The following is a 57,671-nucleotide window of genomic DNA, read 5'->3' on the forward strand; positions in this document are numbered from 1 at the left end:
TTCGACCTGACTTGCCTGGCCAGCGGCGTGTTCCTCGGCTGGGCTGCGTGGAAAATGCAGCACCGTACCGCTGCGCAACCCAAGGTTGAACGTGCACGCTCGTTGACGCTCAAGCAGGAGGCGCACTGAATGCTGCTCTCGCTGCTGATGTGCTACGCCGGGTTTACCGCGCTGTGCCTGTCCACCGACCGTCACCACGGCGAGTTGCTGCACAGCAAACCTTCTGCGCGTCGACGCCTGGGTTTGCGCGCGACGGGATGGCTGCTACTGATCGTGTCGAGCTGGCCGGCTGTGAGTGTGGCGGGCTGGGGCCAGGGCCTGGTGGAGTGGTGCGCAGTGTTGATGCTCAGTGCGTTGCTGTTGGTGTTGCTGTTGCCGTACCGGCCAAGGCTGGCCTTGATCCTGGCGGGCGTCGGCCTACTGGCCAGCCCTGTTGCGGCCTTTGCCACTCTCTGAGCCCATTCGATGATGATCAGCACCCCGCCTGAATCCCAAGACAGCCAGCACGTTGATGCGGCGGGCGGACGTGCGCATTTCCTGCAGGTGTTCTTGTCCCAGCGTTCGCAGATGGAGGCGCTGGTCAGCCGACGTGTCGGCTGCCGCGCCACGGCGGCGGACCTGGTGCAGGATTTGTTCCTGCGTTTCTGGCGCCGGCCGCTGGTACAGGTCGAGGAACTCAGCACCTATCTGCTGCGCTGCGCCGGCAATATCGCCATCGACCATCTGCGCAGCGAAGGCGCCCGTGTGCGCAGCAGCGAAGGCTGGTTGCCAGAGCAACAGGATAACCAGGGTTCCGAACCCCAGGCCGCGCTGGAAGCGGGCAATGATTTGCGCCATGTCGAAGCCGCGTTGCGCAGCTTGCCGGAGCGCACTCGGCAGATATTTCTGCTCAATCGCATTCACGGCCGTAAGTACGCGGAAATTGCCAAGGCCATGGGGTTGTCCCAAAGTGCCGTGGAAAAACATATGATGCGTGCCCTCGAAGCTTGCAAGGCCAGCCTTCGTGAGCCATCGCCTCCACGCACGCCAGGGAAAGCCTCGTGAACCTCACCCCCACGCCCGACCAGGAACAAGCCGCGCTGGCCTGGCTGAGCCTGCTGCACGATCAACCCAGCAGCGGCGACCAGGCGACGTTCAGCCAATGGCTGCGGGCCGACCCTGCGCACGTCGAGGCCTATTCACAGGCCCAGGTGTTGTGGGAGTTGAGCGAAGTGCCAGCGCGCCAACTGGCGAACGAAGACGCCTTGGCCTTGCAGCGTTACCTCAGCGCGATGAATACCTCGAAACGCTCGCGGGTGGTACGTTGGTCCGGCGCATTGGCCATGGCGGCGTGCCTGCTGGTGATGGTGTCCATGGGCGTCGGTTGGCAGCCGTCGCGTTGGGTTGATGACTTCGGTGCCGACTATGTGAGCGCACCTGGAGAAGTGAAAACCGTCACCTTGGCCGACCAATCCCAAGTGACACTGGATGCCGACAGCGCGATTGCCGTGGATTTCAGCCATGGCGAGCGGCATATCCAATTGCGTCGCGGCGCGGGTTTTTTCAGCGTGACCCACACCGGCCAATCGTTTGTGGTAGAGGCGGGCAGCGGTGAAGCGCGGGTGCTCGGCACACAATTCGAAGTGCGCCTGCAACCGGCGGGTGCCCAGGTGACCGTGTTATCAGGAAAGGTGGGTGTGACGCCTTCCAAGCAAGGCCAGCAGCAAATTCTGACGGCCGGCCAGCAAGTGGCCTATGCCGAGGGTGTTGCCGATGCGATGCACCCTGTGGACAGCGAATCCCGCCTGGCGTGGCGCGACGGCTGGCTCAACTACTACAAGGCACCGCTGGCCGATGTGATCCAGGATCTGGGCCGTTACTACCCTGGCCGCATCCTGTTGCTCAACGAAGACATGGGCGCCAAACGCGTCAGCGGCAGCTTCCCGAGCAAAGACCCGCAAGCGGTGCTGAACGCTTTGCAGGCGGTACTCGGTTTTGAACAGCACAACGTGCTCGGGCGGATGATCGTGGTGCGCTGATTACTTCAGCGCGGCCATGATCTTTTCGGGGCTGTATTCGCGGATCAGCGTGCCGTTTACGTCCACGAATGGAATGCCGCCGCCGCCCAGCGCCTCATACGCCTTGCGCGCCTGGGCGTCCTTCTCGATATCGAAGGCCTGGTAGGGAACGCCCTTTTGGTCCAGGAAGCGACGGATCTGCTTGCAGTAGCCGCACCATTCGGTGGAATAGAGCACCACCCGCGCCGAAGCCCGGACTTGCTCTGGCGCCACCTGCGACGGGTTGAACACGCGCTCGATCTTGCCCCAGTTCTGGATTACCACCACCACCAGCAATACCAGCAGGACTTTCTTTAAGACCCCGCCAAGCATCAGTTACGGCGCTTGAGCTGGTCGGTCAGTTGGGTCGGCAGGCCCTTGATGATCAGCGTGCCGGCGGCTTCGTCGTACTCAATCTTGTCGCCCAGCAAGTGCGCTTCAAAACTGATCGACAGGCCTTCGGCACGCCCGGTGAACCGGCGGAACTGGTTGAGGGTGCGCTTATCTGCCGGAATTTCCGGTGACAGGCCGTAGTCCTTGTTGCGGATGTGGTCGTAGAACGCTTTAGGCCGATCTTCATCGATCAAGCCCGACAGTTCTTCCAGGCCCATGGGCTCGCCGAGCTTGGCCTGGCTGCTGGCGTAATCCACCAGGGTCTTGGTTTTTTCGCGGGCGGACTCGTCTGGCAGGTCTTCGCTTTCAACGAAGTCACTGAAGGCCTTGAGCAGGGTGCGGGTTTCGCCTGGGCCGTCAACGCCCTCCTGGCAGCCGATAAAGTCGCGGAAGTACTCCGAGACCTTCTTGCCGTTCTTGCCCTTGATAAACGAGATGTACTGCTTGGACTGCTTGTTGTTCTGCCACTCGGAGACGTTGATGCGCGCCGCCAGGTGCAGTTGGCCGAGGTCCAGGTGACGTGAAGGGGTCACGTCCAGTTCATCGGTCACCGCCACGCCTTCGCTGTGGTGCAGCAGGGCGATGGCCAGGTAGTCGGTCATGCCTTGTTGGTAGTGGGCAAACAGCACGTGGCCGCCGGTGGAGAGGTTGGACTCCTCCATCAGCTTCTGCAGGTGCTCGACCGCTGTACGGCTGAAGGTGGTGAAATCCTGGCCACCGTCGAAATATTCCTTCAACCAGCCGCTGAACGGGTGCGCGCCGGACTCGGCATGGAAGAAACCCCAGGCCTTGCCTTGTTTGGCGTTATAGCTCTCGTTGAGGTCGGCAAGCATGTTCTCGATAGCGGCGGATTCGGACAGCTCCGAATCGCGAGCGTGAAGAACCGCAGGTGTGCCGTCGGGTTTTTTGTCGATCAGGTGGACGATGCAATGACGGATCGGCATAGGCTTCTCGGCTGGTTGATAGGGGAGCGGTTGCCTCCCCGAAAAGTCGACCAGTGTACCGCACCCGTTGGCCAAGGCACCCGTCGAAGGGCGTTTTGGACACTCTCCGACGGGGCATATGCCTTTTTTTCACGGTTTAGAGCGATAAAGCTGACCAAATGGCTAGGTAGAAGCGGATATTTCCCCGTCTCTGTGCTAGTTTTGCCCCGTCTTACGCCAAGTCTCGGCGTTAAGCGTGCATTCAGCATCTGTCAGGTCGAACCAATCCCCGTTTCAAGCATCTATAACCCCGATCTCCGTGGTTATAGCCGGGGGTGCCAGGCCATGACGGTCGGGCTCGACGGCTGACACTGCACTCTGCAATCCATATGAATTTGATAGGGAAGGAACACCACAATGGCTATTACTAAAGACCAACTGATCGCTGACCTGGCTGAAGCAGTAGACGCACCGAAAACTACCGTGCGCGCCCTGCTGGACCAACTGAGCCAAGTTGTTGCCGATCAGCTGGAAAACGGCGGCGAAATCACTCTGCCAGGCGTTGGCAAACTGAAAGTGACCGAGCGTCCTGCCCGTACTGGCCGTAACCCTTCGACTGGCGCTGCCATCGAAATCGCTGCCAAGAAAGTTATCAAGCTGGTTGTGGCCAAAGGCCTGACCGACGCTGTTAACAAGTAAGACGCAGCAAAAAAAACCGTGCTCCGGAGCGATCCGGGCACGGTTTTTTGTTGCCTGCGATTTGTAGGCGCGGGCTGGGTTTAGTCGCGAACCCAGCGCTGGCGCCAGATCTGCTGCTCGTTCTTGGTCTGGAACGTCCAGGCCACGAAGCGGCTTTGTTTCTGCCCTTGGGACATTTCCACTACTTGGCTTTCCAACACCCCGGCCTTTTTCAGTGCCGTCTCGATCGCGGGCAAATTCGACGCTTTCGACACCAGCGTGCTGAACCACAACACCTTGTGGGCAAAGTGCGCGCTCTCGGCGATCAATTGCGTCACGAAACGCGCTTCACCGCCTTCACACCACAACTCGGCCGATTGGCCACCGAAGTTCAGCACCGGCAATTTGCGCTTGGGATCAGCCTTGCCCAAGGCGCGCCATTTGCGCTCGCTGCCTTTGGTGGCTTCGTCCATGGACGCATGGAACGGCGGGTTGCACATGGTCAGGTCAAAGCGTTCACCCGGCTCCAGCAAGCCCAGCAGGATCTGCTTGGGGTTGGTTTGCTGACGCAGTTGGATGACCTTGCTCAGGTCATTGGACTGCACGATGGCCTTGGCTGCGGCGACCGCGATAGGGTCGACTTCCGAACCCAGGAAGTTCCAGCGGTACTCCATATAGCCAATCAGCGGGTAGACGCAGTTGGCGCCCATACCGATGTCCAACACCTTGACAATGGAGCCACGCGGAACCTTGCCGTCGTTGTTGCTTGCCAGCAGGTCGGCGAGGAAATGCACGTAGTCCGCACGCCCTGGCACCGGCGGGCACAGGTAGTCGGCCGGGATGTCCCAGTGCTGGATGCCATAGAAGGATTTGAGCAGCGCCCGGTTGAACACCCGCACCGCATCCGGGCTGGCGAAGTCGATGCTCTCTTTGCCATACGGGTTGATGATCACGAACTTCGCCAATTCTGGCGTGGTCTTGATCAGCGCCGGGAAGTCGTAACGGCCCGTGTGGCGGTTGCGCGGGTGCAGGGTGGCCTCTTTGCGCGGCACTACCGGTTTGGCTGTGGCGGCGGTTTTAGGCTTCTTGCGTGGAGGCTTGGGCGTGCTGGGGGCGGTCATGTCAATTCTGGGTTTGGCTCAAAGAGGGCGCTATTGTCACACATTCCCAAGGTGATCTCGGTTAAATGTGGGAGCGGGCTTGCTCGCGAAGGGGGTGCAGCAGAGACAGATTCAGTGCCTGACACACTGCATTCGCGAGCAAGCCCGCTCCCACATTGATTGGGTTTTCAAGCCCAAAAAAAGAGGCCCGAAGGCCTCTTTCTTACACAGGTTCCACCTTACAGGCTGGAAATCCGCGCATGTTGCTCCGCCAGTTTGCCCAAGGCTTGTTCAGCCTCAGCCAGCTTGGCGCGTTCCTTGTCGATCACTTCGGCTGGCGCCTTGTCGACGAACGCCGCGTTGGACAGCTTGCCGCCCACTCGCTGCACTTCGCCTTGCAGGCGTGCAATTTCCTTGTCGAGTCGGGCCAGTTCGGCACCCTTGTCGATCAGGCCAGCCATTGGCACCAGCACTTCCATCTCGCCGACCAGAGCGGTAGCGGACAGTGGCGCTTCAGCATCAGCCGCTAATACGGTGATGGATTCCAGCTTCGCCAGCTTTTTGAGTAGCGCATCGTTCTCAGCGAGACGACGCTGGTCTTCGGCACTGGCGTTCTTTACAAACACCGCCAATGGCTTGCCCGGACCGATGTTCATCTCGGCGCGGATGTTGCGCGTGCCGAGCATCAGGGTCTTGAGCCATTCGATATCGCTTTCGGCGGCCTCATCAATGCGCGCTTCGTTGGCCACTGGCCAAGGTTGCAGCATGATGGTCTTGCCTTCGATACCGGCCAGCGGCGCCAGGCGCTGCCAGATTTCTTCGGTGATGAACGGCATGAACGGATGCGCCAGGCGCAGGGCCACTTCCAGCACGCGTACCAGGGTGCGACGGGTGCCGCGCTGGCGTTCGATCGGCGCGTTTTCATCCCACAGCACGGGCTTGGACAGTTCCAGGTACCAGTCGCAGTATTGGTTCCAGATGAACTCGTACAGGGCCTGTGCGGCCAGGTCGAAACGGAACTGGTCGAGCTGGCGGGTCACTTCGGCTTCGGTGCGCTGCAGCTGCGAGATGATCCAGCGATCGGCCAGGGACAGCTCGACCTCTTCGCCGTTCTGGCCGCAGTCTTCGCCTTTATCCAGCACGTAGCGTGCGGCGTTCCAGATCTTGTTGCAGAAGTTGCGATAGCCTTCGACGCGGCCCATGTCGAACTTGATGTCGCGACCGGTGGACGCCAGCGAGCAAAAGGTGAAGCGCAGGGCGTCGGTGCCGTAGCTGGCGATGCCGTCGGCGAACTCGTCGCGGGTCTGCTTCTCGATCTTCTTCGCCAGTTTTGGCTGCATCAGGCCCGAGGTGCGTTTCTGCACCAGGGTTTCCAGGTCGATGCCGTCGATGATGTCCAGCGGGTCCAGGACGTTGCCCTTGGACTTGGACATCTTCTGGCCCTGGCCGTCACGTACCAGGCCGTGCACGTACACGGTCTTGAACGGTACCTGCGGGGTGCCGTCCTCGTTCTTCACCAGGTGCATGGTCAGCATGATCATCCGGGCAACCCAGAAGAAAATGATGTCGAAACCGGTGACCAGCACGTCGGTAGAGTGGAATTTCTTGAGGAATTCGGTCTGCTGCGGCCAGCCCAGTGTGGAGAAGGTCCACAGGCCCGAGCTGAACCAGGTGTCCAGTACGTCGTTGTCCTGTTGCAGCGCAACGTCGTCACCGAGGTTGTGCTTGGCGCGCACTTCGGCTTCGTCGCGGCCTACATAGACCTTGCCCGACTCGTCATACCAGGCTGGAATACGGTGGCCCCACCACAGCTGACGGCTGATGCACCAATCCTGGATGTCACGCATCCACGAGAAGTACATGTTCTCGTACTGTTTTGGCACGAACTGGATGCGGCCATCTTCCACGGCAGCGATGGCAGGTTCTGCCAGCGGCTTGGTGGAGACATACCACTGGTCGGTCAGCCAAGGCTCGATGATGGTGCCAGAGCGGTCGCCCTTCGGCACTTTCAGGCCGTGGTCGTCAACGCTCACCAGCAAACCGGCGGCGTCGAAGGCGGCAACGATCTGCTTGCGCGCTTCGAAACGGTCGAGGCCGGCGTATTCGGCCGGGATCTTGCCGTCGATGCTTTCGTTCAGCGTGCCGTCCAGGTTGAACACCTGGCAGGCGGGCAGCACGGCGGCGTTCTTGTCGAAGATGTTCAGCAGCGGCAGGTTGTGACGCTTGCCGACTTCGTAGTCGTTGAAATCGTGGGCCGGGGTGATTTTCACGCAGCCGGTGCCGAATTCAGGGTCGCAGTAGTCGTCAGCGATGATCGGGATGCGACGGCCAACCAGTGGCAATTCGACGAATTTGCCGATCAGTGCCTGGTAGCGTTCATCGCTCGGGTTAACGGCAACGGCGGCGTCGCCGAGCATGGTTTCCGGACGCGTGGTGGCGACGATCAGGTAGTCGTTGCCCTCGGCAGTCTTGGCGCCGTCAGCCAGCGGATACTTGAGGTTCCATAGGAAACCTTTTTCGTCGTGGTTTTCCACTTCGAGGTCGGAAATCGCCGTGTGCAACTTGGTGTCCCAGTTGACCAGACGCTTGCCGCGGTAGATCAGGCCGTCTTCATGCAGGCGCACGAAGGCTTCTTTCACGGCTTCTGACAGGCCGTCGTCCATGGTGAAGCGCTCGCGGCTCCAGTCAACGGACGAGCCCAGGCGACGGATCTGACGGCTGATGTTGCCGCCGGACTGGTCTTTCCATTCCCAGATTTTTTCCAGGAATTTCTCACGGCCCAGGTCGTGACGGCTCTGGCCGGTGGCTTCAAGTTGGCGTTCCACCAGCATCTGGGTGGCGATACCGGCGTGGTCGGTGCCCGGTTGCCACAGGGTGTTGCGGCCCTGCATGCGGCGGAAACGGATCAACGCATCCATGATTGCATTGTTGAAGCCATGGCCCATGTGCAGGCTGCCAGTGACGTTCGGTGGCGGAATCATGATGGTGTAGGAATCGCCCGCGCCTTGCGGGGCGAAATAATTCTCGGATTCCCAGGTGTTGTACCAGGAAGTTTCGATGGCGTGCGGCTGGTAGGTCTTATCCATGCGCGGCGGGACCCTAGTTGGCATTTATTCAGGAAAGCCGGCAAGTATAACGGGGGATAGGGGAGAGGGCGAGGTGAAGACTGGCTGGAACTGTACATAGATCAAAATGTGGGAGCGGGCTTGCTCGCGAATGCGGTGGATCAGTCAATCCATTTGCTGACTGACATACCGCTTTCGCGAGCAAGCCCGCTCCCACAGGGGATCTGTGTTTAATTCAGGATTGGTACTGGCTCAGCAACCGCTCCATCCGCGCATCCAGCCGACGCTTGATCTCGGTTTCGATATGCGGGGCAAAGTCATCGATCACGTCTTGCATGATCAATTGCGCGGCGGCGCGCAGTTCGTTGTCCAGGTGCAGCAGCAGGGCGTCGGGCGCCTTTTCAGCAGGGGCGGGTTCGACAGCGGGTGGGGGGGCAACGGGCTCCGGCGCAGCGGGCTTGGCATTGACCATGTCGAACAGCAGCGGAATCTGTACCTCGCCATCGACCGATTCGGTCAGCAGCGGCGGTTGCAAGTCATCATCACCCAGCAACTGGCGGATCGACTCAAGGTCATCCAACAGGTGGTCGTCTTTTTTAAGGTTGGGAGTGTCCATCATTTACTCAAAGTCGTTGTAGCCGGTGATCCTGCAAAGGATAGCCCTGTTCGCGATAGAAACGGAAACTCTCCCGCGCCGCCTGACGAATAGCCGGGTCTTCCACCACCACCTCTGCCACGCGGGCAAACGCCTTGGCGAACGGCGGCACTTTCAGGTCCAGGTTCACCAGCAGGTCATGGTGATCGCCGCAACTGTCTCCCAGTCCGAGTACTACCAGGCTTTCGGGTTCTGATTCGGCAGGGCCATGGGGCACGAAGCTTTCGCCCTTGAAGCGCCACAGGCGGGCGTCGAGTTCGTCGCGTTGGGCGCCATCGCTGCAATGCAGGTAGATACGGTGGCCCATGCGCCAGGCTTTTTCGGTGAGTTTGCAGGCAAAGTCCAGGCGCGCGAGCGGGTCGGCGCTGGGCAATATATAGAAGTCGACTTGGGTCATTGCGGTTCCTGAGACCGGAGCGGCGTAATGGCCGCTCCGGAATCTTCAGTTTCAGGCCTTGGCGCGGTCCAGCAGGTACTGGGTCAACAGGGGAACCGGACGGCCAGTGGCGCCTTTGTCCTTGCCGCCGCTGGTCCAGGCAGTACCGGCGATGTCCAGGTGAGCCCAATTGAAGTTCTTGGCAAAGCGCGACAGGAAGCAGGCCGCCGTGATGGTGCCGGCTTTCGGGCCGCCGATGTTGGCGATGTCAGCGAATGGGCTGTCCAACTGTTCCTGGTACTCATCGAACAGCGGCAGTTGCCAGGCGCGGTCGTCGGCAGCCTTGCCGGCGCTGAGCAGTTGCTCGATCAACTCGTCGTTGTTGCCCAGCAGGCCCGAGGTATGGGAGCCCAGCGCAACGATGCAGGCACCGGTCAGGGTGGCGATGTCGATCACCGCTTGTGGCTTGAAGCGCTCGGCGTAGGTCAGTGCATCGCACAGCACCAGGCGGCCTTCGGCGTCGGTGTTGAGGATTTCGACGGTCTGGCCGCTCATTGTAGTAACGATGTCGCCCGGACGCGCCGCACCGCCACTTGGCATGTTCTCGGCGCAGGCCAGGATGCACACCAGGTTGATCGGCAGCTTGAGTTCCAGCACGGCGCGCAGGGTACCGAATACGCTGGCGGCGCCGCCCATGTCGTACTTCATCTCGTCCATGCCCAAGCCTGGCTTGAGGCTGATGCCGCCAGTGTCGAAGGTGATGCCTTTACCCACCAGGGCGTAGGGCTTCTCGGACTTCTTGCCGCCGTTGTATTGCATCACGATCAAGCGTGGCGGCTGGTCGCTGCCTTGGCCCACGGCGTAGAACGAGCCCATGCCCAGTTCCTTGATCTTCTTCTCGTCCAGGACTTCAACCTTGAGACCCTTGAACTCCTTGCCCAGCGCCTTGGCCTGTTCGCCCAGGAAAGTGGGGTGGCAGATGTTCGGCGGCAGGTTGCCCAGGTCGCGGGTGAACGACATGCCATTGGCGATGGCCGTCGCGTGGGTCACGGCGCGCTCGACTTCAGCCTGGGCGGCCTTGATGGTCAGCAGGGTGATTTTTTTCAGGGCGCGGGGTTCGGCCTTGGTGCTCTTGAACTGGTCGAAGAGATAGCCGCCGTCCACCAGGCTTTCTGCCAGCAGGCGGGTCTTGCCGTAGCTGTCGCGGCCTTTTACGACGACTTCATCCAGCGCCAGGGTCGCATCGCTGCCGCCCAGGCCCTTGAGGGTGTTGAGGATGCCACTGATGATCTTGCGGAACGGACGGTCGCCCAGTTCGGCGTCCTTGCCCACGCCGACCAGCAATACGCGGTCGGCCTTGAGGTTGGGCAGGCTTTGCAGCAGCAGGCTCTGGCCGACTTTGCCGGCCAGGTCGCCGCGCTTGAGGACTGCGCTGATCGCGCCGCCGCTCAGTTCATCGAGTTGCTTGGCGGCAACGCCGAGCTTGCGGCCTTCGCCAATGGCGACCACGAGGGTGGCGGTTTTCAACGTTTCGGGGCTAACGCTTTTTACAACCAATTCCATTTTCGGGTCCCTTATAAAGGTCGGAGAGCCTTGCGTCTGTACGCAGGCTTTAATGCTTGGCAACTGTGTAAGTCGCCAGCGACAAAGGCCGCAGTTTGAACCTCGCCGACGGAGCCTGACAACCCTTGCCGGCAGCTTTGTGCATGTGTGCAGAGCTTGCTCCGTGACAGGCGCAGCCAATCACAGGATAATGCGCCATCTTTTTAGCCGGCCCCTTCAAAAGGGCTGACTCGGTATGCTTGCTTGTTTGGCCGCCTTAGCCTGACAACCCTGGAGTGTCTGGTTTGATCGTCTTCCGTTATCTGTCCCGCGAAGTCCTGTTGACCCTGAGTGCCGTGAGTGCGGTGCTGCTGGTCATCATCATGAGTGGTCGTTTCGTCAAATACCTGGCCCAGGCTGCCTCTGGCGCCCTGGACCCAGGCTCGTTGTTCCTGATCATGGGCTTTCGACTGCCGGGCTTTTTGCAGCTGATCCTGCCATTGGGCCTGTTTCTCGGGATCCTGCTGGCATACGGACGCCTGTACCTCGAAAGCGAAATGACCGTGCTCTCGGCCACCGGCATGAGCCAGCAACGCCTGTTGGGCATGACCATGATCCCGGCCGCCGGCGTCGCGCTGATCGTGGCCTGGCTGAGCCTGAGTCTGGCCCCTCAGGGCGCCATGCAGTTCCAGCTGGTATTGAACAAGCAGGACGCGATGACCGAGTTCGACACCCTCGAACCCGGCCGTTTCCAGGCACTCAATGACGGCTCACGCGTGACCTACACCGAGACGCTGACCGAAGACCGCGCCAACCTCGGCGGTGTGTTCATCTCCGAGAAACGCCTGGGGCAAGACAAGAAAGACCGTGGCATCTCCGTGCTGGTGGCCGATTCGGGTCGCCAGGAAGTGCGCCCGGACGGCAGCCGCTACCTGATCCTGGAAAACGGCTACCGCTATGACGGCAGCCCCGGCCAGGCGGATTACCGCGCCATCAAGTACGACACCTATGGCGTAATGCTGGCGCGCCCGGACGTGAGCGACGAGGTGACTGACCGCGACGCCATCCCGACGTCCGACCTGTTCGGTAGCAACGAATTGCGCTCCATTGCCGAGTTGCAATGGCGTATCTCCCTGCCGCTGCTGGTCTTTATCGTCACGCTGATGGCGGTGCCGCTGTCCCGTGTGAATCCGCGTCAGGGCCGCTTCCTCAAGCTGCTGCCGGCGATTCTGTTGTACATGGCCTACCTCACCATCCTGATTTCCGCCCGCGGCTCCCTGGAGAAAGGCAAGCTCTCGCCGACCCTGGGCCTGTGGTGGGTACACGGGATCTTCCTGGTGATCGGCCTGGGGCTGCTCTATTGGGAACCTATCCGCTTGAAAATGTTGAGCCGTCGTGGCCAGAAGGAGTTGGCTCGTGGCTAAACTCGATCGCTACATTGGTAGCAGCGTACTGATCGCCATCCTGGCGGTATTGGGCATCATCCTGGGTTTGGCGTCGCTCTTCGCCTTCATCGATGAAGTGGGCAACGTCACCGACACCTATACCGTGTGGGACGTGCTCAGCTATGTAGCGCTGACCGCACCGCGTCGCCTGTACGACATGATGCCCATGGCAGCGCTGATCGGTTGCCTGATCGGCCTGGGCAGCCTGGCCAGCAACAGCGAACTGACCATCATGCGCGCTGCCGGTGTTTCCATCGGCCGGATCGTCTGGGCGGTGATGAAACCGATGTTGCTGCTGATGCTGTGCAGCGTGCTGATCGGCGAATACGTGGCGCCGCCGGCCGAAACCACAGCCCAGGCCAATCGCGCCCTGGCCCAGGGTTCGGGTGATGCGCAGAGCTCCAAGCACGGCCTGTGGCACCGTCAGGGTGACGAGTTTATCCACATCAACGCCGTGCAACCGGGTGGCCTGTTGATTGGTGTGACTCGCTATACCTTCGACAAAGAGCGGCACATGCTGTCGTCCAGTTTCGCCAAACGTGCGCAGTACGGCAGCGATAAGTGGCAACTGACCGACGTTACTACCACTTATTTCCGCAATATCGGCCAAGGCACCAAGGCCAGCACTGAAGTGATCAACGTGCCGACCGAGCAATGGGATATCGCGCTGAAGCCTGAGTTGCTCAATACGGTGGTGATGATTCCTGAAAGCCTGCCGATCTCCGGGTTGTGGGGCTACATCCACTACCTGAAGGACCAGGGCCTGAATAATGGCCGCTACTGGCTGGCGTTTTGGGTCAAGGTGTTGCAGCCGGTGGTGACCGCCGCGCTGGTGTTGATGGCGATCTCGTTCATCTTCGGTCCGTTGCGCTCCGTAACCCTTGGCCAGCGCGTGTTTACGGGTGTGTTGGTAGGTTTCACCTTCCGTATCGCCCAGGACTTGCTGGGCCCGTCGAGCCTGGTATTCGGGTTCTCGCCGCTGTTTGCGGTGCTGGTGCCGACGGCAATCTGCGCCCTGGCCGGGTTCTGGCTGTTGCGCCGAGCCGGCTGATACCTCGCTTATGCTCAAAAAATGCCCCGGTCGAGAGACCGGGGCATTTTTGTTCTGGTCAGCAAAGATGACGTCTGGCCTGAGCATCAGGTACAATTCCCGGCTATTTTTCAGCGGGCAATCTGCCTGCAGCCTTTTTGAGTGTTGATCCGTGAGTGATTTGAGTCATATCCGCAATTTCTCCATCATCGCCCACATTGACCATGGCAAGTCGACGCTGGCCGATCGATTTATCCAGATGTGCGGCGGCCTTGCCGAGCGTGAAATGGAAGCCCAGGTACTGGATTCCATGGACCTCGAACGCGAGCGCGGGATCACCATCAAGGCCCACAGCGTGACGCTGTACTACAAAGCCAAAGACGGCATTACCTACCAGCTGAACTTCATTGACACCCCGGGCCACGTCGACTTCACCTACGAAGTCAGCCGTTCCCTGGCGGCCTGTGAAGGTGCCTTGCTGGTGGTTGACGCAGGCCAGGGCGTTGAAGCGCAATCGGTTGCCAACTGCTACACCGCGATCGAGCAGGGCCTGGAAGTCATGCCCGTGCTGAACAAGATCGACCTGCCGCAGGCTGAGCCTGAACGCGTCAAGGAAGAGATCGAGAAGATCATCGGCATCGACGCCACCGACGCCGTCACCTGCAGCGCCAAGACCGGCCTGGGTGTCGACGAAGTGCTCGAACGCCTGGTACACACCATTCCAGCGCCAACCGGCAACTACGAAGATCCGCTGCAAGCGTTGATCATCGACTCCTGGTTCGACAACTACCTGGGCGTTGTTTCCCTGGTACGCGTGCGCCACGGTCGTGTGAAGAAGGGCGACAAGATCCTGGTCAAATCCACCGGCAAGATCCACTTGGTGGACAGCGTCGGTGTATTCAACCCCAAGCACACTGCGACCGTTGATCTGAAAGCCGGTGAAGTAGGCTTCATCATCGCCGGTATCAAGGACATTCACGGTGCACCGGTAGGTGACACCCTGACCCTGAGCTCCACGCCGGACGTCGACGTGCTGCCAGGCTTCAAGCGTATCCAGCCGCAGGTCTACGCCGGGCTGTTCCCGGTCAGCTCCGATGACTTCGAAGACTTCCGTGAAGCCCTGCAAAAGCTGACACTCAACGACTCGTCGTTGCAGTACACCCCGGAAAGCTCCGACGCCCTGGGCTTTGGCTTCCGTTGTGGCTTCCTGGGCATGCTGCACATGGAAATCATCCAGGAGCGCCTTGAGCGCGAATACGACCTGGACCTGATCACCACCGCGCCAACGGTTATTTTCGAACTGTTGCTGAAAACCGGTGAAACGATTTACGTCGACAACCCGTCCAAGCTTCCGGACCTGTCGGCCATCGAAGACATGCGCGAGCCTATCGTGCGGGCCAATATCCTGGTTCCGCAGGAACATCTGGGCAACGTCATTACCCTGTGTATCGAAAAACGTGGCGTACAGCGCGACATGCTGTTCCTCGGTACCCAGGTACAAGTGACCTACGACATGCCGATGAACGAAGTGGTCCTGGACTTCTTCGACCGCCTCAAATCCACCAGCCGTGGCTATGCTTCGCTGGATTACCATTTCGATCGTTACCAATCGGCTAATCTGGTGAAGCTGGATGTGTTGATCAACGGCGACAAGGTAGATGCCCTGGCACTGATCGTGCACAAGGACAACGCGCACTACAAAGGTCGCCAGTTGACCGAGAAGATGAAAGAACTGATTCCGCGCCAGATGTTCGACGTCGCGATCCAGGCCGCCATTGGCGGGCAGATCATTGCACGGACCTCCGTCAAGGCTCTCAGAAAGAACGTACTGGCCAAATGCTACGGCGGTGACGTAAGTCGTAAGCGCAAGCTGCTCGAGAAGCAAAAGGCCGGTAAAAAACGCATGAAGCAAGTAGGCAACGTGGAAGTTCCACAAGAAGCCTTCCTTGCGGTGCTCAGGTTGGATAGTTAGGTCCTATGTCGCTAAATTTCCCGCTGTTGCTGGTCATCGCCGTTGCCGTTTGCGGTCTCTTGGCGTTGCTCGATCTGGTGTTCTTCGCCCCGCGTCGTCGGGCGGCTATCGCGTCCTATCAGGGCAGCGTCAGCCAGCCCGATGCCGTGGTCGTCGAGAAGCTGAACAAAGAGCCTCTGCTGGTTGAATACGGCAAGTCGTTCTTCCCGGTGTTGTTCATCGTGCTGGTGCTGCGTTCGTTCCTGGTGGAGCCGTTTCAGATCCCTTCGGGGTCGATGAAGCCTACCCTGGACGTGGGTGACTTCATCCTGGTGAACAAGTTTTCCTACGGGATCCGCCTGCCGGTGATCGACAAGAAGATCATCCAAGTCGGTGACCCGCAGCGCGGCGATGTCATGGTGTTCCGCTACCCAAGCGACCCGAACGTCAACTACATCAAGCGCGTGATCGGCCTGCCGGGTGACGTGATTCGCTACACCGGCGACAAGCGCCTGTTCATCAATGGCGAGTCGGTGGCCGAGACCTTGATCGGCTCCGAGCCGAATTCATTGGGCAGCGCCGAGCTGTACCAGGAAAAACTCGGTGCGGTAGAGCATGAAATCCGCAAGGAAATGACGCGCTACCGGGCACAGCCTGATGGTGAATGGAAGGTGCCTGCCGGGCACTATTTCATGATGGGCGACAACCGTGACAACTCCAATGACAGCCGCTACTGGAATGACCCCACCATTCCCAAGGACCTGCTGGGCATGGTTCCCGACGAGAACATCGTCGGCAAGGCCTTCGCGGTCTGGATGAGTTGGCCAGAATCCAAACTCAGCCACCTGCCGAACTTCTCGCGGGTCGGGCTGATCAAGTAATACAGGCGGCGCTGTGAACACAGCGCCGAATGCTTTTCTGGGGCTTGGACATTTTTTCGGCCTCATGCGGTACCAACCAGGATTTGAATTTGAACACTGCGTCAATCGTCGATGGCCGCCGGTGCCACCAACTAGATATGGATAAACCGTGACCGTTTCTCTAGCACGTCTCGAGCGTCAGCTCGGCTACACCTTCAAGGACCAGGAACTGATGGTTCTTGCCCTCACACACCGCAGCTTTGCAGGGCGCAATAACGAGCGCCTGGAATTCCTCGGTGATGCCATCCTCAATTTTGTCGCCGGTGAAGCGCTGTTCGAGCGTTTCCCTCAAGCCCGTGAAGGCCAGCTGTCGCGTCTGCGTGCGCGCCTGGTAAAGGGCGAGACCCTGGCGGTGCTGGCCCGTGGTTTCGGCCTGGGTGAATACCTGCGCCTGGGGTCCGGCGAGTTGAAGAGCGGTGGTTTCCGCCGTGAGTCGATCCTGGCCGACGCCCTCGAAGCGCTGATCGGTGCGATCTACCTCGATGCCGGCATGGAAGCGGCCAAAGAGCGGGTCACCGCCTGGCTGACCTCCGAAATCGAAAGCCTCACACTGGTCGACACCAACAAAGATCCAAAAACCCGCCTGCAAGAGTTCCTGCAGTCCCGCGGTTGCGAACTGCCACGTTACGAAGTGGTGGATATCCAGGGTGAGCCCCATTGCCGAGTGTTCTTCGTGGAATGTGAAATCACCTTACTGAACGAAAAAAGCCGAGGTCAGGGTGTGAGCCGTCGTATTGCCGAACAGGTAGCGGCCGCTGCAGCACTGATTGCCCTGGGCGTGGAGAATGGCCATGACTGATTCAACCGCAACACGCTGTGGCTATGTTGCCATCGTTGGCCGCCCGAACGTGGGTAAGTCGACGCTGCTGAACCACATCCTCGGCCAGAAGCTCGCGATCACCTCGCGCAAGCCGCAGACTACCCGTCACAACATGCTGGGCATCAAGACCGAAGGCAACGTGCAAGCGGTCTACGTCGACACCCCCGGCATGCACAAAGGTGGCGAGAAAGCCCTCAACCGCTACATGAACAAGACCGCTTCGGCGGCGTTGAAAGACGTCGACGTGGTGATTTTCGTGGTTGACCGCACCAAGTGGACCGACGAAGACCAGATGGTCCTTGAGCGTGTGCAATATGTCACTGGCCCTTTGATCGTGGCGCTGAACAAGACCGACCGCATCGAAGACAAAGCCGAGCTGATGCCGCACCTGAGCTGGCTGCAGGAACAACTGCCGAACGCCCAGATTATCCCGATCTCGGCCCAGCACGGCCACAATCTCGATGCTCTGGAGCGCGTGATCGCTGAGCACCTGCCGGAGAACGAGCACTTCTTCCCGGAAGACCAGATCACCGACCGCAGCAGCCGTTTCCTGGCCGCCGAACTGGTGCGCGAGAAAATCATGCGCCAGATGGGTGCCGAGCTGCCGTACCAGATCACCGTTGAAATCGAAGAGTTCAAGCAGCAGGGCAAGACCTTGCATATCCACGCGCTGATCCTCGTCGAACGTGACGGCCAGAAGAAAATCATCATTGGCGACAAGGGCGAGCGCATCAAGCGCATCGGCACCGAAGCGCGCAAGGACATGGAGTTGCTGTTTGATTCCAAGATCATGCTTAACCTGTGGGTGAAGGTTAAGGGTGGTTGGTCCGATGATGAGCGTGCGCTGCGCTCCCTGGGCTACGGCGACCTGTAACTGATCCTCGGAACACCGCAGGACTAAAAATGTGGGAGCGGGCTTGCTCGCGAATGCGGTGGATCAGGCATGCATGTGCCAACTGATCCGCCGCATTCGCGAGCAAGCCCGCTCCCACATTAGGTTTGTGTAGTTTTCAACAATGCATTCCAACAGTGAGCCCCCATGTCCCAACCCCTCAGCCAACCCGCCTACGTCCTGCACAGCCGCGCCTACCGCGAGACCAGCGCCCTAGTGGACTTCCTCACGCCCCAAGGCCGCCTGCGCGCAGTTTTGCGCAGCGCTCGGGGCAAGGCAGGCACGCAGGCGCGGCCTTTCGTGGCGTTGGACGTGGAGTTCCGAGGCAAAGGCGAGCTGAAAAACGTCGGCCGCCTGGAAAGCGTCGGTGCCTCGGCCTGGCTCAATGGCGAAGCCCTGTTCAGCGGCCTCTACCTCAACGAACTGTTGATTCGCCTGTTGCCTGCCGAAGACCCGCACCCGGCGGTCTTCGATCACTACGCTGCGACCCTGCTCGCCTTGGCCGAAGGGCGACCGCTGGAACCCTTGTTACGCGCCTTCGAATGGCGCCTGCTCGACGACCTGGGCTACGGGTTTGAACTGGCCAACGACCTGCACGGCGACCCCATCGCAGCCGACGGCCTGTATCGCCTGCAAGTGGACGCCGGTCTTGAGCGTGTGTACCTGCTGCAACCTGGTCTGTTTCAAGGCACCGAGCTACTGGCTATGAGCGAAGCCGACTGGAGCGCCCCCGGCGCGTTGTCTGCCGCCAAGCGCCTGATGCGCCAGGCGCTTGCCGTGCACTTGGGCGGAAGGCCACTGGTCAGTCGCGAGTTGTTTCGAAAGCCCTGACAACCCCGTGTATGCTGTGCGGCGTTTCTTTCCCTTTTCAGGAGCGCTTCCGTGACCACCAGCAATCGCATTCTTCTTGGCGTCAACATCGACCACGTCGCTACCCTGCGCCAGGCTCGGGGCACCCGTTACCCTGACCCGGTCAAGGCCGCGCTGGACGCCGAAGAAGCGGGCGCCGACGGCATTACCGTGCACCTGCGCGAAGACCGCCGCCACATCCAGGAGCGCGACGTGCTGGTGCTCAAGGACGTGCTGCAAACCCGCATGAACTTCGAAATGGGCGTCACCGAAGAGATGATGGCGTTCGCCGAGCGCATCCGCCCGGCGCACATCTGCCTGGTGCCGGAAACTCGCCAGGAACTCACCACCGAAGGTGGCCTCGACGTCGCCGGCCAGGAAGCACGGATCAAGGCTGCGGTGGATCGCCTGTCGCAGATCGGCAGTGAAGTCTCACTGTTCATCGACGCCGACGAGCGCCAGATCGAAGCCTCCCGCCGCGTCGGCGCGCCGGCGATCGAACTGCACACCGGCCGTTATGCCGACGCCACCACCCCCACCGAAGTGGTGGATGAACTGCAACGCATCATCGACGGTGTCGCCGTCGGCTTGCGTGAAGGCTTGATCGTCAACGCCGGCCATGGCCTGCACTACCACAACGTCGAAGCTGTGGCTGCGATCAAGGGCATCAACGAACTGAACATCGGCCACGCGCTGGTGGCTCATGCGCTGTTCGTCGGTTTTAAAGGCGCTGTGGCCGAGATGAAAGCCCTGATCCTGGCGGCCGCCAAGGCCTGACCTAACACCGTCTAAAAGCCACTGAAGATCAAAAAATGTGGGAGCGGGCTTGCTCGCGAAAGCGGTCTGTCAGCTGATTAATCTTTGGCTGACCCACCGCATTCGCGAGCAAGCCCGCTCCCACATTTGATCTTTGGTGTACCCAGAGTTCGGGCATGCGGCAATGCGAAGCCTTACTGTTTAGGCCATGCAGGTGTATCGTATCTGCCCTTTGCAGGCCTTGTGCCTGCGGCAGATACGCGAGGTTGTTGTGTCCCGATCCTTTTCCCGTCGACAAATCCTGGGTGGCCTTGCAGGCCTGGCCGTCGTAGGCGTCGGTGCCGGTGGCGCCTACCGCTACTGGCTGGGGAAAGTCGCCGAGGCCGAGGCAGGGCACGATTACGAGTTGATCGCTGCGCCGTTGGACGTGGAACTGGTGCCGGGGCACAAGACCCAGGCCTGGGCGTTCGGCCCTTCGGCGCCGGGTACCGAGTTGCGCGTGCGCCAGGGCGAATGGCTGCGGGTGCGTTTTATCAACCACCTGCCGGTCGCTACCACCATCCACTGGCATGGCATCCGCCTGCCACTTGAAATGGACGGCGTGCCCTACGTCTCACAGTTGCCGGTACTGCCCGGCGAATACTTCGACTACAAATTCCGCGTGCCCGACGCCGGCAGCTACTGGTATCACCCCCACGTGAACAGCAGCGAAGAACTCGGCCGTGGCCTGGTCGGCCCGCTGATTATTGAAGAGCGCGAACCCACCGGCTTCAAGCACGAACGCACCTTGAGCCTGAAAAGCTGGCACGTGGACGAGGAGGGAGAGTTCGTTGCGTTCAGTGTGCCGCGTGAAGCGGCGCGTGGCGGTACGGCGGGGCGCTTGTCGACTATCAATGGCGTGTCCCAAGCGGTGGTCGATTTGCCGGCGGGGCAGATTACTCGCGTGCGCCTGCTCAACCTCGACAACACCTTGACCTATCGCCTCAACATTCCCGACGCTGAAGCACAGATCTATGCACTGGACGGTAACCCGGTCGAACCGCGCCCGTTGGGCAAGGAATACTGGCTGGGCCCGGGCATGCGCATCTGCCTGGCGATCAAGGCGCCGCCCGCGGGGGAAGAGCTGTCGATTCGAAATGGACCGGTGCGCTTGGGTACGTTCCGCTCCGTGGCCAACACCGACGCGCCTACCGAGTGGCCACCCGCATTGCCCGCCAACCCGATTGCCGAACCGGACCTGGCCAATGCCGAGAAACTCAACTTCAATTTCGAGTGGGTCGGCACGGTATCCGTGGATGACGGCAAGCCACCGAGCCTGTGGCAAATCAACGGCAAGGCCTGGGACATCACCGACAAGACCTGTGCCGACCGCCCGATTGCCAAGCTGGAAAAGGGCAAGAGCTACATTTTCGAATTAAAGAACATGACCCAGTACCAACACCCCATTCACCTGCACGGCATGAGCTTCAAGGTAATCGCCTCGAACCGCCACAAGGTGATTCCGTACTTCACCGACACCTACCTGTTGGGCAAGAACGAGCGCGCACGCGTGGCGTTGGTGGCGGATAACCCAGGGGTGTGGATGTTCCATTGCCACGTGATCGACCACATGGAAACCGGCCTGATGGCCGCCATCGAGGTGGCGTGATGCGCCAGTTTCGGCCCACCGCGATCATCGACCGCAGCCGCGACCAGGACTTCATGCGCGAAGCCCTGGCCCTTGCCGCCCAAGGTGCTGCATTGGGTGAAGTGCCTGTGGGGGCAGTGCTGGTGCAGGACGGTGAAATCATCGGCCGTGGCTTCAACTGCCCCATCAGCGGCAACGACCCCAGCGCCCATGCCGAGATGGTCGCCATTCGCGCCGCTGCACAGGCCATCAGCAACTATCGGCTGGTGGGCAGCACGCTGTATGTGACGCTGGAGCCGTGCAGCATGTGCGCGGGCTTGATTGTGCATTCGCGGGTTGCGCGAGTGGTGTATGGGGCGCTGGAGCCAAAGGCGGGGATTGTGCAGAGCCAGGGGCAGTTTTTTACCCAGGGCTTTCTGAATCACAAGGTGCTGTTTGAAGGCGGTGTGCTGGCAGAAGAGTGCGGCACGGTGCTGAGCGAATTCTTCAAGGCTCGCCGTGCCAAGCCCCCGCTCTAAAGAACACAGGGGAGCAAATGTGGGAGCGGGCTTGCTCGCGAATACGGTGTGTCAGCCAAGTATAGGGTGACTGATCCACCGCATTCGCGAGCAAGCCCGCTCCCACATTTTGATCTTTGTTTCTTCAGGGAGAGCTCAGCGTTACTTCTTGGCGATAATCACCGCCCGCATCGGCGCCGGTAGGCCTTCGATGGTTTTGCTGTGGTCCTCTGGATCGAGGAAATCACTGAGGGACTGATACTTCATCCACTCCGTACCCCGTTGTTCTTCCACAGTCGTGACGCTCACGTCCACACACCGCACATCACTGAACCCCGCGCGCCGCAGCCACAGCATCAACGCCGGCACCGAGGGCAGGAACCACACGTTGCGCATCTGTGCATAGCGGTCTTCCGGTACTAGCACTTGCTGTTGATCACCTTCGACCACCAGGGTTTCGAGTACCAGCTCTCCGCCCTTCACCAAGGTGTCCTTCAGCGCCAGCAAATGCTCGATGGGCGAGCGACGGTGGTAGAACACACCCATGGAAAACACGGTGTCGAAGCCTTCCAGATTCGCCGGCAAGTCTTCGAACGGGAATGGCAGATGCCAGGCTTTCGGTTCCGACAGGTAACGCTGCACGGCCTGGAACTGGCAGAAAAACAACCAGTTCGGGTCCACGCCAATCACGCTGTCGGCGCCGGCGCCGAGCATGCGCCACATGTAGTATCCGTTGCCGCAACCGACGTCGAGGATGCGCTTGCCCTTCAAGTTCAGGTGCGGTGCTACCCGTGACCACTTCCAATCCGAGCGCCATTCGGTATCGACGTGCACGCCGAAGAGATGGAACGGGCCTTTGCGCCATGGGCTCAGGCCCATCAACGCGGTGTGCATTTGTGTGCGGGTGCTGTCGTCGCAATCGGTGTCAAGTGTCAGGCCATTCAGCAGGTCGACTTCGCTGGGCTGGATCTTCGGCAGCGCATCCAACGCACTCTGCCAGCGCTCCAGGTCGCCATGGCCTTTTTCCATCTTGCTATCGAGTTGCGCTTGCAGGCCCTGGGCCCACACGGCCAAGGGAGTGCCGACCAAATGGCGGGCGAGGGGGGACAGATCAATCATGGCAAGGCAATCAACGAGGCAAAGTTAAGACATTGGAACCACGGCACGACTTTCGAAAAACCCGCCGCCAGCAGGCGTTCGCTGTGTTCTTCGAGGCTGTCGGGTTTCATCACGTTTTCGATGGCGCTACGTTTCTGGGCAATTTCCAGTTCGCTGTAGCCGTTGGCGCGTTTGAACGCGATATGTAAATCGGTGAGCAACGCGTGCTCTTCGGCATCGTTGAAGCGCAGCTTTTCCGAGAGGATCAACGCACCGCCCGGCAACAACGATTGGCGGATGCGTGCGAGCAACGCCAGGCGCTCATCGGGTGCGATGAATTGCAGCGTGAAGTTCAGCGCCACCACCGAGGCCGGTTGGAACTGCAGCGCGAGGATATCGCCCTCGATCACGTCGACCGGCAGCAGCTCCTGGAACATCGAGTCCTGGCCATTGAGGTACTCACGGCAGCGCTCGACCATCGCCGTCGAGTTATCCACCGCGATCACCCGGCAGCCGTCGGTGCGCACATGGCGGCGCAAGGCTTGGGTCACGGCGCCGAGGGATGAGCCGAGGTCGTAGAGCACACTGTTGGGTTGGGCAAACTGCGCCGCGAGTACGCCGAGGTTTTCGACAATCGTCGGGTAGCCCGGCACCGAGCGCTTGATCATGTCGGGGAACACCCGCACCACGTCCTCGTTAAAGGCGAAGTCCGGCACCTGGTTCAGGGGCTGGGCGAATAGGCGATCGGGTTCTTTGCTCACGGTTGTTCCGGCAGTGATGTGGGAAAGGCCGGCATTTTAGCCAAGTTGGTCCTCGTGTGCGCGGGTTGTCTGATAGAAAGCAGACGCCGTGATACCCCATTGGCCCAGCCAGTAGGTGACGATCAATAAATAGGGCGCCGCATCGAACGCCAGCACGAATCGGTTGATGCCGATCAGCGTGTCAGAAAACACAAACGAGGCTGCGCCCGCCGCCGCCAACAACGCGGAGCGCTTTGGCACTTGGCTGCCCAACCGTGCCAACGCACGCCAAAGCATGGTGCTGATCACTAGCGCATACACCACCACCGGAATCAGCAGGTCGCCTAGGCCGTGGGAGATCAGGATGCTCAACAGAATCGCGCCCACGCCCAGCGCCAGCAACAACGGCAGGAGCGCCAAGCGGCGACAGTCGCTGAGATAGGCCTTGAGGTAGGCCAGGTGCGCAAACAAGAAGGCGCCGAGCCCAAAGATGAACAGGTCGCCTGGCCAGGCAAGCAACACATCGCCGACCAATGAAAAAATCAGCCCCAGGCTGATCCAGCGTCGATAGTCGGTGGGCGGCGCATCATGCAGCCAGCCCAACAACGCCAGCACCGGCAACGGCTTGACCAGCAGGCACAGCAATGTGGCATGGGTGGTCAGGCCGTAGATAAACGTGCCGGCGCCCATCAACGCAAGAATCAGCCATGGCATATCAATTCACCGTAATGGCGCAGTCGAAGGTTTCGGCAGGCTCGGCTTCTGGCTCCCAAGGTTGCTGGGAGGTGACCCGAAGTCGACCATTGCCTGCCGCGAAGGCCTGGAAGCGCCAGGTGGACTGGCCGCCGCCACCGATCACGCCGGATTCCGAGCTGCTGTAGACCTCAGGGCTCAGCGCGCGCAGCACGCCGCCGGCAGAATCCTGGATGGCCCAACGGTAGCCGGTGGTGGGGTTGCTGGGCAGGGTAAGGATCAGGTTTTGCCCGGTTTTAAGCACAAGCGGGCAGGCGCTCTGGTTTTCCACGGTGACGTTTTGCTTCGGCGCACTGGCGCACGCAGCCAGCAGGGCAAGGCTCAAGGGGAGAAGCAGGCGGGCAGCGGTCATGGGGGCTCCGTTCATTCGCGACGAACGGCGAGCATAACCGAAGATGAGACAAGGTGTGACAGAGCTGGATTTTGTGTTGATTGGGCTGACCCCTTCGCGAGCAAGCCCGCTCCCACACTTGACCGCATTCCAAAGGCTGTACTCGGTCAAATGTGGGAGCCGGCTTGCTCGCGAAAGGGCCAGCCCAGCCACTGCATGGCTATCAGAACAGCACTTTGGCCACATCCGCGAACCGCTTGGCAAAGTGCACGGTCATGCCTTCCTTGAGGTACTCCGGCAATTCCTCAAAGCTGCCACGGTTTGGCTCCGGCAGGATCAGCTCATGAATCTTCTGACGCCGCGCCGCGATCACCTTTTCACGCACCCCACCAATCGGCAGCACATGACCGGTCAACGTCAGCTCGCCGGTCATGGCCACGCCCTTTTTCGGTGGCTGGTTACGCGCCAGCGACAACAGCGCACTGGCCATCGTCACACCTGCACTTGGGCCGTCTTTTGGCGTGGCCCCTTCCGGCACGTGCAAGTGTACGAAGGCTTCGTCGAAGAACTTCGGATCACCGCCGAACGACTTCAGGTTCGAGCTGATGTAGCTGTAGGCGATTTCGGCGGATTCCTTCATCACTTCACCCAGCTGCCCGGTGAGCTTGAAGCCGCGATTGAGCGTATGGATGCGCGTCGCCTCGATCGGCAACGTCGCGCCGCCCATGCTGGTCCAGGCCAGGCCGGTGATCACGCCGGTGCCGGACAGCACTTGTTCATTGCGGAACACCGGCATCCCCAAGGAGCTTTCCAGGTCTTTGTTGCCAATCTTGATCACCGAGTCCGGCTCATCCAGCAACTTGACCACGGCCTTGCGCACCAGTTTGCCCAGTTGTTTCTCCAGCTGGCGTACGCCGGCTTCGCGCGCATAACCGTCGATCAATGCACGCAACGCGCCGTCGCTGATGGTCAGGCTGGTTTTTGCCACACCGGCTTTTTCCAGCTGTTTTGGCCACAGGTGACGCTTGGCGATCGCGACTTTTTCTTCGGTGATATAGCCCGACAGGCGAATCACTTCCATACGGTCCAGCAACGGGCCGGGGATCGAATCCAGGGTGTTGGCGGTGCACACGAACAGGACTTTGGACAGGTCCATGCGCAGGTCCAGGTAGTGATCGAGGAATTCGACGTTCTGTTCCGGGTCCAGGGTTTCCAGCAAGGCCGACGCTGGGTCGCCCTGGAAGCTTTGGCCCATCTTGTCGATCTCGTCGAGCATGATCACCGGGTTCATCACCTCCACATCCTTGAGCGCCTGCACCAGCTTGCCGGGCAAGGCGCCGATGTAGGTGCGGCGGTGGCCCTTGATCTCGGCCTCGTCACGCATGCCGCCGACGCTGAACCGATAGAATGGCCGTCCTAGGGATTCGGCAATGGATTTACCTACGCTGGTCTTGCCCACGCCCGGCGGGCCCACCAGCAAGACGATGGAGCCGGCGACCTCGCCTTTATAGGCGCCCACCGCCAGGAATTCGAGGATGCGGCTCTTGATGTCGTCCAGGCCCGCGTGGTGTTTATCCAGCACCTTGCGTGCGTGTTTCAGGTCGAGTTTGTCTTCACCATACACGCCCCATGGCACCGAGGTGGCCCAGTCCAGGTAATTGCGCGTGACCGCGTATTCCGGCGAGCCGGTTTCCAGGATCGACAGTTTGTTCAGTTCTTCATCGATACGCTTTTGCGCCTGGGCCGGCAGCACTTTGCCTTGCAGGCGTTGTTCGAACTGCTCGACGTCGGCGCTGCGGTCGTCCTTGGTCAGCCCCAGTTCCTGCTGGATGACCTTGAGCTGTTCCTTGAGGAAAAACTCGCGCTGATGCTCACCGATCTTGCGGTTCACTTCGGCGGAGATTTCTTTTTGCAGGCGCGCGACTTCAACTTCCTTGCGCAGCATCGGCAGCACTTTTTCCATGCGCTTGAGCATGGGCACGCAGTCCAGCACTTCCTGCAACTCGTTGCCTGTCGCCGAAGTCAACGCGGCGGCGAAGTCGGTAAGTGGCGACGGGTCATTGGGGCTGAAGCGGTTGAGGTAGTTTTTCAACTCTTCGCTGTACAGCGGGTTGAGCGGCAGCAGTTCCTTGATCGCATTGATCAGCGCCATGCCGTAGGCCTTGACCTCGTCGGTCGGCTCGGAAGGCTGGTGCGGGTATTCGACCTCCACCAGGTACGGTGGGCGGTGGTGCTTGAGCCAGGTCTTGATGCGTACGCGGGTCAGGCCCTGGGCCACAAATTGCAGCTTGCCGTTCTCGCGGCTGGCGTGGTGCACCTTCACCAAGGTGCCGTACAGCGGCAGGGCGGAGGTGTCGAAGTGGCGCGGGTCTTCGGGCGGCGTCTCCATGAAAAACAGCGCCAGGGAGTGGTGGTCGGATTTGCTCACCAGCTCAAGCGTCTCGGCCCATGGCTCTTCATTGACGATCACCGGCAACACTTGCGCCGGGAAGAACGGCCGATTGTGGATTGGGATGATGTAGACCTTGTCCGGCAGGTTCTGCCCAGGTAACGCCAGGCCGGTATTTGATGAAGTGGATTCGGCGTTTTCGGGGTCGGCGTAGTCGTTCAGGTCGTAATCAGGGAAGGCTTGCTGGTCGCTCATGGGGCACCTGCATAAGGAAGTATGCAGGTTAGATGGGGCGGGGCAGTGGTGGTTTCAATGGTCTGGGGTTGTTAGTAACAAATTGCATGAATTCAGCTGATTTTATGCAGATAGCTGGGAAGGGGTTGTTCTGGAAGCACCGACAACACCTTCAAACGCTGCAACATGCGCTGCCGGGCCCGTTGCAAATGCTCGCGCAAATTCAACGCCGCCGCATCAAACGCGCCATGCAGCAACAGCTCCAGAATCAACCGATGTTCGGCCAACATCGCCGGATCAGCACCGATCCCCAACAAACGATAGAAAATCCGGCTGATGATCATCGGGCTCTGGCCTTGGCGGATCAACGCGGCGATCTTGCGGTTCTGCAGGCCGGCCAGGCAGCGTTGGTGCAAGTCCTCCTCGATCTGCTCGATAGCCTCCAGGCTGCAATGAGGGCTGTCCTGGGCGTCGAGCACCCGTTGCAACATGGCCTCGAGCAGTTCGCGGTCAAGGTTCGGTGCGCTCTGGCGCAGGGCTTCGGGTTCCAGGCAGGCGCGCAACTCGTAGTCTTCGGTCACTTCCCGCGCAGTCAAAGGCCCGGCCAGCCATTGGGAATAGGGCTCTTTTTCCACCAAGCCGCGATCACGCAAACGCATCAGCGCTTCACGCACCACAGCACGGCTGACGCCATAGTGGTCGGCGGCAGCTTGTTCATCCAGGCGGTAATGGCCGAAAGCAATGCACGTGGACAGCGCTGCGCCGATCTCCTCGACGATGCGTTCGCCCAGTGGTCGCGTGTCCACCAACTCATCTTCACCATTCAAGCCAAGGTGGGCGTGGCTCAAGGGCAGGCGCAACGGTTCCATCGCCAGGCCTTCAGGGTTGATCAGGTAACCCCGGCCGTTGAAGCGGCAGATCAAGCCTTCGGCATGCAGCAGGTCCAGCGCCTTGCGCACCGGCACGCGGCTGGTGCCGAACAATTCGGCCAGGGGTGCTTCCAGCAACACCAAGCCATGGCGGGCGGTGCCGTTGACGATCGCGTCACGCAACACTTGGTGAATCATCGCGTAACGGGAGGCCGAGGCGGACACTGCTTTCATCACTTTCTCAGGGGCTTGTAGGACGGTGACCGGGGATTCTCTCATAAGTTGCGCCTGTCACCCTGCGCCACATCGATGGCACTTTTTTGGGGCTCTGAATGTAGGAATGTTACTTTTCTGCACCAAAATGTACTTATTAATAAAAGATACATTATTTCATTGAAGGCCCTTGTCGGCTTCTGGGCAAGATATTTTTCCCACGATCAAAACCATCTATCCCGTAGCTCTGGGTTAAAAACCCGTTGCATGCAGAAACGCCGCTATTGAGACTGGCACGAAACCTGCCTTTGTAAAATGTACATTTTATTAATATGTACGTTTTGTGAGGGTCATCCCGATGTCAGACGCCACTTCCATGGCCGAGGATTTCGCCAGCGGTCGCAGCGACCCGGTGCAAGCCCTCGAACAGGCGCTCGTCCACGCGAGCATGGCCCCCAGCGTGTTTATCTCCCTGACCGCCGAGCGCGCTCGCCGTGAGGCCGAGGCCGCTGCCGCCCGCTGGCGCGCTGGTCAACCCTTGAGCGTGTTCGATGGAGTGCCGCTGGCCTGGAAGGACCTGTTCGATGTGGCCGGCAGCGTCACCACAGCTGGCGCCGCCTATCGCCGCAATGCGCCCGCCGCGTTGCTGGATGCGCCCAGCGTCGGCCTGTTATGCCGTGCCGGGATGGTAAGCGTTGGCAAGACCAACCTCAGCGAACTGGCCTATTCCGGCCTGGGCCTGAACCCGCATTTCGGCACCCCGTTCAACCCTAGCAGCAGTGATCAGGCGCGCATTCCCGGCGGGTCCTCATCGGGGTCGGCGGTTGCCGTGGCCGCTGGCATCGTACCGATTGCCATGGGCACCGACACCGCCGGTTCAATCCGCATCCCTGCGGCGCTCAATGGTGTGGTGGGCTATCGCAGCAGCAGTCGACGCTACAGCCGCGACGGCGTATTTCCTTTGGCTCACACGCTCGACAGCCTCGGCCCGCTGACCCGCAGTGTGCGCGACGCCCTGGCCATCGACGACTTGCTCAATGGTCGTCGCCAAACCCACAGCGCCCGCAGCCTCAAGGGCCAGCGCTTCGTGCTGGCGCAACAAGAGGTCGAACCTGCCGTGCGCAATAACCTGCTGCGCGCAGTGGAGCAGCTAAAGGCCCAAGGCGCGCTGATCGAAGAGCGCGAGTGCCCGACCTTCGAAGCCACCCTGGCATTGATCAAGGACCATGGCTGGCTCGGCTCTTTCGAAGCCTTTGCCCTGCACGAAGCGCTGCTCGACAGCCCCGACGCTGAGCAACTCGACCCGCGTGTACGGCGTCGTCTCGAAGCGGCGCGTGCGCTGCCAGCGAGCCAACTGCTGCACTTGGTCGATGCCCGCCGCCGCCTGCAACAGCAGCTGGTCGATGACCTCGACGGTGCAATCCTGATCACCCCGACCGTCGCCCACGTTGCGCCCGCCTTGGCGCCGCTGGAAGCCGACGACGACCTCTTCGTCAAAACCAACCTCGCCACCCTGCGCCTGACCATGCCCGGCAGTTTGCTCGACATGCCCGGCGTGACCCTGCCCAGCGGCCGCGATGCCCAGGGCCTGCCCACCGGGTTGCTGCTCAGCGCCCCGACGGGGGAAGACGCTCGCTTGCTGCGCGCGGCGTTGTCCGTCGAATCCGTACTTAACGTTTAAGGAGACACACCATGGCTAAAGACATCCTTTGTGCATTTGGCGTCGACGTTGACGCCGTCGCCGGCTGGCTCGGTTCCTACGGCGGCGAAGACTCGCCGGACGACATCTCCCGCGGCCTGTTCGCCGGTGAGGTCGGCGCGCCGCGCCTGCTCAAATTGTTCGAGCGCTACGGCCTGCGAACCACCTGGTTTATCCCCGGCCATTCGATGGAAACCTTCCCCGAACAAATGAAGGCCGTGGCCGACGCTGGCCATGAAATCGGCGTGCACGGTTACAGCCACGAAAACCCGATCGCGATGACCGCCGAGCAGGAAGAGATCGTCCTCGATAAATCCATCGAGCTGATCACCCAAGTCACCGGCAAGCGACCGACCGGCTACGTTGCACCGTGGTGGGAATTCAGCAAGGTCACCAACGAACTGCTGCTGAAAAAAGGCATCAAGTACGACCACAGCCTGATGCACAACGACTTCCACCCCTACTACGTACGCAAGGGCGACACCTGGACCAAGATCGACTACAGCCAGCACCCCGACACCTGGATGAAACCCCTGGTGCGCGGCGAAGAAACCGACCTGGTGGAGATCCCGGCCAACTGGTACCTGGACGACCTGCCGCCGATGATGTTCATCAAGAAAGCCCCCAACAGCCACGGTTTCGTCAACCCGCGTCACCTCGAAGAAATGTGGCGCGACCAGTTCGACTGGGTCTACCGCGAACACGAACACGCGGTGTTCACCATGACCATCCACCCCGATGTTTCCGGCCGCCCGCAAGTGCTGTTGATGCTTGAGCGGTTGATCGAACACATCCAGAGCCACGCTGGTGTGCGCTTCGTCACCTTTGACGAAATCGCCGATGACTTCATCCGCCGGCAACCGCGTACCTGACCCCTGAAAACAGCCCCCCATCCCTGAGGCGCGACCCATGTCCATCTACAACAAGCTTGACCTGACTGGCTGGAAACCCCGGCAACTGACGTCCCAGGAAGTGCGCTTCGCCACCTGGATCGCGTTTTTCGCCTGGGTGTTTGCGGTGTATGACTTCATCCTGTTCGGCACGTTGTTGCCGGAGATCGGCCGGCACTTTGGCTGGGGTGAAGTGGAGCAAGCCGAGATCGCGACCTGGGTGGCGGTGGGCACCGCCGTGGTTGCCTTCGCCATTGGCCCTGTGGTCGATAAATTGGGGCGACGCAAAGGCATCATCTTCACCGTGGCCGGTTCCGCGCTGTGTTCGGCGCTGACGGCGATTGGCGGGGCGTGGGGCAAGTCGCCGCTGATTCTGATCCGTTCGTTGGGCGGCCTGGGGTATGCCGAGGAAACCGTTAACGCCACGTATTTGAGTGAGCTGTACGGTGCTTCGCAAGACCCGCGCCTGACCAAACGCCGTGGTTTCATCTACAGCCTGGTGCAGGGCGGCTGGCCGGTTGGCGCGTTGATCGCTGCGGGTTTGACCGCACTGTTGTTGCCGATCATCGGTTGGCAGGGCTGCTTCATTTTCGCCGCCATCCCGGCGATTGTGATCGCGATCATGGCGCGCAAGCTCAAGGAGAGCCCGCAGTTCCAGATCCACCAGCGCATCAGCGAGCTGCGTAAAAGCGGCGCGGTGAAAGAAGCGCAAAACGTCGCCGTGACCTACGGCGTGGACTACGACGAACACAGCAAGGCTGGCCTCAAGGCTGCGTTCCGTGGCCCAGCCCGTCGCGCCACCTTGGTGATCGGCGCTGCGTTGCTGCTCAATTGGGCGGCGATCCAGGTGTTCAGCGTGTTGGGCACATCGGTGATCGTCAGCGTGCACCACATCTCGTTCGAAAACTCGCTGATCATCCTCGTGCTGTCGAACCTGGTGGGTTACTGCGGTTACCTCAGCCACGGTTGGATGGGCGACAAGATCGGCCGTCGCAACGTGATTGGCCTGGGGTGGATGCTCGGCGGGTTGTCGTTCGCCGGCATGCTGTTTGGCCCGAGCAATATGGCGATGGTGGTCGGGTTGTACAGCCTGGGGCTGTTCTTCCTGATCGGCCCGTACTCGGCGGCATTGTTCTTTATCAGTGAAAGTTTCCCCACCAGCATCCGCGCCACCGGCGGCGCAATCATCCACGCGATGGGCCCGATTGGCGCCGTGGTTGCAGGCTTCGGCGCGACCCAAGTGTTGTCGGCCGGCAGTGACTGGCAGACCGCCGCGCTGTGGTTCGGTGCGGTGCCGTGCTTCTTGTCCGGCATGTTGATGTTTGCCGCTCGCCATGTGCGTCCGGAAACCGTTCAGTAAGGAGTCTTTGATGAGCCGTAAAGTTGCCTTGATTACCGGTGCCGCCAGTGGCATCGGCCAAGCCCTCGCCGTGGCCTATGCCCGCAATGGGGTGGCGGTGGTCGGCGGGTATTACCCGGCCGATCCTCATGACCCGCACACCACCGTGGCCCTGGTGGAAGACGCCGGCGGCGAGTGCCTGATGTTGCCGCTGGACGTGGGCAATACTGCTTCGGTAGACGCATTGGCCGATCAAGCCGTGCAGCACTTCGGCCGCCTGGATTACGCCGTGGCCAACGCCGGTTTACTGCGCCGTGCGCCGCTGCTGGAAATGACCGATGCGCTGTGGGACGAGATGCTCAATGTCGACCTGACGGGGGTGATGCGCACCTTCCGCGCGGCCACCCGGCATATGAGTGAAGGCGGCGCGCTGGTGGCGATATCTTCGATTGCCGGCGGCGTGTATGGCTGGCAGGAGCACAGCCATTACGCGGCGGCCAAGGCCGGTGTGCCGGGGTTGTGCCGGTCGTTGGCGGTGGAATTGGCGCCGTTGGGCATTCGTTGCAATGCGGTGATCCCGGGGTTGATCGAGACGCCGCAGTCGCTGGATGCGAAGAACTCGTTGGGGCCGGAAGGCTTGGCCAAGGCCGCGCGGGCGATCCCGCTGGGGCGGGTAGGGCGGGCGGATGAAGTGGCGTCGTTGGTGCAGTTCTTGACCAGTGAGGCGTCGAGTTATTTGACCGGGCAAAGCATCGTCATCGATGGCGGCCTGACCGTGCGCTGGCCGGATTAACGGGTGTACCCAATCCAAATGTGGGAGCGGGCTTGCTCGCGAAAGCGGTGGGTCAGATAAGTTTATTGTGACTGAAACACCGCATTCGCGAGCAAGCCCGCTCCCACATTGGACTTGTGTTTGATCCAGGAGAATTTACATGCCTCAACTTTCTAACCGCCGCGCTGTGATCACCGGTGCCGGCAGCGGCATCGGTGCCGCCATCGCCCGCGCCTACGCCGCTGAGGGCGCACGCCTGGTGCTGGCCGACCGCAACGCCGCCAGCCTCGCCGAAACCGCGATCACCTGCCGCAACCTCGGCGCCGAAGTTCACGAGTGCCTGGGCGATGTGGGCACTGTCGAAGGCGCCCAGGCCAGTGTGGATAAATGCGTCGAACAGTTCGGCGGCATCGACATTCTGGTCAACAACGCCGGCATGCTCACCCAGGCGCGCTGCATCGATCTCACCCTCGAGATGTGGAACGACATGCTGCGCGTCGACCTCACCAGCGTGTTCATCGCCAGCCAGCGCGCCCTGCCGCACATGCTCGCGCAGCGCTGGGGGCGGATCATTAACGTGGCCTCGCAACTTGGTATCAAGGGCGGCGCCGAACTCACCCATTACGCCGCCGCCAAGGCCGGGGTGATCGGGTTTACCAAGTCCCTGGCCCTGGAAGTTGCCAAGGACAACGTACTGGTCAACGCCATCGCCCCTGGCCCGATTGAAACACCCTTGGTGGGCGGCATCAGCGACGACTGGAAACGCGCCAAAGCCAAGGAGTTGCCCCTATGCCGATTCGGCTTGGCCGATGAAGTGGCACCCACCGCCGTGCTGTTGGCAAGCGAGCCGGGTGGCAACCTGTTCGTTGGCCAGACCCTGGGCCCCAACTCGGGCGATGTCATGCCATGAGTGAGGTGTAGCCATGTGCGGACTCTGCGGGCTGCTCGGCGAAGACCTGCACTGGAGCGACCCCCTGGGTGATGAGTTGCCCCGGCGCCGCGAACGCTTGCGCCGGATCGCGGCGATCAACCAGGTGCTGGCGGTGTTCCGGCTCAAGGTCGAGGACTTCCAAGGCGCCTCTTACCTGCTATTGGGCGCCACCGGCAAACAGGCACTGGCCAGCGGCCTGGATCAACTCTGGCAGGCCGCCGAAACCATGCTCGGCCGCCCGTTGGACCCGCTCGATCCGCAGTTGCTGGATCACTTGGAGTCAACCCCATGAGCATCGCCCTCAACGTCATCACCGGCTTCCTCGGCAGTGGGAAGACCACCTTGCTCAAGCGCCTATTGCAAGGTGAAAGCCTGGGCGACACGGCGTTGCTGATCAATGAGTTCGGCGACGTCGGCATCGACCACCTGCTGGTGGAAGAAGTCGCGCCGGACACCGTGCTGCTGCCCAGCGGGTGCGTATGTTGCTCGATCCGTGGCGAGCTCAAAGACACGCTGCTCGGTCTGCTGCAACGCCGCGAACGCGGTGAGATTCCTGCGTTCAAGCGCGTGATCCTGGAGACCACCGGCCTGGCCGACCCGGCGCCGATCCTTGCGACCCTGAACAACGACGTGCAACTGCGCGGGCGTTTTCATATCGGCCTGGTGATCACCTTGGTGGACGCCAGCCACGCGGCGCTGCAAGAACGCCTGCACCCGGAATGGCTGGCGCAGGTCGCGGCAGCAGACCGCCTGCTGCTGAGCAAGACCGACCTGGCAGGTGACTGCGCGCCATTGCGCGCGCACTTGCAGGCTCTCAACGCCGGTACGCCGATCCTCGATACCCATGACATCCACAGCGGCGATCAACTGCTGCTCGGTGAAGGGTTGCGCAGTGCCGAGCCGGCGGTTGAAGTCAGCCGCTGGCAGCTGCATCAACCCACTGCGACCACCCATGGCGCCGCGCAAGTCTGCTGCCTGACCTTTGACCAACCGTTGGACTGGGTGGGTTTCGGGGTGTGGTTGTCGATGCTGTTAAGATGCCATGGCGAACGAATCCTTCGTGTCAAAGGACTGCTCAACGTGAACGCCAGTAACGCTCCCATCGTCATTCATGGCGTGCAGCACTGCCTGCATGCCCCGGTCCATCTGCCTGCGTGGCCGGGCAGTGACCGCCAATCGCGGCTGGTGTTTATCCTGCGCGGGCTCGACCCGGCGCAATTGCGCCGCTCGTTTGAAGTGTTCTCGCGGCGGTTCGCCGCATGATCACTTTGCGTGTCCTTGGCACTTCCGTGACCTTGCTGGAATGCTTGCGCGTGCGGGCCGAGCAAGAACTGGGCATTCGCCTGGTGTACCAGGTGCACGACGTCGAACAGGCCCAGCGCATCGCGGTGATGCAACCTGACAGTTATGACCTGTACGACCAGTGGTTCCACAACGTCGACTTTGTGTGGCCGGCGCGGGCGATCCAGCCTATCGACACCCGGCGCATCGCGCTGTGGCACGAGATCAATGACCTGCCCAAGCGCGGGCGCTTGTCACCCAACGACTGTCTCGGCAGCGGCAGCGTGCCCAGCGAACGCCTGTTCGTGCAGCACGATGGCAGCCTGGGCAGCACGGTTACCGACCGCATCAGCATGCTGCCGCTGACCCACAACGCCGACAGCTTCGCCTACCGTCCCGAGCGTTTGCCCGAAGGTTTTTGCCACGGCAATGAAAGCTGGGGCTGGTTGCTGGACCCGGCCTGGAGTGCCCGCACCGCGTTGCAGAGTGACGCCGCCATCGGCGCCCTGGACGCTGCACTGGCCTTGCAGGGTGCGGGGCTGGCGCAGTTCAACGACATCGGCAACATGAGCATCGAAGAGATCGATGTGCTTGCCGACATCCTGGTGCGCAAACAGAAGGAAGGGCACTTCGCGGCGTTCTGGTCGGATGACGAAGAGGCCGCGCAATTGATGCTCAGCCCCAGCGTCGATATCCAGAGCCTGTGGTCGCCGGCCCTGATGCGCCTGCACCGCGCCGGCGTGAAATACCGCCTGGCAGTACCACGTGAAGGTTATCGTGCCTGGTTTGGTGGTTTGTCGCTGTCGCGCCATGCAAAGGGCCCGGTGCTTGATGCGGCGTATGCCTACCTCAACTGGTGGCTGTCCGGCTGGCCCGGCGCGGTGATGGCGCGCCAGGGCTATTACATCGGCAACCCGGCGCGCAGCCGCGATCACCTCAGCAGCGCCGAATGGGATTATTGGTACGCGGGCAAACCTGCGCGGGAAGAACTGCTGGGCAGCGATGGTTTGCCACTGATCGATATTGGCGAAGTGCGCGACGGTGGCTCCTACGAGCAGCGCATGGGCCATATCGCCGTGTGGAACTCGGTCATGGATGAGCACAACTACCTGGTGCGGCGATGGGGGGACTTTATGCGCGCTCGCGGCTGATCCTTGTCGCCAATAAAGTGACAGTGAAATCCCTGGTTTTATTGGGTGAACTTCTGCTTTCTCCCAGCTAATCTGCTAAAACCAAATATTCCATAAAAATGGATATTTTTTTGACGCCAGGTCTGCAGTTGCCAGGGAAGCCAATGAAAAAGGAACGTAGTGGCAGGGAGAGGCGCACGCTGCCAGAGGGCACTGCAATGAGGTGGCGCCACACGTTCCAAACCCGTATTGCCGGGGTGCTGGCGCTGTTGTTGCTGGTGGTGGTGGCCGCCACTTACTTCGCGGTCAAGGCCGCTACCTCCCGCGCCGTGGAAAACCAGGCGCAAGTCCAATTGAAAACCGGTAGCCAGGTGTTCGAACGCCTGCTGGATTTACGTGGGCGGCGCCTGCAATACGGTCTCGACTGGCTGACCGTGGATATCCCTTTCAAACAAGCCGTGGCCGAAGGCAGCACGGTGCCGATCCTGGCGGCCTTGCGTCGTCACGGCACCGGCATTCGTTCCAGCGAGGTGTTCGTGCTGGGCATGGACGGCAAGGTCATGGTCAGCACCTTGCCGGTGTTTACCCGAGGCCAGTCGTTCCCTTATGACGACGCCTTGCGCCGTGCGCGACGCACGGGTTTGCAGATGCTGATCGTGGCCATGGACGGGCAACCGTACCTGCTGGTGCAGGATGAAGTGCTCGACCCGTTGCCCATCGCCCGCGTCGTCATGGGCTTCCCCATGGACACACTGTTCGCCAATGAGCTGCGCTCGATGAGCAACCTGGACGTGTCGTTCCTCAGCGTGCAGAACGGCAAGCCGGGGCCGTTGTTCAGCACACACCCCGATGCTTATCAGGCCGCCATCATCCACCAGATGCGCGGTGCACAAGTGAACCCCGAAGCGCAGATAGGTCTGTTTTACGGCGAGCGAGTGCTCAGCCAAGTGCTGCCGTTGGACAACACCGGCGACGGCGATGAAGTACGGGTGTTACTGCAGAGCCCGCTGGACCATGCGCTGGAGTCTTTTGCGCCGCTGGATCGGCAATTCCTTGGGATTGCCGTGGCGGTGCTGCTGGTGTCGTTGGCCGGTGCGTTGTTTTTGGCGCGGCGCGTGTCGCGTCCACTGACCGCGTTGGTGCAGGCGGCCGAGCGCATCGGTGCCGGTGACTACCGCACGCCGGTGCGAGTGCGCAGCCACGACGAGTTTGGCCTGCTGGCCCGGGCGTTCAATGCCATGCAAAGCGGCATCGCCGTGCGTGAGCGGCAGTTGGCGCACAACGCGTTGCATGACCCGCTGACCGGCCTGCCGAACCGTGCGCTGGCCATGGAGCGGCTGGGCAGTGCGATCAGTGCGCGAAGACCGGTGGTGTTGCTGTACCTGGGCATCGAGAACTACCGGGTGATCAATGAAGGTTTTGGTCCTGAAGGCGTCGAGGAAATGCTGCGCGAGGCCAGCCGCTGTTTGTCCATGAGCCTGCTGGCCAGCGACACGGCCGCACGGATCGCCGGCAGTGAGTTCCTGTTGTTGCTGGAAAACACCGAGATCGACCGCGCCGTGGCGCGTGCCGACCGCCTCTACGCGTTGCTCACCGAGCCGCAGCGCATCGGCAACGATGAACTGCGCCATGAAGTGAGCATTGGCATCGCGGCTTACCCCGATGATGGCCAGCAGGTTGAAGAACTGATCAGCCGCGCCGCCATCGCCCGCCACGACGCGGCGAGCCTGCCAGGGCATTTGCAGATTTATCAGCAGGACCGTGACCTGGCCCACCAGCGCCAGATCACCTTGATTCGTGACCTGCGTCGGGCCGCCGTCGAGGGGGAGTTGTTCCTGTGCTACCAGCCCAAGCTGGACCTCAAGCACGGCCACGTGCGCCAAGCCGAAGCCCTGCTGCGCTGGCAGCATCCGACATTGGGCCAAGTGTCGCCCGCAGAATTCATCCCTCTGGCCGAGCGTACCGGTAGCATGGGCAGCCTGACTTTGTGGGTGATTGAAGAGGCGATCCGCCAAATCGGCGAGTGGTCGCTGCGCGGGTTGTTTATCCAGTTGTCGGTGAATATCTCGGTGGCCGACCTGGCCGATGATGACCTGGCGATTCGGGTCACGGCCTTGCTGATGCAATACAAAGTGGATGCCCAGCAATTGATTTTCGAGATCACCGAAAGCGCGATCATGCACAACCCCCAGCAGGCGCTCAGTGTGTTGGAGCAATTGCGCGGCTGCGGCATCAGCCTGTCGGTGGATGACTTCGGCACCGGTTATTCGTCGCTGGCGCAATTGCAGCGCCTGCCGGTGCAGGAGTTGAAGATCGACCAGTCCTTTGTACGCAACCTCGACAGCACCAGCGGTGACGGGGTGATCGTGCGCTCCACCATCGAGATGAGCCACAACCTGGGGCTCAAAGTGGTCGCGGAAGGCGTGGAGTTTGCCCCCAGCCTGAAACTGCTCAAGCAATGGAACTGCGACACGGCCCAGGGTTACCTGATCAGCCGGCCCTTGAATGCCATGGCGTTCGAAATGTGGATGCGCCGCGAGCGCGTGCCGCTGTAACGCCATGCGCAATTCACTGTGGGAGGTCTGTCAGGCTGAGGGGGACACCGCCGATCCCCTGTGGGAGCGGGCTTGCTCGCGAATGCGGTGGTTCAGTCAATATTTGCAGTGACTGACACGCCGTCTTCGCGAGCAAGCCCGCTCCCACATTTTGATCTTCGTCACACATGAAAAAGGCGGCGACCCTCAACAGGTCGCCGCCTTTTTATTACTGCCAGTGACGCTTAATCCGGCAGTTTGAACGCCATCACATAGTCACCCTGCTTGGTGCCCAGGGAACCGTGACCGCCGGCCATGACCAGCACGTACTGCTTGCCGTCTTTACCGGTGTAGGTCATCGGGGTGGTTTGCGCGCCTGCTGGCAGGCGGCCTTCCCACAGTTGCTTGCCGTTTTTCACGTCATAGGCACGCAGGTACTGGTCGAGGGTACCGCTGAGGAACGACACGCCACCGGCGGTGGTGAACGTACCGCCCAGGCTAGGCACGCCCATGGTCAGTGGGATTGGAACCGGCGAGCTATCACGCACGGTGCCGTTCTTGTGCATCCAGATGGTTTTGTGGGTGGTCAGGTCGACCGCCGCTACATAACCCCAGGCCGGTGCCTGGCACGGCAGGCCCATTGGCGACAGCAGTGCTTCGAGGATCACGCCGTAGGGCGCGCCTTTGTTCGGCTGTACACCTTCGGTTTCGCTGACACGTGGACCTTGTTTGGCAATGTCGGCAGCCGGGATCAGCTTGGATTTGAACGCCATGTAGCTCGGGTTCACGAAGGCGATCTGGCGTACCGGGTCGACGGAAATGCCGCCCCAGTCGAACACGCCGAAGTTACCTGGGTAAACGATCGAACCTTGCAGCGATGGCGGGGTGAACGGACCGTCGTAGCGCATCGACTTGAAGTCGATCCGGCAGATCAGTTGGTCGAACGGCGTCACGCCCCACATGTCGCGCTCTTTGAGGGGCGGCGGCATGAAGTTCAGGTCGGACTTGGGCTGAGTCGGGGAGGTGTGATCGCCAGCCACCGCACCTTGCGGTACTGGAATTTCATTGATCGGCACCACTGGCTGGCCGTTGGTACGGTCGAGCACGTAGATGCTGCCTTGCTTGGTCGACGCCATCACCGCTTGCTTCACGCCGTCAGCGGTCTTGATGTCGATCAGGGTTGGCTGGCCGCCTACGTCCATGTCCCACAGGTCGTGGTGAGTGAACTGGAAGGTCCATTTCACGTGGCCGCTGTCGATGTCCAGGGCAGTGAGGCCGGCGCTGTACTTCTCGGAGTCCGGGGTACGGTCGCCGCCGTACTGGTCGGGCATCTGGTTGCCCATTGGCAGGTACAGGGTGCCGAGTTTTTCATCCACGGCGAACATCGACCACATGTTTGGCGAGTTGCGAGTGTAGGTCTTGCCCTCGGCCAACGGGGTAGTGTCGTCCGGGTTGCCGCTGTCCCAGTTCCACACCAGTTTGCCGGTGTGCACGTCGAACGCACGGATCACGCCGCTAGGCTCATCGGTGGAGACGTTGTCGGTCACGTGGCCGCCGATCACGACCAGGTTCTTGGTCACGGCCGGTGGCGAAGTGGAGTAGTAACCGCCTGGGGCAAAGCTGCCGATGTTGGCACGCAGATCGACCTGGCCTTTGTCACCGAAGTCTTCGCACATCTTGCCGGTGTCGGCGTTGAGGGCGATCAGACGGGTATCGGCAGTCGGCACGAAGATGCGTTTCGGGCACACGGCACTGACGGGGGCCGCGCTTGCGGAACCGGTCGGGCTCTGCTCGGAGGCGTACACCGCATCATCGTGATACGACACGCCACGGCAGGTCATGTGCGCCCAACCCTTGAAGTTCGCGGCGCCTTGGCTGCTGATCTTCGGATCGAAACGCCAGATTTCCTTGCCGGTGTCCGGGTCCAAGGCAATCACTTGGCTGTGCGGGGTGCACACGTAAAGCATGCCGTTGACTTTCAGCGGGGTGTTTTCCGCGGTGGTCTCACCCGGATCGTTCGGGCCAGGGATGTCACCCGTGCGGTAGGTCCATGCTGGCACCAGTTTGTGCGCGTTTTCCGGGGTGATCTGCGCCAGCGGCGAGTAGCGATCACCGAAGGCCGAACGGCCATAGGAGTTCCAGTCGCCATCGGCCTGGGACGGCGCAGCACTGGCCATGCCCGGTACGGCGTCGCGGTCCAGTTGGCCGGTCTTGACCATTTCACCTGGGTTGGTGAATTGGCTGGCCAGCGCGGTAGCACCCGCCAATACCACGGCGATGCTCAGCGCGCCGGTGCCCAATGGCGCAGGTTGAGTGCGCAGCAACGGACGACGGAACCACGGCAGCAGCATGACGATGCCCAAGGCGAACAGCAGCGCCAGGCGCGGCACCAACTGCCACCAGTCCAGGCCGACTTCCCACAGTGCCCACACGGTGCTGGCGAACAACACCAGTGCGTACAGGCCCAGCGCGGCGCGATGGGTAGCCAACAGCAGCAGGCCGGTCAGGGCGATGCCAATACCGGCCAGCAGGTAGTACAACGACCCGCCGAGCATGCTCAGCTTGACGCCGCCGGCCAGTAAGGCCAGGCCCATGATCAGCAGCAAGACGCCTAGCAGCCTGGGCAGCAGGCGACTTGGGCTTGAGGCACCATCAGTGCTCATAGTGTGTTTCTCCGTTACGTTGGAATTATGTAACCCCATGCTTCACTGTAGATGACGATTCGGCACGGGCTTGGTTCAGCGTTATTTGGTTTTTCTGGGGATAAGTGTGGTTATCCACAGGCGGGCGATTTATTCCCAGGCGCAGGTCGGGGTGAGACAGCGCTGTCTTTGCAGGCAGGGAAATTCGGCAAGATGGGGTCGACCGGGGACGTGAAACGTTTCAGGTTGTTGCTGGGAAGGATAAAGGGAGTGGGCGCGCAGAGAAAGGGTAAATCGCAAGATGCATCATTTCAGATTTGGTAACAGTGACGAATCGTCGCTGCGAAACCAATGTGGGAGCGGGCTTGCTCGCGAATGCGGTGGATCAGCCACATCATCAGTGACTGGCACGACGCATTCGCGAGCAAGCCCGCTCCCACAGGGGACCTGCAGTGAGGTTTAGAAGGTGGTGCGCACACCAAACTGCACACTGCGCCCCGGTGCCGGCGCAATGTCGCGCAGGATCGAGCTGGCATAGCGCACGGTCTGGTTGGTCAGGTTTTCACCGTTCACAAACGCCAGCCATTGGCTGCCGCCGACGTTGAAGTGATAACCCGCGCTGGCACCCAGGGTGGTGTAGCCGTCGGTGCCGCTTTCGTTATCCGGCACGCGGCCTTGCCCGGCGGCATGCTCAACATCGATCCGCGCCTGCCAGCGGTCCAGTTCCCACAGCAAGCCACTGTTCACACGCAGCGGTGCGATGCGTGGCAAGGCTTCGCCCGTGTCGAGGTTGGTGGCGCGGGTGTAGTCACCCGACAGTTCAAGGGCGAACTTGCCGTAGGCGCTTTCGCCGAGCTTCCAGTGATCCTGGGCTTCGAAGCCGGCGAACCTTGCACGCACACCGGAATATTTGTACTCAGGGATGCCGCCGGCGTCTTCTTCACCCTCGTCGTTCAGCGTGCGACCGCTGCCCAGCAGGCCGATGTAGTTGGAGAAGTGGCTGTAGAACACGCCGAAGCTGCCCTTGTGAGTGCCGTTGTCAAAGCGCAGGGCCAGGTCGCTGGACACGGCTTTTTCTTTCTTCAGGTTGGCGTCGCCCAACTCGTAGGTGCCGGTGGCGACGTGGGCGCCGTTGGCGTACAGCTCGTAGAAGGTCGGCGCGCGCTCGGTGTAGCCCAGGGTGGCGGCCAGGGACCAGATGGGCGTGAGGGTGTACACGGCGCCGGACGAGAGGCTACCGGCAGTGAAATCATTGCTCTTGTCGGCACCGGCAAAACGCTCGTTGCCCTTGGCGTCGGGGTCGACGCTGGTGTGTTCCAGGCGCCCGCCGAGGCTGAGTTTCAGGCGTTCGGTGGCCTGCATTTCTTCGAGGATAAATAGCGCGCCAGCGTTGGTGTCGGTCTGCGGTACGAAAGCTTCTTCGCCGAGGGCGGAGAATTCGTTGCGGGTAACTTGCGCGCCGACCACGCCATTGAACGGCCCTATAGGCTGGTGACGGGCTTCTACGCGCGCTTCATAGCCTTTGTTCTTGAAGATCGTGCCAGTCTCGCCGCCTTCGATTTCGCGGTGTTCGTAGTCGGTGTAGCCCGCATCGACTTTTACCGAGGTGAACGGGCCCTGCAGGTTGCGCACTTCGGAGGCGAAGGCGTAGTGGTCCTGCTTCATGCGGATGCGCACGTCTTGCTCGGCGGGCGAGCCGTAGTTGGCGTCGTAGTTGCTGTAGGACAGGCCGGCATAACCGTCGTCCCAGGTGTAGGAACCGCCCACCGCGCCGCCGTCCTGGCGCCCGTCGCTGTTGCCCAGGCGACCATTCTTACCGGGCGCGTCGTCGCTCTCCGGCGCGTGGCGGCTGCGGGCCTGGCCTGGGATTTTCAGGTCGTTGAATTCCCGCGCATTGGCGTCCAGGTGCAAGGCAAACGTGCCGTTGCCGGCTTCCAGCTTGCCCGCGCTGCTGCGGGTGGTGTCGGCGCCGCCGTAGCGCAATTCACCGGCTCCGTGGATGCCTTCGATGGCCTCGGTGGGGATGCGGTTGTCGAAGGTATTGACCACGCCACCAATGGCACTGCCGCCGTACAGCAGTGCGGCCGGGCCGCGCACGATTTCAATGCGGTCGACGTTGACCGGGTCCAGCGGCACGGCGTGGTCGTAGGACAGCGACGAGGCATCCAGCGCGCCGACGCCATTGCGCAACAGGCGAATACGGTCGCCGTCCTGGCCACGGATAATCGGCCGGCTGGCGCCTGGGCCGAAGTACGAGGAGGACACGCCTGGCTGCTTGTTGAGGGTTTCACCCAGGCTGCCTTTTTGTTGCAGGGTCAACTCGTCGCCTTCCAGCACCGTGGTGGGCGAGGCGAGTTGTTCGCTGCCCAGCGGGTTGCCAGTGATGACTTGAGGTTGCAGTTCCAGGGCGTGGGCTTCGGAGCAGATCAGCAGGGCGGCGGCAAGCGGGGTCAAGCGCCACAGAGAAGAAAGGGACATCGGACATTCCTTGGCAAAACGGCAAAAAAGAGCAGGCTTAAGACGGTATCGAGCACGTTACTTTTCATAACAATCTGATAAGTATCGTTACAATATAACATCTCTTTTTTCGCTGAAAAGGGGAACTTTTCCCGAGGGTCTATATTCAATGCGGTGCTTCCACCTGTACGCCCCGTCGGCTAAGGTGCGCGGCTGTGTTTCCTCTTTTTGCAAAAGGCCTGGCATGACCGCGACAAGCAACGACCCACTTCACGGCGTGACCCTGCAACACGTCCTTACCACACTAGTGGAGCATTACGAATGGGACGGCCTGGCCGAGCGCATTGATATCCGCTGCTTCAAGAGCGACCCGAGCATCAAGTCGAGCCTCACGTTCCTGCGCAAAACTCCCTGGGCGCGGGAAAAAGTCGAAGGGTTGTACGTCAAGCTGATGCGCACCAAACGCCCGCTGGATTGAGTCTGTGAAGCGCTTTGTCGCGATGGCGGCGCTGGCCGGTTGGGTGGGGCTGGCGATTCAGCAATACCTGATTTTCTATTCGCGCTGGTCCACCGGCGCCAGCCTGCTGGGCGGCTTGATCAACTTCTTCAGCTTCTTCACCGTGCTGACCAACACTCTGGTCGTCGTGGTGTTGAGTTATGCCCTGGTCCAGCGTGATTCGGCCGCGAAGCGGTTTTTTCTAGCACCCGGAATCAGCAGCGGTATCGCCGTCAGCATCGTGGTGGTGAGCCTGGCTTACAACCTGCTGCTGCGGCATTTGTGGCAGCCCGAAGGCTTCCAATTTGTCGCCGACGAACTGCTGCACGACGTGATGCCGGCGCTGTTTTTTATCTTCTGGTGGCGGTGTGTGCCCAAGGGCAGCCTGCGGTTCAAACACATCGGCGCCTGGGTGATCTACCCGTTGGTGTACTTCGCCTATGTGCTGCTGCGGGGGCATTTGCTCGGGCAGTATCAGTACCCGTTCATTGATGTGGATGCGCTCGGTTATCCACAGGTGTTTGTGAATGCCGGGGGGATATTGGCGGGGTTCATCGTGATTGCATTGACGGTGCTGGGGCTGGATAACGTCCTGAAAACACGTCGAATCTGAGTGGACACAGGTCCAAATGTGGGAGCGGGCTTGCTCGCGAATACGGTGTATCAGTCACACGTGTACCGACTGACCCAACGCATTCGCGAGCAAGCCCGCTCCCACAGTGTGGACCGCGCTAGGCTTACTCTTCTTCGCTGCCTTCGGCACGCCAGTAACCCACGGCCTTGAGGAACTCCTCATTGACCTTGTGCGTATCCAGCAGTACCCGCCGAACCTGGCGTGACAGCTTGGTCTCAGTGGCAACAAAGCTGTACAGCGAGCCACTTGGCAGCGTCAGTTTCTGCACGGTCTCCAGCAGGTCGTCCTGGCCACGAATCACCCAGATCACTTCGACGTTCGCGGCACTGTTCAACGCCTGCTTTTCTGCCGCGTTGGCGATTTCAATCACGGCCAGTACGGTGCGCCCGGCCGGCAACTCTTCCAGGCGCCGTGCGATGGCGGGCAGGGCGGTTTCATCGCCGATCAGCAGGTAGCTGTCGAAGATGTCCGGCACGATCATCGAGCCGCGTGGCCCGCCGATATACAGGTGCTGGCCGACCTGCACCTGATCGGCCCAGGTGGACGCAGGGCCATCGCCATGCAGGACAAAATCGATGTCCAACTCGCCGATGCTCAGGTCGAAACGGCGTGGCGTGTAGTCGCGCATCGCCGGTTGCGGGCCGTCACCCTTGATGTTGAACGTCGGGCTTTCCAGCGCGGCCTGTTCGGCGGCGTTCTGCGGGAACAGCAGCTTGATGTGGTCGTCACTGCCCAGGCTGACAAACCCCGCCAGCTCAGGTCCACCCAAGGTGATGCGGCGCATGCGCGGGGTGATATCGACCACTCGCAGTACTTCAAGACGGCGGCGTTTGATTTCGTGGCTTACGCGGTGGATCACTTGGCTATTCATTGGTCTTTCCCGTCGGCAATGGCTTGAGCGGTGCGATTGAGCAGCGCCGCGACACGAACGATTTCTTCCGGGCTCCAGCGCCCGTGGTGCGAGTGCAAGGCGTGACGCAGGTTATGCACCGCCTCGTGGATTTCGGGCGGGCGGTCATGGCCGCGCAATGAGCGTTTGCTCACATCGATGCGCATGCGCACGCCGTCCAACGCCACCTGCTGCTCGCTTAAGAAGAGACGACCGGCGTCGGTAATTGTGTAGCGTTTTTTTCCGCCATCGGCGTCGCCCTGGATCAAATCGCTTTCTTCCAGAAAGGTCAGGGTGGGGTAGATCACGCCGGGGCTTGGGGTGTAGGCGCCGTCGAACAGGCTTTCGATCTGGCGGATCAGGTCGTAGCCGTGGCAGGGCTGCTCGGCGATCAGCGCCGGCAGCAGCAATTTCAAGTCGCCGGGTGCAAACACCCGGGGGCCGCGACCGCGGCCTGCGCGCGGGTCAAAGCCGTCGCGCTGATGAGGATGGTCTCGCATAGGTGGGAGCCTCTGTGTGTGTCTAGATATAACGTAAGATATATCTTATATGGTGCGCAACGCGCTCCGACAAACGGTCAGCTCCCACAACTAATTTGGATCCCCCCTTTAGAGAGTGCCGGCCTCATGCGCATCCAGCCGCTGCAGCGCTTTACGGGTCAGGTCTCGAGCCAGGTTCGATTCGCTGGGGATGTCCTCGCTGAAACCGCTGGCAAGAATGCGTTCGTAGGCCTGCGTCGTCATCGGCTGGCCACTGAGCACTTCGGCGTGAGGCACGCCCAGGGCATCGGCCAGGGCCAGCAGGTCGGATCGTAGGGTGATGCGTTCCGCAGCCGTCGCACCGGCCCATTGGTTTTGGGCAAACAGCAGGTCATCGAGTGGATCGCTCAGTGCATGGGCGCGGTCGAGGCTGGCCTGGAAACGCTGCGCATGGGTTTCGCGCAGGTACTGCTCCCAAAACGGTTGTTCCAACAGGGCTGTTACCAGCCCGTCGCCGACTTCCTGCCCCAACACATGATCGAACGCATTTTCCAGCTGTGTCAGGCCGACATCGGCCGTGGTCCGATAGCGCATGTGCGGCGACACCCAAGGCAGTTTCAGGCGGCCTTGCAAGGCGCTGTGATAGGCCATGTAAACCTCTACTTCATCCACCGTGCCAGGTACGCCGTCAACCAACTGCGTGCTGAAACGCAGGCCTTGTCCGCCGTCCGAGACCGGTGCGATGCGTTGGCGGATATCGGCCTGGGCGAACCGGTTGAGCCGGTCCAGGCGTGACTTGCCCCGGGCCAGCCCGACCAGTTCGCGCTCGCGCAGGAGGGCGGATGGTTCCCGGCTGATCTCTGCTAAACGCACCTCGACCCCCATCGCATTAAAGATGTGTGCTCCGGCATCGGCGCAGGTGACCGGGTTGCCAGCCATCAAAAACAGGCGCGAACGCAGTGCGTGGTCGCCGTGCATGGCCCGCAGCATGCGCCAGACTTTGTCGGTCAGTTGCGCGCGGCCGTCTTCGTAACGTGCTTCGTCGCGCGCGTCTTCAAACACGTCCGAATGCTCCAGGCTTTTCAGAACCTCGAAGAAACCTTGGGCGCCGTGCTCCTGTTCAAGGTCCAGCCACTGTTGTTTCAATTTTTCTTGACGCGCCAATGGTTGGTTGGCCAGCCAGAATTGGCTGTCGCCTTTGGGCGGATACGTACGGTAAGGGTCCAAACCGGCTGCCAGTCGGTAACTGATCAACCGCTGTTCGGCGCTCGCGCTCAAACGGTTGCGGTCAAGGCGGGCCCAGGCCACCACTTCGGCTTCGGGCGTCCAGGGCAAAAATTGCGGCACGCTGTTGATGGCGGTGTTTTGTACGTCCAGGTAAAAGCCCCAAGGCCTGGACTGTTCGAACAAACCGTCAGGCCATTCGCTGATGTTGGTGTTGTTCAACGACAAGGCTTCCAACTGCACCAGGCCACTCAGGTCTGGCGCGCGGGTCAAACCACGGTTATGGCTCAGGTTCAGTTGCCGCAGTTGGGACATTTCGGCGAGTTGACTCAAGCCGGCGGCGTCCCATGTGATGGGGTTGTTCTCCAGGCTCAAGCGCATCAGTGACGTCATGCCCCTCAGGGAAGGTGGCAATCGGGTCAGTTTGTTATTGCGCAGGCTGAGGCTGATCAGCCGCGGGAAGTTCGTGAGAAATGACGTATCGGTATCCAATAGTTGGGCGTCGATCAAATCCAGGTGCAGCACATGATCGAAGTTGGCGCTCAGCCGCAGGTTTTCCAGCAATCCGGGCAGCCATACGCTACGTATGCTCAGGCGAATGCCGGTTTCGTCTGCGTCGATGTTTTCTTCCCAGGCCCGCAGCAACGATTTGGCCAGGTACAGGCGCTGTTCGCCGATGTCTGTCGGTTCATCGTCCGGCGCGCGGGCGATCCATTGCGTGAGGTCGCGGTGTAACTCATCCTTCTCAAGCTCTCGGGCCTCGAAGCGCTGGCGTTGCAGCGGGTCGGCGAGGGTCTGCAGGTAGGTGTCGATCACGGTTTGCTCGGCATACGGGTAAAGCGTCTTGACCCTTTGTTCCAATGGGCTGGGAAACAAGTCACACAGCCAGGCCGCCGCGCGATGCATGGGTTTTTGCAGAAGTACCAGGGTGTCAGTGGGCGGCGCTTCCCCGACCGGCGAATCCGTCCACAGCGCGCGACGCTGTTGCGGCGTGCGCAATGTGTCGATTACCCAGCCTTTGAATGCTGCACCCTCACCCGGTGCGTAACCCAGGGTCTTGGTTTTGTGCGGGGGCAGTGCGTCAAGCACGGCGTCGAACAAATCGCTGACCTGCTTCCCCCGGGGCTGACCATTGTCGTAAACCTCATAGTGTCGGTCTTTTTTCAGAAGCAGCCGTTGGGCGCGAGCGTTTTGCGGCCCAGCACTGGCACGCACGTTGGCGATGGGCGAGTGCTGGCGGATTTCGATGCGGCAATCTTCTAGGCTGTCGCTGTACACGCGCAGAGTATCGAGGACCATCTGCTCGGTGCTTGGGCCGAGCAACTGAGGGTCATAAAAACCCTGAAGCGCCTCGGCAACCTGGGCTTGCCCGTGCAGTTCCCGGGCGAGGTTTTTCAGGCGCAGGGGCAGGTGCTGTTCGGTGTCGAGGGTGGTCAGCTCATCTGGCCACGCGTGGCTGAGTACGTTGTTCACTAGCGTTTTCGGCAGTCCGGGGCAGGCTTCACGCACCCGCAGGCCGCGCTCGGTGGTGAGGTCTTCACTGCTGCGGTACAGGTAAGCAAACAATGAACCCCTGCGTTGAGCAAACTGGTCGGCCAGGCGATTGCGCAGTGCACCGATTTGCGCCGTGCGGTCTTCTGGCAGCTCGCCCAACAGGCTTGTGAGCTGTGTGCTGTCCAGGGCGTCTACCAGGCGTTCGGGTAATTTGCCTAGGTTCAAATCGTCACGGCTGATGGCCACCGTGTGCGGCGCATCGATTTCGCCAAAGCGCAGGTGGTCGCCGCTGAGATCAGCGTTTTCATACACCAGGATCGCCCGCTCCTGTGGCCAGCCCGGCAGTTCGCGGGCGATGTAGGGGCTCCAATAGGTGTCCTGATCAACCGGTTCGCCGGCGCGCAGCCGTTCGGGCAGTTGCGCGGCCTGCTGATTCAGCCGCATGCGCTTGAGCGTTTCATCCAGTAGCGGCGCGGCTACCTGGTCGGCCTGTACAGCGCGCAGCACGTCATGATCAAGGCCACTGGTGGCAATGATCTGTTGCTGCTGGTCGTCGTTGAACGGCCCCAATTCGAGAAGGCTCCGTCGGTCACTCCAGGCTTGCGGGCTGGTGTTGCGGCGGATCGTGGGCGTGTAGGCGTCGGCGCGGGTGGCGTGCAGGATGCGATGCTGATCGCCGGCAGGTTCGAGCTTCAGGGCATACTGTGCGCCGTCAAGCGGCAAGATTTTTTGCCCTGCGTGCGTGTGTACGCCCAACTCGTCCGGCAGGGAGTCAGCCGGTAATTGCACGGCCTGCTGATACGGCGTCGGATCAGGGTTCCACAGTCGCGTCTTGCCGTTGACCTCGATCGCCTTGAGTTGGTTGACGAATGCCGACTGGGCCAGTTTGCCGCCAACACCGAACGTCGCCAATTGCACCACGTCACTCACTACGCCCACTAAATGCCCTGCAGCTTCCAGCGCTTGGCCCTCGGCCAGGTCAACTGCGCCTTCCACCACTTCATCCAGCAGTTGGTAGGCGGTGTAGGCCAGCATCATCTCCCCCAACAACGGCACGAACGGCGTGATGACCATCAGCGCCACGTTGAGTGCACCCTCAAGGGTATGACTGAACGAGTCCCACCAGGCCCAGCGCGCTTGGCTATCGGCATCTGCCGTAGACACTGCCAGTTCACGGCCGTCGTTGAGCATTTTATTCAGCGCTGCCTGGTACATCTGCGGCCACAACTCGCCGTCGATGCGGCTTGCGCTGTAGGGCGCGCGTTGTTGCAGGCCCTCGATGAAGACTCCCCGTTGTTGCTGGTCCACAAACCGACTGAAGAACTGCCGATAGGTAGGGTCCTGCAGCTTCTTTGCCAGTGCATCACGAAACGCCAGCGTGCTGGGGTAAGCCTGGATCGCACCGTGGGGATCATGGGGGATATACACCACCACCGGCATGATGTCCTTCGCCAGGTCAAGATCAGCGGCGATCAACAGGATGCCGGTCAACAGCGTGTCCATGATGCGCAATCGATAAAAATGCATCACACCGCGCTCACCCTTCACGCAACGTTGCAGCAGGTGGAAAACCTGCGGCTCGATGTCGCCGCGCAATTGGGCCAGGTGCGTAGCGCTGTTCAGTGCCGCCTGCTGGCTGGCGATGACCTCGGCTTGCAGGCTTTGCCGGTCGGCTTCCAGTGGTGGCAACAGGTATTGTTGCAGGTGACGTGCGTATTGAGCACCGAGGTCCAGTTCGCGGCATAGGGCGATGAATTGCTCGATGCTCATCCGGCTAAGGTGCGCCTCGATCTCAAAGTGCCCAAGGGCGTCCGGTTGACTGATGTAGCGAGAGCTGTCGCTGAAATGTTCATCGCTGGAGAAATTTCGCAGGGCAGCATTAAGCAACGACACGGTGCGGCTGGTACTGCCCTGGAGAAATGAACCCTTGGCACTGACCAGAAACAGATGGGTGGCGCGTACATCCAGCGTCAACGCGTAGCGCTGCTGCAGGGCGGCGGTCAGCAAGGGTTCGGCAAATGCGTACACGTCTTGCAGCGCCTTCAAGCGTTGATCGACCGTGTTTTGGGCGGCCCAGGCCCCGGCGTTGGCGACTTTGAGCGGGGCATGTAGCGCGGCGGGCGCGCGCGAAAGTTCGGGCAGTAGCCCCAATGGGGCTTGGCCCAGCGCCTGTGCCCGTGACCAGGCGGCGGTGTGCAGCCAGTCGGGCAGGTTGTTTTGGATCAATGAGTAATGCGGACCTTTATCCGGTGTGGCAGGCATGGCGGATGACCTTGAGTCGTGGACAAGGCCATCAGCCTAGGGAGGCAGGGCGGGCCCCAGGGGTTAGATAGTTACTTCGTCAGCGATAAGGTCTACGACAGGGCCAGGTGTGGGCTGGCAGACCGGTGGTTGAGGCAGGCAGGTCGGTGGCGGGCTGGTGAACACCCCATAGGTGTAATCCAGGGCTTCGGTGGTTATCACCTCGTTCACGGTCCAGGTCTTCTCCCAGGGTGCCGTGCTGCCGGTGGCGTGAAACACCAGTGTTGCCTCCTGATCCATGCCGGGGACGCCGTTTTGCGGCAAGTAAGGGGCACTGGTTGGGTGCTGGCGCTTCCAGCGTTCCCACAACAGGTCGAGGTAGCAGTGATGAAGGAAGAACACTGGGTCATTCGGTGAGGTGGGAAACGACATATTGCCTCCCACCCATCGATGCACAGGGTCATGCAGCATGCCTTCGCAAAAATTCACCCAACTGTCTGGGCCGCCGGCGTAGGGCGTTTTCGACAAGGCGGCGCTCACCTGGTCGTTATCTGGCAGATGGGCACCGGCTTCATTGCCAAATTCACGTCGCAGGCCGGGGTCACCGATGTCCAGGTCCCAGATATTTACGTCGAAGCGCCCGGCTTGTTGGGCGAACGGGCCGGTGACTACGCGATCATCTTGGGCGCGGTCGCCATTGCCGCCGAGAAAGCTCGAGGTGAAGGGATCGTTGGGGCCGTTCAGGGTCCAGTCCCAGAACGGCAAGGTGATGCTGGTGTCATTCGCGGTGATTTGCAGGGCGCGTTCGAACTGGCGCAGGAACACCCGATGCCAAGGGAAAAACAGTGGGCTGCGGTGCGGCATGGGCGCGAACTGGCCGGGGCCGCCCATGGCGTTTTTATGCACCTGCACAAAATCGTCATAGCGGTTTTGATGGCCGGGGCGCAGCACGCTGGGCGTGTCGTTTTTCAAGCGCAGCATGGCTTCGACCAAGGTGTTTTTCTGTTCGCGGGTCATGTTGCGGTGGTTGATTCGGATATCCATAACGGGTCTCTGATGCGGTTTGCGGAGAGACCAATTTAGAAGCCCGGGCAAGCCACCACTATCATCCAAGGCGGCGCTTATTGTCAGAGCGTCGCAGCACCGTCAGTAAGCGGTCCTGGCAGGCATTGAGTGCGGTCACCCGGTTGCAAGTAGGGCATCAGGATCGGCGCCATGCCCTTGAGCACCTGCACGGGCAACGCCGAGGTAAAGGTGAAGTGTTCGGCGGATTGACCGGGGACAAACGCGGTCAGCGTGCCGAAGTGATGCTCGCCCAGGTAGAACACGAAGGTCGCCGTACGGTTGATGGATTTTGAGCTGAGAATCCGGCCCCCTGCGCCAATCGCTTCGATACGGTTATCCCCGGTGCCGGTCTTGCCGCCCATGGCCAGCGGGGTGCCGTCGGCCAGTTTGAAACTGCCAGCCACGCGTTTGGCGGTGCCGGCATCCACTACCTGGGACAGCGCGCCGCGCAAGGCCTGGGCAACCTCGATCGGCATCACTCGCTTGCCCGGTGCAGGGTCGTTGACCACACGGGTTTCGTAAGGCGTGTCGGCGGCAAAATGCAGGGTGTCGATGCGCAACACGCGGGGCCGTACGCCGTCATTGAGGATGATGCCCATCAGTTCTGCCAGGGCCGCAGGGCGGTCACCGGAGCTGCCGATAGCGGTTGCCAGGGACGGCACCAGATGGTCGAACGGATACCCCACGGCCTGCCAGCGTTGATGAATATCGAGGAACGCCTCGATCTCCAGCATGGTGCGGATGCGGCTGTCGCGTGCGCTTTGATGGCGGCTCTTGAACAGCCAGCTGTAGACCTCCTGGCGTTCGAACTGGCTGGCCTTGACCACTTCAGTGAAGGTCGCCTCGGGATGGTTGAGCAAGTAGCCCAACAGCCACAAGTCCAGCGGGTGCACCTTGGCGATATAGCCTTGGTCAGGTAGGTCGTAGGTGCCGGGGCCGTAGTCTTTGTAGAGTTTTTGCAGGCGTTCGTCGGTGAGTTTTTCTGTGGTTTTGACACCGTTCAGGTGTGAACGCACAAACAAGTTGAAGCTCTCCTGACTGGCATTGGGCAGCAGATAGCGGTGCACCGCGGCCAGGCGAATCGGCGTGGGGCGCAGGCTGTCGAGGAAGGTTTCGAGGCGCGCCTGGGTGTCTTTCTTCTGGTACTTCTTCCAGAACTTGCGCAGGAAGGTCGTGCCTTCGCGGTCGGCGAAACCAGCGAGGTATTCCTGGCGGCGCGGGTCGTTGTCGTCCTTGAGCAACTCGGCGCTATTGTTCTCGCCTGAGTAGGTGACGTAGCGCACTACGTCGCGCATCAGGCGAATGAACGGCAGGTTGATCGACTCACGCAACGCATCGCGCAAGCTGGGACTGCGGCCGTTGTCCTGGCTACGGAAGTTATGGAAACGGTGCAGGCCGCCGCCGGTGAAAAAACTCTCGGCGGGGCTGGCCGAATATGTGCGGTCGAGGGCGGCGTCGAGCATTTTGGCTAGAGACTTGTCCGGTGCCTGGATCAGGTAGTCGAGGGCCCAGCGGCTCAAGCGGTCCTGGTCATCCACCGCGATTTTTTTCAGCGCAGCCGGAGCTTGCGCGGCGTATTTGTCGTGCAGCTCGGTGATGATTTGCAGGTAGGTGGTGAGCACCCGCAGCTTGGCGGTGGAGCCCAGTTCCAGCTTGCTGCCTTCGTTGATGTCGAAGGGCTGGTCGGTGTTGTCGGTTTGCACGCGCACCCGTGAACCGTCTGGCGTCAGCTCAAACAAGGTGAAGCTGTAGCGCACTTGCGCAGTGCTGGCCGGCGTGAGCAGGCGCTCACCGAGCAGGCCAAGTTGGCGGGCGTAGTCGGGGTCTGCCAAATGCTTGAGGTAGTCGCTGACCTGACCCTGCAGTTGCGCTTGCAGGGTAGTCGTCGCAGAGAGATCGAGGCGGTCGAGGTCGTACAGTGGTCGGTCGAGCAGGGCGGCCAGGCGGCTGCGTGCAACGCTGATGCCCTTGTTGGTCTCGATCGGCTGCACCGTGGGTTGTTGCACCCAGTCGCGGTAAGTGACCTTGCTTGCCAGTGCCACCTTCAACAGCGCAGGTGTGATCACCCTGTTCTGAGCCAGCAGGCGCAGGTGGGCGTCGGTGAGTTGCGCCAGCTCATCACGCCCTTTGGCCAGGTAATGCGACGGTCGGCGCTGGGCGATGATCAGCGACAGCACTTCCCTCAGGGCCAGGCCTTGCTCCGCGTTTACCGGGCCGCGCAACGCCTGGTTGACCGTGTTGAAATCGGCGCCGTACCACACCCGCAACCCCTCGGCCATGCCATGCACTTCGCCATGCCCCGGGACTGCCGACAGGGGCACGCTGTTGAGGTAATCGCGCAGGATATTTTTACGTGCAGGCAAAGTGTCGGGGCCATCGTGATAGGCGCGCACGGCAGCAGAAAACATCTGCCGCAGTTTTTCCCCGCCCGATACGGTCAGGCCATCCGGCGAGTGCCGATATTTTTCCAGTTGAGTGGCCAGGGTACTGCCGCCGGCGCTTTGGCCGGGCAAGTGCAGCAATTTGGCGACTTGCGACCACGCGGCCTTGGCAAAACGCGGCCAGTCTACGGCCGGGTTGGCTTGCGGTTGGGCGGGGTCAAGCAGGTCGCGGTTTTCGATAAACAGCAGGCTGTTGATCACCAGCGGCGGGATCGACGCGAAGCTGTCGTAGAGCTGTTGCGGGTAGTTGTATTGGTACAGCGGGACGGCGCGGCAATCGGTAATGGACAGCCCGGCCTGGATCTTTTCCGCGTAGGGTACAAACAGGCCTTTGGCGCTGTAGTCCATCAGTTGCGGTGAAAAGCGCGACTGATCCTGGATCACATAACCGCGCTTGAGCAGGCGCGGTAGGAACGTGCCGAGGTCGCTGTAGCCCAGGCGTCGGTCGAAGGGGCCGGCACCGGGATAGACCATGGCATCACTGGCACCGGGTTTTACCTGGTAGGTAAGGTCGCGGGCCAGGCGGCTGAGTTCCTGGGCCTGCAGGCGTGAGGTGCGCATCTCTTTGCTGGCGGCAAAACCCAGGGCAATCAATGCGATCAGTACGATCAGCCAGAACAACCGGAGCCAGTAGCGGGGCCGGGGTTTATTTTTGGGTAAAGGCGCTGGGTCCGAACTGCCTTGTACTTTCGCAGCCTTGCTCGATTCGGTTTGCCACAGTGCGCCCATAGTCGATTGATCCCTTCACGCAGATTGATCGGACTTGCTGGAAGCTTAGTCGTTGAGGGCTGCTTGTGAGGGAAATGTGTTTTGTTTGTCGGATGTTTCTTGGAATGTACTGCGACGTTTTGACGCTCGGTGTAGGTTATATGCTCCTGTAAAGTTGGATTATTGCGGGTTGTTTCACTAAATTGATCTGCTTTTATAGTGAAAGGCCCTGAGCCGGGCTTTTTATACTGCACGCCCCGTTGATCTTGCCTGGCAAGAAGGGCCCGTCCATGAGGCGGCCCCGGTTTCGGCAAGGGCGCAGGCTTACCCGCCTGCCCCTGGAGACTCTGCGGATAATCCAATAACAAAATGAGGTTGTACCCCTATGCCAGTCGGCAACCCACTGCCCCATGGCGAGACCGCTCAAGGCGGCCCGCTCAAACGCGAACTCGGTGAACGGCACATTCGCCTGATGGCCCTCGGCGCCTGTATCGGTGTCGGCCTGTTCCTCGGCTCGGCCAAGGCCATCGAAATGGCCGGCCCGGCGATCATGCTGTCGTACATCATCGGCGGCCTGGCAATCCTGGTGATCATGCGCGCCCTCGGCGAGATGGCGGTGCACAACCCCGTCGCCGGCTCGTTCAGCCGTTACGCCCAAGACTATCTCGGCCCGTTGGCGGGCTTCCTGACTGGCTGGAACTACTGGTTCCTGTGGCTGGTGACCTGCGTTGCGGAGATCACCGCCGTGGCGGTGTACATGGGCGTGTGGTTCCCCGACACGCCGCGCTGGATCTGGGCCCTGGCGGCGCTGATCAGCATGGGTACGATCAACCTGATCGCGGTAAAAGCCTTTGGTGAATTCGAATTCTGGTTCGCGCTGATCAAGATCGTCACGATCATTGCGATGGTCATCGGAGGTGTCGGCATCATTGCCTTCGGCTTTGGCAACGACGGCGTGGCGCTGGGTATTTCCAACCTGTGGACTCACGGCGGCTTCATGCCCAATGGCGTGCAAGGCGTGCTGATGTCCCTGCAAATGGTGATGTTCGCCTACCTGGGCGTCGAGATGATCGGCCTCACCGCCGGTGAAGCACGCAACCCGCAGAAGACCATCCCCAGTGCGATCGGCTCGGTGTTCTGGCGCATCCTGCTGTTTTACGTCGGCGCGTTGTTCGTGATTTTGTCGATCTACCCGTGGAATGAAATCGGCACCCAGGGCAGCCCGTTCGTGATGACCTTCGAGCGCTTGGGCATCAAGACCGCCGCAGGCATCATCAACTTCGTGGTGATCACCGCTGCGCTGTCGTCGTGCAACGGTGGCATCTTCAGCACCGGGCGCATGCTCTACAGCCTGGCGCAGAACGGCCAGGCACCGGCCACCTTCGGCACCACTTCAAGCAATGGTGTACCCCGCAAGGCGCTGTTGTTGTCGATCTTTGCCTTGCTGTTGGGCGTGCTGCTCAACTACCTGGTACCGGATCAGGTGTTCGTGTGGGTGACGTCCATCGCCACCTTCGGCGCGATCTGGACTTGGCTGATGATCCTGCTGGCCCAGCTCAAGTTCCGCAAAGGCTTGAGCCCAGCCGAGCAGGCGGCGCTCAAGTACCGCATGTGGCTGTACCCGGTCAGTTCCTACTTGGCGTTGGCGTTCCTGGTGCTGGTCGTAGGCTTGATGGCGTACTTCCCGGATACCCGTGTGGCGCTTTACGTAGGGCCTGCGTTCCTGGTGCTGCTGACGGTGCTGTTCTACGTCTTCAAGCTGCAACCGACCAACGCCGGGCATGTTGCCTCGCCATCGGCGTGATCCTTGGTTGGCCCGTTGCGCCAAGCTTTGAGGCGCGCGGGTCAACAAATTGAACGCACGAATACGCACGCCCGCGCGATGCGGGCGTTACCTAAGTCAATTCGCGCGGCGCTGGCTCAGCCGCTTGTTCAACTCCAGCCAGGCGCCCAGTGCGGCCATCAGCACCACGCCCACCCACGCGGTCAGCAGTTGCATTGCCAGTGCATCGCCGGCCATGGCATTGAGCATGTCGGCCAAGGGGGCGAGCAACACGCCCAAGCAGAAAACTTCCAGAGAAAACCGGCCCATTCGGCACACCTGTGCGGCGAGCGGATTTTGCGTCCAGCCTGCGCCCGGCAG

At 61.0% G+C, this 57,671-nt stretch carries 48 protein-coding genes (2 of these 48 cut by a window edge); 27 read left to right on the forward strand and 21 right to left on the reverse strand.

From position 1 onward, the window contains the following. The 4 genes in view from HF257_RS10180 to HF257_RS10195 are tightly spaced (at most 9 nt apart) and all read left to right on the forward strand, a layout consistent with a single transcriptional unit that may run on beyond the window. On the forward strand, nucleotides 1-129 hold the 3' end of the coding sequence (locus tag HF257_RS10180) for a PepSY-associated TM helix domain-containing protein (RefSeq protein WP_185707739.1). It extends 1,446 nt beyond the left edge of the window; only the last 129 of its 1,575 coding nucleotides appear in the window; the start codon falls outside the window, past its left edge; it ends in the stop codon at nucleotides 127-129. Then, nucleotides 130-456, forward strand: a complete 327-nt coding sequence (locus HF257_RS10185) for a DUF3325 domain-containing protein (protein WP_185707737.1) — start codon at nucleotides 130-132, stop codon at nucleotides 454-456. A gap of 9 nt (nucleotides 457-465) precedes the next feature. Next, entirely contained in the window at nucleotides 466-1,044 is a 579-nt protein-coding gene (locus HF257_RS10190) for an RNA polymerase sigma factor (protein WP_185707735.1), read from the forward strand. Continuing rightward, on the forward strand, nucleotides 1,041-2,018 hold the full coding sequence (locus HF257_RS10195; RefSeq protein WP_185707733.1) for a FecR family protein: 978 nt from the start codon (nucleotides 1,041-1,043) through the stop codon (nucleotides 2,016-2,018). Before HF257_RS10190 ends, HF257_RS10195 begins: the two co-directional genes overlap by 4 nt. On the opposite strand, the gene HF257_RS10200 is transcribed toward HF257_RS10195, so the two are convergent. Both HF257_RS10200 and yejK read right to left on the reverse strand, forming a co-directional pair. Then, the gene (locus HF257_RS10200; RefSeq protein WP_185707731.1) at nucleotides 2,019-2,369 is read right to left on the reverse strand and encodes a glutaredoxin family protein; all 351 of its coding nucleotides are present in this window, start codon (nucleotides 2,367-2,369) and stop codon (nucleotides 2,019-2,021) included. Then, nucleotides 2,369-3,373, reverse strand: a complete 1,005-nt coding sequence (yejK, locus tag HF257_RS10205) for a nucleoid-associated protein YejK (protein WP_003171997.1) — start codon at nucleotides 3,371-3,373, stop codon at nucleotides 2,369-2,371. Before yejK ends, HF257_RS10200 begins: the two co-directional genes overlap by 1 nt. Nucleotides 3,374-3,769: 396 nt before the next feature. Between yejK and HF257_RS10210 the strand changes: the two genes are divergently transcribed. Then, entirely contained in the window at nucleotides 3,770-4,051 is a 282-nt protein-coding gene (locus tag HF257_RS10210) for an HU family DNA-binding protein (RefSeq protein ID WP_003188840.1), read from the forward strand. A gap of 80 nt (nucleotides 4,052-4,131) precedes the next feature. On the opposite strand, the gene rlmF is transcribed toward HF257_RS10210, so the two are convergent. From rlmF to HF257_RS10235, 5 genes are all read right to left on the reverse strand, one after another. Continuing rightward, complete coding sequence (gene rlmF / locus HF257_RS10215) at nucleotides 4,132-5,151, reverse strand: 23S rRNA (adenine(1618)-N(6))-methyltransferase RlmF (protein WP_185707729.1); 1,020 nt, start codon at nucleotides 5,149-5,151, stop codon at nucleotides 4,132-4,134. A 218-nt stretch (nucleotides 5,152-5,369) separates the two neighbouring features. After that, entirely contained in the window at nucleotides 5,370-8,216 is a 2,847-nt protein-coding gene (locus tag HF257_RS10220; protein WP_185707727.1) for a valine--tRNA ligase, read from the reverse strand. A gap of 214 nt (nucleotides 8,217-8,430) precedes the next feature. Further along, complete coding sequence (locus HF257_RS10225) at nucleotides 8,431-8,811, reverse strand: DNA polymerase III subunit chi (RefSeq protein WP_185707725.1); 381 nt, start codon at nucleotides 8,809-8,811, stop codon at nucleotides 8,431-8,433. 7 nt (nucleotides 8,812-8,818) lie between these two features. Then, nucleotides 8,819-9,247: a DNA polymerase III subunit chi gene (locus HF257_RS10230; protein ID WP_185707723.1), complete on the reverse strand. Its 429-nt coding sequence runs from the start codon at nucleotides 9,245-9,247 to the stop codon at nucleotides 8,819-8,821. A gap of 51 nt (nucleotides 9,248-9,298) precedes the next feature. After that, the gene (locus tag HF257_RS10235; protein ID WP_185707721.1) at nucleotides 9,299-10,789 is read right to left on the reverse strand and encodes a leucyl aminopeptidase; all 1,491 of its coding nucleotides are present in this window, start codon (nucleotides 10,787-10,789) and stop codon (nucleotides 9,299-9,301) included. A gap of 284 nt (nucleotides 10,790-11,073) precedes the next feature. Between HF257_RS10235 and lptF the strand changes: the two genes are divergently transcribed. The 10 genes from lptF (at nucleotide 11,074) to tadA (ending at nucleotide 21,576) form a co-directional block, all read left to right on the forward strand. Continuing rightward, nucleotides 11,074-12,192, forward strand: a complete 1,119-nt coding sequence (lptF, locus tag HF257_RS10240) for an LPS export ABC transporter permease LptF (protein WP_185707719.1) — start codon at nucleotides 11,074-11,076, stop codon at nucleotides 12,190-12,192. After that, nucleotides 12,185-13,264, forward strand: a complete 1,080-nt coding sequence (gene lptG / locus HF257_RS10245) for an LPS export ABC transporter permease LptG (RefSeq protein WP_185707717.1) — start codon at nucleotides 12,185-12,187, stop codon at nucleotides 13,262-13,264. The genes lptF and lptG overlap by 8 nt, the downstream gene beginning before the upstream one ends. A gap of 151 nt (nucleotides 13,265-13,415) precedes the next feature. Further along, entirely contained in the window at nucleotides 13,416-15,215 is a 1,800-nt protein-coding gene (gene lepA / locus HF257_RS10250; RefSeq protein ID WP_003188853.1) for a translation elongation factor 4, read from the forward strand. A gap of 5 nt (nucleotides 15,216-15,220) precedes the next feature. After that, nucleotides 15,221-16,075, forward strand: coding sequence for a signal peptidase I (gene lepB / locus HF257_RS10255; protein WP_185707715.1), 855 nt, complete (start codon nucleotides 15,221-15,223; stop codon nucleotides 16,073-16,075). Between the two features lie 148 nt (nucleotides 16,076-16,223). After that, a complete protein-coding gene (rnc, locus tag HF257_RS10260; RefSeq protein WP_012722401.1) occupies nucleotides 16,224-16,913 on the forward strand; it encodes a ribonuclease III in 690 nt (229 codons plus the stop codon). Beyond that, entirely contained in the window at nucleotides 16,906-17,808 is a 903-nt protein-coding gene (gene era, locus HF257_RS10265; RefSeq protein ID WP_016978271.1) for a GTPase Era, read from the forward strand. The genes rnc and era overlap by 8 nt, the downstream gene beginning before the upstream one ends. Before the next feature lie 165 nt (nucleotides 17,809-17,973). Beyond that, nucleotides 17,974-18,657 carry a DNA repair protein RecO gene (gene recO, locus HF257_RS10270; RefSeq protein ID WP_185707713.1) on the forward strand — a complete coding sequence of 228 codons (684 nt, stop codon included), beginning with the start codon at nucleotides 17,974-17,976 and terminating at the stop codon, nucleotides 18,655-18,657. Between the two features lie 51 nt (nucleotides 18,658-18,708). Further along, a complete protein-coding gene (gene pdxJ, locus HF257_RS10275; protein WP_185707711.1) occupies nucleotides 18,709-19,452 on the forward strand; it encodes a pyridoxine 5'-phosphate synthase in 744 nt (247 codons plus the stop codon). Between the two features lie 250 nt (nucleotides 19,453-19,702). Next, a complete protein-coding gene (locus HF257_RS10280; protein ID WP_185707709.1) occupies nucleotides 19,703-21,079 on the forward strand; it encodes a multicopper oxidase family protein in 1,377 nt (458 codons plus the stop codon). Next, nucleotides 21,079-21,576, forward strand: a complete 498-nt coding sequence (gene tadA, locus HF257_RS10285) for a tRNA adenosine(34) deaminase TadA (RefSeq protein WP_185707707.1) — start codon at nucleotides 21,079-21,081, stop codon at nucleotides 21,574-21,576. The genes HF257_RS10280 and tadA overlap by 1 nt, the downstream gene beginning before the upstream one ends. A 141-nt stretch (nucleotides 21,577-21,717) precedes the next feature. On the opposite strand, the gene cmoB is transcribed toward tadA, so the two are convergent. The 6 genes from cmoB to HF257_RS10315 all read right to left on the reverse strand — a co-directional run bounded on the left by cmoB (nucleotide 21,718) and on the right by HF257_RS10315 (nucleotide 28,203). After that, nucleotides 21,718-22,674, reverse strand: a complete 957-nt coding sequence (cmoB, locus tag HF257_RS10290) for a tRNA 5-methoxyuridine(34)/uridine 5-oxyacetic acid(34) synthase CmoB (protein WP_185707705.1) — start codon at nucleotides 22,672-22,674, stop codon at nucleotides 21,718-21,720. Next, nucleotides 22,671-23,414: a carboxy-S-adenosyl-L-methionine synthase CmoA gene (gene cmoA, locus HF257_RS10295; RefSeq protein ID WP_185707703.1), complete on the reverse strand. Its 744-nt coding sequence runs from the start codon at nucleotides 23,412-23,414 to the stop codon at nucleotides 22,671-22,673. Before cmoA ends, cmoB begins: the two co-directional genes overlap by 4 nt. Nucleotides 23,415-23,450: 36 nt before the next feature. Then, the gene (locus tag HF257_RS10300; RefSeq protein WP_185707701.1) at nucleotides 23,451-24,107 is read right to left on the reverse strand and encodes a lysoplasmalogenase; all 657 of its coding nucleotides are present in this window, start codon (nucleotides 24,105-24,107) and stop codon (nucleotides 23,451-23,453) included. 1 nt (nucleotide 24,108) lies between these two features. Further along, nucleotides 24,109-24,498 carry a protease inhibitor I42 family protein gene (locus HF257_RS10305; protein ID WP_185707699.1) on the reverse strand — a complete coding sequence of 130 codons (390 nt, stop codon included), beginning with the start codon at nucleotides 24,496-24,498 and terminating at the stop codon, nucleotides 24,109-24,111. A gap of 202 nt (nucleotides 24,499-24,700) precedes the next feature. Next, nucleotides 24,701-27,121 carry an endopeptidase La gene (gene lon / locus HF257_RS10310; RefSeq protein ID WP_185707697.1) on the reverse strand — a complete coding sequence of 807 codons (2,421 nt, stop codon included), beginning with the start codon at nucleotides 27,119-27,121 and terminating at the stop codon, nucleotides 24,701-24,703. Between the two features lie 92 nt (nucleotides 27,122-27,213). After that, the gene (locus HF257_RS10315; RefSeq protein WP_185707695.1) at nucleotides 27,214-28,203 is read right to left on the reverse strand and encodes a GntR family transcriptional regulator; all 990 of its coding nucleotides are present in this window, start codon (nucleotides 28,201-28,203) and stop codon (nucleotides 27,214-27,216) included. Between the two features lie 337 nt (nucleotides 28,204-28,540). On the opposite strand from HF257_RS10315, the gene HF257_RS10320 reads away from it, so the two are divergent. The 9 genes from HF257_RS10320 (at nucleotide 28,541) to HF257_RS10360 (ending at nucleotide 38,779) form a co-directional block, all read left to right on the forward strand. After that, entirely contained in the window at nucleotides 28,541-29,863 is a 1,323-nt protein-coding gene (locus HF257_RS10320; RefSeq protein ID WP_185707693.1) for an amidase, read from the forward strand. An 11-nt stretch (nucleotides 29,864-29,874) separates the two neighbouring features. Next, on the forward strand, nucleotides 29,875-30,753 hold the full coding sequence (locus HF257_RS10325) for a polysaccharide deacetylase family protein (RefSeq protein WP_065906905.1): 879 nt from the start codon (nucleotides 29,875-29,877) through the stop codon (nucleotides 30,751-30,753). Nucleotides 30,754-30,790: 37 nt separating this feature from the next. Further along, nucleotides 30,791-32,131, forward strand: a complete 1,341-nt coding sequence (locus HF257_RS10330; RefSeq protein ID WP_185707691.1) for an MFS transporter — start codon at nucleotides 30,791-30,793, stop codon at nucleotides 32,129-32,131. A gap of 10 nt (nucleotides 32,132-32,141) precedes the next feature. Beyond that, nucleotides 32,142-32,903 carry an SDR family NAD(P)-dependent oxidoreductase gene (locus tag HF257_RS10335; protein ID WP_185707689.1) on the forward strand — a complete coding sequence of 254 codons (762 nt, stop codon included), beginning with the start codon at nucleotides 32,142-32,144 and terminating at the stop codon, nucleotides 32,901-32,903. A gap of 139 nt (nucleotides 32,904-33,042) precedes the next feature. Next, entirely contained in the window at nucleotides 33,043-33,792 is a 750-nt protein-coding gene (locus HF257_RS10340) for an SDR family NAD(P)-dependent oxidoreductase (RefSeq protein WP_185707687.1), read from the forward strand. Nucleotides 33,793-33,805: 13 nt separating this feature from the next. Beyond that, the gene (locus tag HF257_RS10345) at nucleotides 33,806-34,105 is read left to right on the forward strand and encodes a hypothetical protein (RefSeq protein ID WP_185707685.1); all 300 of its coding nucleotides are present in this window, start codon (nucleotides 33,806-33,808) and stop codon (nucleotides 34,103-34,105) included. Beyond that, nucleotides 34,102-35,076: a CobW family GTP-binding protein gene (locus HF257_RS10350; protein WP_185712077.1), complete on the forward strand. Its 975-nt coding sequence runs from the start codon at nucleotides 34,102-34,104 to the stop codon at nucleotides 35,074-35,076. Before HF257_RS10345 ends, HF257_RS10350 begins: the two co-directional genes overlap by 4 nt. Then, the gene (locus HF257_RS10355; RefSeq protein ID WP_185707681.1) at nucleotides 35,073-36,245 is read left to right on the forward strand and encodes an ABC transporter substrate-binding protein; all 1,173 of its coding nucleotides are present in this window, start codon (nucleotides 35,073-35,075) and stop codon (nucleotides 36,243-36,245) included. The genes HF257_RS10350 and HF257_RS10355 overlap by 4 nt, the downstream gene beginning before the upstream one ends. A 197-nt stretch (nucleotides 36,246-36,442) precedes the next feature. Beyond that, entirely contained in the window at nucleotides 36,443-38,779 is a 2,337-nt protein-coding gene (locus HF257_RS10360; RefSeq protein WP_185707679.1) for a putative bifunctional diguanylate cyclase/phosphodiesterase, read from the forward strand. Nucleotides 38,780-39,003: 224 nt separating this feature from the next. Here HF257_RS10360 and HF257_RS10365 read toward each other — a convergent pair whose 3' ends face one another. Both HF257_RS10365 and HF257_RS10370 read right to left on the reverse strand, forming a co-directional pair. After that, nucleotides 39,004-41,421: a glucose/quinate/shikimate family membrane-bound PQQ-dependent dehydrogenase gene (locus HF257_RS10365; protein ID WP_185707676.1), complete on the reverse strand. Its 2,418-nt coding sequence runs from the start codon at nucleotides 41,419-41,421 to the stop codon at nucleotides 39,004-39,006. A 438-nt stretch (nucleotides 41,422-41,859) separates the two neighbouring features. Next, complete coding sequence (locus HF257_RS10370; protein ID WP_185707674.1) at nucleotides 41,860-43,878, reverse strand: TonB-dependent receptor; 2,019 nt, start codon at nucleotides 43,876-43,878, stop codon at nucleotides 41,860-41,862. A 223-nt stretch (nucleotides 43,879-44,101) separates the two neighbouring features. On the opposite strand from HF257_RS10370, the gene HF257_RS10375 reads away from it, so the two are divergent. Further along, the gene (locus HF257_RS10375) at nucleotides 44,102-44,335 is read left to right on the forward strand and encodes a VF530 family protein (protein WP_017738479.1); all 234 of its coding nucleotides are present in this window, start codon (nucleotides 44,102-44,104) and stop codon (nucleotides 44,333-44,335) included. Between the two features lie 4 nt (nucleotides 44,336-44,339). Continuing rightward, complete coding sequence (locus HF257_RS10380) at nucleotides 44,340-44,966, forward strand: Pr6Pr family membrane protein (protein ID WP_185707672.1); 627 nt, start codon at nucleotides 44,340-44,342, stop codon at nucleotides 44,964-44,966. Nucleotides 44,967-45,090: 124 nt separating this feature from the next. On the opposite strand, the gene HF257_RS10385 is transcribed toward HF257_RS10380, so the two are convergent. The 5 genes from HF257_RS10385 to HF257_RS10405 form a co-directional block, all read right to left on the reverse strand. After that, nucleotides 45,091-45,858, reverse strand: a complete 768-nt coding sequence (locus tag HF257_RS10385; RefSeq protein ID WP_185707670.1) for a siderophore-interacting protein — start codon at nucleotides 45,856-45,858, stop codon at nucleotides 45,091-45,093. Next, nucleotides 45,855-46,376, reverse strand: a complete 522-nt coding sequence (locus HF257_RS10390; protein WP_185707668.1) for a PadR family transcriptional regulator — start codon at nucleotides 46,374-46,376, stop codon at nucleotides 45,855-45,857. The genes HF257_RS10385 and HF257_RS10390 overlap by 4 nt, the downstream gene beginning before the upstream one ends. Nucleotides 46,377-46,484: 108 nt before the next feature. Next, nucleotides 46,485-51,335: an NEL-type E3 ubiquitin ligase domain-containing protein gene (locus HF257_RS10395; RefSeq protein WP_185707666.1), complete on the reverse strand. Its 4,851-nt coding sequence runs from the start codon at nucleotides 51,333-51,335 to the stop codon at nucleotides 46,485-46,487. A 63-nt stretch (nucleotides 51,336-51,398) separates the two neighbouring features. Then, entirely contained in the window at nucleotides 51,399-52,358 is a 960-nt protein-coding gene (locus HF257_RS10400) for a tyrosinase family protein (RefSeq protein WP_185707664.1), read from the reverse strand. An 83-nt stretch (nucleotides 52,359-52,441) separates the two neighbouring features. Beyond that, nucleotides 52,442-55,549 carry a transglycosylase domain-containing protein gene (locus tag HF257_RS10405; RefSeq protein WP_185707662.1) on the reverse strand — a complete coding sequence of 1,036 codons (3,108 nt, stop codon included), beginning with the start codon at nucleotides 55,547-55,549 and terminating at the stop codon, nucleotides 52,442-52,444. A 364-nt stretch (nucleotides 55,550-55,913) separates the two neighbouring features. Here HF257_RS10405 and HF257_RS10410 point away from each other — a divergent pair, with 364 nt between their 5' ends. Beyond that, nucleotides 55,914-57,332, forward strand: a complete 1,419-nt coding sequence (locus HF257_RS10410) for an amino acid permease (RefSeq protein WP_185707660.1) — start codon at nucleotides 55,914-55,916, stop codon at nucleotides 57,330-57,332. Between the two features lie 96 nt (nucleotides 57,333-57,428). Here HF257_RS10410 and HF257_RS10415 read toward each other — a convergent pair whose 3' ends face one another. Continuing rightward, nucleotides 57,429-57,671, reverse strand: partial view of an OpgC family protein gene (locus HF257_RS10415; RefSeq protein ID WP_185707658.1) — the 3' portion only. It continues 873 nt past the right edge of the window; only the last 243 of its 1,116 coding nucleotides appear in the window; the start codon falls outside the window, past its right edge; its stop codon occupies nucleotides 57,429-57,431.

This window comes from Pseudomonas cremoris (assembly GCF_014230465.1).

What these genes read in the sequence shown, in the direction of transcription:
- HF257_RS10305 (WP_185707699.1), bottom strand. Translation starts at nt 24,498, where the DNA reads ATGACCGCTGCCCGCCTGCTTCTCCCCTTGAGCCTTGCCCTGCTGGCT.
- HF257_RS10355 (WP_185707681.1), top strand. Translation starts at nt 35,073, where the DNA reads ATGATCACTTTGCGTGTCCTTGGCACTTCCGTGACCTTGCTGGAATGC.
- HF257_RS10350 (WP_185712077.1), top strand. Translation starts at nt 34,102, where the DNA reads ATGAGCATCGCCCTCAACGTCATCACCGGCTTCCTCGGCAGTGGGAAG.
- HF257_RS10185 (WP_185707737.1), top strand. Translation starts at nt 130, where the DNA reads ATGCTGCTCTCGCTGCTGATGTGCTACGCCGGGTTTACCGCGCTGTGC.
- era (WP_016978271.1), top strand. Translation starts at nt 16,906, where the DNA reads ATGACTGATTCAACCGCAACACGCTGTGGCTATGTTGCCATCGTTGGC.
- HF257_RS10370 (WP_185707674.1), bottom strand. Translation starts at nt 43,878, where the DNA reads ATGTCCCTTTCTTCTCTGTGGCGCTTGACCCCGCTTGCCGCCGCCCTG.
- HF257_RS10220 (WP_185707727.1), bottom strand. Translation starts at nt 8,216, where the DNA reads ATGGATAAGACCTACCAGCCGCACGCCATCGAAACTTCCTGGTACAAC.
- HF257_RS10365 (WP_185707676.1), bottom strand. Translation starts at nt 41,421, where the DNA reads ATGAGCACTGATGGTGCCTCAAGCCCAAGTCGCCTGCTGCCCAGGCTG.
- HF257_RS10400 (WP_185707664.1), bottom strand. Translation starts at nt 52,358, where the DNA reads ATGGATATCCGAATCAACCACCGCAACATGACCCGCGAACAGAAAAAC.
- HF257_RS10230 (WP_185707723.1), bottom strand. Translation starts at nt 9,247, where the DNA reads ATGACCCAAGTCGACTTCTATATATTGCCCAGCGCCGACCCGCTCGCG.
- HF257_RS10345 (WP_185707685.1), top strand. Translation starts at nt 33,806, where the DNA reads ATGTGCGGACTCTGCGGGCTGCTCGGCGAAGACCTGCACTGGAGCGAC.
- HF257_RS10300 (WP_185707701.1), bottom strand. Translation starts at nt 24,107, where the DNA reads ATGCCATGGCTGATTCTTGCGTTGATGGGCGCCGGCACGTTTATCTAC.
- HF257_RS10190 (WP_185707735.1), top strand. Translation starts at nt 466, where the DNA reads ATGATGATCAGCACCCCGCCTGAATCCCAAGACAGCCAGCACGTTGAT.
- HF257_RS10360 (WP_185707679.1), top strand. Translation starts at nt 36,443, where the DNA reads ATGAGGTGGCGCCACACGTTCCAAACCCGTATTGCCGGGGTGCTGGCG.
- HF257_RS10385 (WP_185707670.1), bottom strand. Translation starts at nt 45,858, where the DNA reads ATGAATAGCCAAGTGATCCACCGCGTAAGCCACGAAATCAAACGCCGC.
- HF257_RS10210 (WP_003188840.1), top strand. Translation starts at nt 3,770, where the DNA reads ATGGCTATTACTAAAGACCAACTGATCGCTGACCTGGCTGAAGCAGTA.
- lepB (WP_185707715.1), top strand. Translation starts at nt 15,221, where the DNA reads ATGTCGCTAAATTTCCCGCTGTTGCTGGTCATCGCCGTTGCCGTTTGC.
- HF257_RS10405 (WP_185707662.1), bottom strand. Translation starts at nt 55,549, where the DNA reads ATGGGCGCACTGTGGCAAACCGAATCGAGCAAGGCTGCGAAAGTACAA.
- rlmF (WP_185707729.1), bottom strand. Translation starts at nt 5,151, where the DNA reads ATGACCGCCCCCAGCACGCCCAAGCCTCCACGCAAGAAGCCTAAAACC.
- HF257_RS10340 (WP_185707687.1), top strand. Translation starts at nt 33,043, where the DNA reads ATGCCTCAACTTTCTAACCGCCGCGCTGTGATCACCGGTGCCGGCAGC.
- HF257_RS10315 (WP_185707695.1), bottom strand. Translation starts at nt 28,203, where the DNA reads ATGAAAGCAGTGTCCGCCTCGGCCTCCCGTTACGCGATGATTCACCAA.
- HF257_RS10235 (WP_185707721.1), bottom strand. Translation starts at nt 10,789, where the DNA reads ATGGAATTGGTTGTAAAAAGCGTTAGCCCCGAAACGTTGAAAACCGCC.
- HF257_RS10200 (WP_185707731.1), bottom strand. Translation starts at nt 2,369, where the DNA reads ATGCTTGGCGGGGTCTTAAAGAAAGTCCTGCTGGTATTGCTGGTGGTG.
- HF257_RS10410 (WP_185707660.1), top strand. Translation starts at nt 55,914, where the DNA reads ATGCCAGTCGGCAACCCACTGCCCCATGGCGAGACCGCTCAAGGCGGC.
- HF257_RS10375 (WP_017738479.1), top strand. Translation starts at nt 44,102, where the DNA reads ATGACCGCGACAAGCAACGACCCACTTCACGGCGTGACCCTGCAACAC.
- HF257_RS10325 (WP_065906905.1), top strand. Translation starts at nt 29,875, where the DNA reads ATGGCTAAAGACATCCTTTGTGCATTTGGCGTCGACGTTGACGCCGTC.
- HF257_RS10225 (WP_185707725.1), bottom strand. Translation starts at nt 8,811, where the DNA reads ATGGACACTCCCAACCTTAAAAAAGACGACCACCTGTTGGATGACCTT.
- recO (WP_185707713.1), top strand. Translation starts at nt 17,974, where the DNA reads ATGTCCCAACCCCTCAGCCAACCCGCCTACGTCCTGCACAGCCGCGCC.
- HF257_RS10330 (WP_185707691.1), top strand. Translation starts at nt 30,791, where the DNA reads ATGTCCATCTACAACAAGCTTGACCTGACTGGCTGGAAACCCCGGCAA.
- cmoB (WP_185707705.1), bottom strand. Translation starts at nt 22,674, where the DNA reads ATGATTGATCTGTCCCCCCTCGCCCGCCATTTGGTCGGCACTCCCTTG.
- tadA (WP_185707707.1), top strand. Translation starts at nt 21,079, where the DNA reads ATGCGCCAGTTTCGGCCCACCGCGATCATCGACCGCAGCCGCGACCAG.
- yejK (WP_003171997.1), bottom strand. Translation starts at nt 3,373, where the DNA reads ATGCCGATCCGTCATTGCATCGTCCACCTGATCGACAAAAAACCCGAC.
- HF257_RS10335 (WP_185707689.1), top strand. Translation starts at nt 32,142, where the DNA reads ATGAGCCGTAAAGTTGCCTTGATTACCGGTGCCGCCAGTGGCATCGGC.
- HF257_RS10395 (WP_185707666.1), bottom strand. Translation starts at nt 51,335, where the DNA reads ATGCCTGCCACACCGGATAAAGGTCCGCATTACTCATTGATCCAAAAC.
- lon (WP_185707697.1), bottom strand. Translation starts at nt 27,121, where the DNA reads ATGAGCGACCAGCAAGCCTTCCCTGATTACGACCTGAACGACTACGCC.
- HF257_RS10320 (WP_185707693.1), top strand. Translation starts at nt 28,541, where the DNA reads ATGTCAGACGCCACTTCCATGGCCGAGGATTTCGCCAGCGGTCGCAGC.
- HF257_RS10390 (WP_185707668.1), bottom strand. Translation starts at nt 46,376, where the DNA reads ATGCGAGACCATCCTCATCAGCGCGACGGCTTTGACCCGCGCGCAGGC.